This window comes from Aeromicrobium wangtongii, assembly GCF_024584515.1.
GTDB classification, from domain to species: Bacteria; Actinomycetota; Actinomycetes; order Propionibacteriales; family Nocardioidaceae; genus Aeromicrobium; species Aeromicrobium wangtongii.
In genome coordinates, this window is the sequence record NZ_CP102173.1 from 1515664 (window position 1) to 1572208 (window position 56545).

Below are 56545 nucleotides of genomic sequence, written 5' to 3' on the forward strand. Positions count from 1 at the left end.
GAGGCGCTCGAGGAGCTCCATCGCGCGGTGACGTGCCTCGGCCTCGAGACGACGCACCTTGGGCAACCGCAGCAGGGTGGCGATGAACGACTGCCCGAGCTTCGCGTCGAGTCCGGACATCACGTTGACCAGGGCGCTCTCGCCGTGAAAGAGCTGCGGGGTCTGGAAGGTCCGGGCCACCCCGAGCTGGTAGATCGCGTGTGGGGGGAGGCCGTTGGCGTGCTTGCCGAGGATGTGGGCCGTGGCCCCTGCCTGCAGGGGGTAGACCCCGGTGGTGAGGTTGACCAGGGTCGTCTTCCCGGCACCGTTGGGGCCGACGAGGGCGTGGATGGTGCCTTCGCGCAGGGTCAACTGCATGTCGTCGACGGCCTTGAGGCCGGCGAAGTTGTGGGTCACGTCGCGTAACTGCATCACTTCGTCGTGCTCGTCGAGGTCGATCGCACACGAGGCCTGGCGCTGGGCCGTGGCCCGGACCGTGGCATCGATGTCGAGGGATTCCGCGTCCGGCTGCGCCCCCGCGGGGGTGTTGCGCGTACGGAATCGGCGCCACAGCTTTTGCGCCCCGCCAACGAGGCCGCTTGGCAGGAAGACCAGGGTGAGGATGAGAAGGAGGCCGGTGAGCCCTTCCTCGGACAGGAACCAGGTGTCGCTCAGGTTCTCCTGCTGAAACTCCACGATGCTCTGCATGGCATGGGAGTGTTCGAGCGTCATCAGCACGAACACGCCGACGACCGGACCGTAGAGGCGTCCTGCGCCACCGAGGATCACCATGATGATCAGGTTCAGGCTCAGGGTGAAGGTGAACGACTCGGGCTGGAGGTGTGCCTGGAGCTGGGTCTGCATTGTGCCGGCCACACCGCCGAAGGTCGCGGCCACGGTGAAGACGGCCGTCTTGCGTCCACGGGGATTGATGCCGATGTGCGAGGCGACGATCTCGTTCGTGGCCAGGGCGCGCAAGCTGCGTCCCCAGGCCGATTCGGCCAGGTTGCGGTAGGCGAGGAAGGACAGGACCGCAATCAGGCCGACCAGCAGCATCACCAAGGGGCCGGTGCCGGCGAAGAGAGGTGGCTCGAGCGCGGTGCCGCCGATCTTGATCGGGTCGAGCAGGGAGGTGTCGTGGTTGGAGGTGTTTGGGTAGCCGGCCAAGCGCCCGAAGATCTCCAGTTCGACGAACAGCCTGTGCACCATCACCGCGAACGCGAGAGTGATCATGGCGACCTGCGGACCGGAGAGGCGGGCCGCGGCCAGGGAAAGCACCGCTCCGACGGCTGCAGAGGCAGCGACAGCGAGTATGAGGGCGAGGGGCCAGGGGAGACCTGTCTCGAGTAGTGCCCAAGCGCTGACGTAGGCACCGATGGCCACGAAGGCGCCCTGGCCCAACGAGATGAGGCCGGCATGGCCTGCGAGCAGGTTGAGGCCACACGCGGCGACTAGTGCGACACCGATCGAGCCCATGGATTGGCTTCGGGAGATGGTGAGAGGGTCGCCACCCAGCCCGGGCAGGATGGCGAACGCAGCCAGGGCCAGGGCAACGACCAGCACCAGTGCGTCGCGGCGCAGGAGGTCTCGACGCAGTGCGGTGAGGTTGTCAGACATCAGACCTTCTCCATGACGACGCGGCCCAGCAGGCCCTGGGGGCGGACGGCGAGGACGAGGACGGTGACGACCAACCCGATGACGCCGCCGACGGCGGTGCCGAGCCAGTCCGTGGCGACGACGGTGGACACGCCGTAGGCGAGGCCCCCCACCATGGCCCCCGGGATGCTGTCCAGGCCACCCAGGATGGCCGCAGCGAATCCGGCGACGAGGAGTCCTTGACCGGTTCCGATCGACAACCCGACCTCGGCGCTGTACATGATGCCAGCGGCCGCTGCGATGCTCATCGCGATCGCGTAGGCGCCGAGAGCGACGAGGCCGGGACTCAGGCCCATCAGCGATGCCGTCTCCCGGTCCTCGGCCACTGCACGGAAGATCGTGCCGAGGGTCGTGCGCTGGGTGAACCAGGTGAGGGCGAGGGTCACCCCGATCGCCAAGGCCAGGATCAGCAGGAACTGCGAGCTGACCTTGGTCCCTGCGATCGAGGTGAACCCCTCGACCCCGATCCCGTTCAGGGCCCTGGTCCCCGACCCCTCCGAGTTGCGGAGGAGGTCGAGCATGATGAGCGACAGACCCGCAGTGGTTAGGAACCAGCGGATGTCGTGCGGCCCGGAGTTGAACGGCCGGACGACGATGCGCTCGGTGACCATCCCCAACAGGCCGATCACCAGGACTGCGATGACCACGGCCAACCAGGCCGGGAGATCGAGTGCCACCGCGGCCAAGAAGGCAAAACCACCGGCCGTGATGAATTCACCCAATGCGAAATTGAGTGTCCTGGTGGTCTGGAAGGTCAGGACGAACGCAAGCGCGACCAGTCCGTAAAGTCCGCCGAGTGTGATGCCGACGAGGACGGAGTCCATGGGTGCTCCTCAGGAGATCAGGCCATTGGATGGGCGGGCGCGTGTCAGTCAGCCTTGACGACCGTGCCGGACTCGTCGAACTCATAGGCGATCCAGTCCTCCGGCGTGAACAGCTCGTGGTCCTTCGCGGAGAAGGGCTTGTCGAACTTCTGGCCGAGAATCTCGATGGAGTCGAGGCCCTCGAGCGCATCCCTCACGGCTGCGTAGTCGCTCGAGTCACCGGCCTCTTCGACGGCCGCCGCGTAGGACAGCGTCGATGCATAGAGAGCCCAGACAACTGTGAGGATGAGTGGCTTCTCGCCGTACCTCTCCTCGTATCGCTTCGCCAGTTCAGTCACTTCCGGCGACTCGAAGTCGATCGGCGCAGCGAACACAGTGGTGTCCCACTCGGCAGGCTTGGAGAGCTCGGTGAAAGCCGGGTCAAGGATTGTCGCGGTTGCCACGATCTCGGGGTCGTAACTGACCTGCGCCATGCTCCTCATCATGGTGGCGTGATCGGCCCCGGTGGTGAACCAGACGATGACTGTGTCAATTCCGGCTTTCTTGAGGGTGTTCACCTGGGCGGTCATCGAGGTTGACCCGGGGTCGACGCCCTCGGCGCGGACGAGGTTGAGGCCATTCGCCTTCGCATAGGCGTCCACGGCGTCGTAGCCGGCCTGTCCGAATCCGTCGGTCCCGTAGATCATGCCGACGGTCTTGTCGTCGCCGAAGGCGATGTTGGCCACGGCTTCGATGTTTTGGGAATTGTTGTAGTTGGTGCGGAAGCCCCAGTTCGGCTGCGTGGAGTAGTCGAGCACTCCGTCGGCCGCGGGGGCGCCGGTCATCCACGGGCGTTTGGCCCGCTGAATCACGGGCGCCACCTGGAGAGCGACACCGGAGAGGGAGGGGCCGAAGAGCACATCGACCTGTTCTTGGTTGAGGAGCTCCTGGATGAGGCGCGCGCCGGTTTCCGGCTCGCCCTTGTCGTCACGTTTGACGAGGTCGAAGGTCACTCCGTGGCGCTCCTCGGCTTCATCCTGTGCCAACTCGATTCCTCGTTCGAGCTCGGTCCAGTACTGCGAAGCCGGGTTCGTCTTGGGACCGACGACACCTGCTTTGACGGAGAGCGCACCCTTGCTGCTGCTCTCGGTGGAGCTGCCACATGCGGTTAGTCCACCCGCGAGCAACAAGCCGGTGGTGATTCCCGCGAGGACCCTTTTCTTCGTCACAACGATTCTCCTGCGTCTCGGGTAACCAAACGAACGGTTTGGAATAGAGACATCGAATGGGACAACAGGCGTTGTGTCAAGCATCACAGTGGGCTGTCTTGCAGATCGATGGTGGATTCAGAGTGAACTGCCTCCGTCCACCCTGAGCGTCCGGTCCTGGACCACCGAGGCCGCGCGTGCCGTGACCGGCGCGACCACGGCGATCGCGTAGGCGAATTCGATGGCCCGTGCAACGTGTGGACCTAGATCTGGTCCAACAAACCCCGCCGAGTGCTTCGTCGGCGCCTGGCCGGGCGAACCGACGAGTGGGCCGAGGTCTGCCGCCACCTCGGGCTCAATGTCCGCACCCGCTGTCGCGCCACCATCGTGCCCAGGCCGACGGCCCGCGCAGCGTCAGTTGCCTGACACTCGACGCTCGTGACCTTCCCAGAATGGCTCGCGGAGCACTTTGCGCTGCACCTTGCCCACAGGGCTCTTCGGCAGAGGGGTGGTGCGGAACTGAACTGCGCTGGGCTTCTTGTAAGACCCCAACTGGTCGGCGCACAAGTCGATGATGTCTTGTTCCGACACGGCTGCACCCTCTTCGATCACACACAGTGCGAGCGAGCTCTCGCCCCAGCGCACGTGCGGCACCGAGACCACCGCCACTTCGACCACCGCTGGATGTCCCTGGATCACGTTCTCCAGTTCGGCCGGCCAGATGTTGAAGCCGCCCGAGATGATCATGTCGTCCTTGCGATCGAGGACGTAGAGATAACCGTTCTGATCGAGCTTGCCGATGTCGCCGGTGAGCACGAACTGGTCCTGGGTCATTCGTTCTGCCGTGGCGTCGGGGTTGTTCCAGAAGCCCAACATCTGGCCGTCGCAGCGGATCGCGATCTCGCCCTCGGACCCGATGTCCAGCACGACGGACGAGTTGTCCGGGTCTCGGATCTGCAGGTAGGCGAACGGAAGTGCTCGACCCGCGGAGCGCAGCGGACTCGATCCCTCCACGTCGGAGAACCATTCCTGCGGGCCCATCATGCAGACCGGGAGCGCTTCGGTCTGGCCGTAGCCCTGGTAGAGCGTGGGTCCGAAGATCTCGCGTGCGAGGAGAGCCGTCTTGTCCGTGACCGGCGCCCCTCCGAGCTGGATCACCTTGAGGGCAGCCCAGTCGTGCTCCCGGGCAGCCGGGAGCCGTGTCAGCGCGTTCAACATGGCCGGGACGCAGAACATGTACGAGACGCGCTCAGTTGCCATCACGTCAATGACCGCATCCGGGTCGAACTGGTCGAGAAGGATGTTCACACCGCCCGACAACCACGTCGGCGTGTAGAGGTAGCCGGACCCGTGCGAGATCGGTCCCATGTGCAGGCACGGGTCCCCGGCCTGCATCGGCGGGAAGTTGTAGAACCAGTCGCGGCCTGCGGCGAGCCAGGAACGGTGGGTGTATGCGACGCCCTTCGGCCGCCCGGTAGTGCCTCCGGAATGCCTAATGATGTACGTGTCGTCAGGATCGATGGGGACATCCGGGTCGATGCGGGACTGAGACTTCAGCCACTGCTCGTACGTGTGGTCGCGGACCAACACGTGCTCGAGCTCGGGGAGTTCGTCGCGGATCGCTTCGATGTCGTCGCGGTAGTGCTCCTCGACCACCACGGCCCGACAGCCGGTGTGCTCGAGCATGTACTTGTGGCTCTCGACGGAGTTGCGGGCATAGAGGGGAACGCGGACGAGGCCCGCTGCGCCTGCGCCTGCGAACATGTCCTGCGCACCGATCGAGTTGTCCTCCAGCACACCGACCCGGTCGCCGGGCTGGAGTCCGAGAGCAAGGAGACCGTTGGCCATCCGCAGACCGCGCTCCCAAGCCTCGGCATAGGTCAACCGGACATCGCCGTGCACGATCGCGGGTCGTCGCGAGTTGAACACGGCCGATTGGCGCATCAGTCCTCGAACATCCATCTCAGGCACTCCTCAGTTTGGCGGACAATTGGGACAGGCCTCGCGAAACCATCGTGCGACTTGCCATGCGGGCATCACAACGACATCCCGCCGTCGACGGTCAATATCTGTCCTGTGACGAAGCCGGCGTCCGGCCCGACCAGGAAAGAGACGGCGCCTGCGATGTCCGAGGCGGCGGCAAGGCGTCGCAGCGGAATGCCCCGCAGTGCCGACTTCTGGATGGTCTCGACATCGACGTTGGCGGCGGCCGCGGCCCGGGCGAGGGTTCCATCGATCATGTCGGTGGGGGTCATTCCGGGGGCGACGCAGTTGACGCGGATCTGGTGGCGCGCCAGCTCGAGCGCCTGCTGTTCGGTCAAGCGCTCCACGGCACCCTTCGAGGCGCAGTAGGCTGCGTAGCGCCCGAGGACCCGATGGCCCGCAGTCGACGAGAGGTGGACGATGGACCGCCGCGGGGCGCTGCTCGCGGCCATCGTGGGGACGAGGACCGATGTGAGCCGATGCAGGCTGGTCAGATTGGTCATCACCGTTCGGTCCCACAGGTCGTCCGGGGTCTCGTGGGCCATGTAGGTGTTCGCCTCGCCCGCGCTGCCGTGGTTGTTGACCAGTACCGCCAGCGGTCCCAGTTCGCCGGCCACAGCATTGAGTTGTTCGGCAGTCGCCCGCTCCGTGAGGTCACCGCGGCTTGCCAAGGCGCGGCCACCCTGGGCCTCGATCTCGTCCACCACGGAGGCCGCTCCACGCCAGCCGTTGGCCTGCTCGGCTGGGAGCAGACTTGATCGTTCCCCGGATCGTTCGTGGACGACGACGGCGAACCCGTCACATGCCAGTCGTAGCGCTATGGCTCGCCCGATACCACGCTCTCGCCCGGCGCCCGTGACGACTGCGACACCCACTTCGATATTCATGTCCATGACCGTTCCAAACAGTTGTATGTTTACGGGCGGGAGAGGGATGTTTGAGCGCGACCAGGAGCCGACAGAATGGGCACTTTAGCAAAACTGTAACCAAACGGACAGTGTGTTAATGTCCCGATTTAAGCTTCATTGATACGCAGGCCGCATCTGTCGAGGTTGCTCCATCGTGTGTCCGGTGTCGACTCGAGCCGAAGCGACATCGACTACCGGAAGGCGCTGACAATGACCAATGACTCCGACCGCTGGGTCGTCGAAAGGGATGGCGCCATCTGCATGTTGCGGTTCAACGGTGGTCCGCGACGTACCGTCACGATTGGTGACGCCGCAGATCTGGCAGCGCTTCTTGCGGCGCGGGCGGACCGTGAAGCGCCGCCCGTCCTCATCCTCGTGCTCGATGTCTTGCACGCAGACCTCACCGAGGTCCGTGAGATGGCGAACGGCCGACCAATCAATGATTGGGCTCCGTGGGTCGAGGCGATCAGCGCCATCGAGAACTACCCGAGTGCCGTGATCGTTGCCGTGCCGGTGCAGGCGAGCTGTGGAGGCCTTGAGATGAGCGTGGCAGCTGACATACGCATCGCTGCTCCCGACGCCTTGCTCGGCGTGATGGAGACTCGAATGGGGATCCTCCCTGGAGCCGGTGGAACGCAGCGACTGCCCGAGCTGGTCGGCCGCGGCGACGCCGCACTGCTGGTGCTCAGTGGCGACCTCATCTCCGGGACCGAGGCGCACCGGATGGGCTTGGTGCAGCTCCTCGCCGATGACCCAGTGGATCGTGCCCTTCAGCTCGCCGCGCGGCTCGCCCAGATCGGACCGTCCGTGCTGCGGGCCGCCAAGCGCGCCCTGGCGGGCGGGCGGGCCAGGACCGCCGATGGATTCCGCAACGAAGGCCGGGCATTCCTGTCGCTCGTGGGCTCTGATTCCACGAAGGCGCGCCTCGACGGCTGGCTGAGCGACCAGGAGAACTCCGCGTCCCCGGCGCTGGATCGTGGTCCGCTGCCCTGAGGTGCGCCGGCCCCCGTACTGCCGCGAACAAAACCGGGGCGCTGCTTGGGCGTGGCGTCGTGCTCCCCGCGAGCTGCTCATGGCCCACGCCCCGTCGTTCGCCAAGGTCTACCGACTGGGTGTGAGCGATCAGGACGAGACCGACCAAATCGTTGATGTCGGCGCTGCTGGCCCGCGACTTGTTCGCGTTCGCGGCGCGCGGGTACGACCTCGTCGGCCTGCGGGCGTTCGCGCTGTTCCCGATGACGCACCACGTCGAGTGCGTCGCTGTGCTGACGAAAACCGGCTCTGACCTGCGCTGATGTGAACTGGGCTCTCAGGCGGTGAGTCCCGAGAAAGGGCCTCTTAAAGGCTCACTTTGGGCTCACTTGAGTTCTCGGGCTCGGTTTGTGACGCCTCACTCGCCCTGTCGGGACGGCCTGAGGGCGCGCAGAACGGCCCGTACGCGGCCCCCCGGGAGTCGACCCTTCGCTCGGTCTCGGGGCCGGGACTGGCGACCGTGGGGGTGCGCGTCACCTTGCAGTTCAACATCGCCGGCATGCCCGCACTGTCGATGCACTTCGGCACCAGCCCCGACGGGCTCCCCATCGGTGTACAGATCGCCGCCGTCTGGCACGCCAAGTCCACGCTGCTGCACGTAGCAACTCTGCTCGAGTCCGTCAGTCCGGTCCGCGATCTTCACCCCGAGCTCTGACGGCAGATCCGCCTCCGTGCGGTGCTGACGCGGTTGACAAAGAAAAGCCAGACGGTTAGTTCAATATCATAGGAACGACGACGGCCTACTTGGCCGAACGACCCGACGCCGACCTCACCACGGTGCGGCTCCAATGACGTGAGCTCCGCCGAGATGCACGCCCTGGACGCCGGGGATCCCGGGTGGTCGTAGAGGGAGGGACCACATGCACCCCACCACACTGTTGGGCCGCGCGACCGAAAGCCTGGCGCTGGCCTCCCTGGTGCAGCGGGCATCGGCGGGATCAGGCGGTGCGCTCGTGGTCGAGGGCGCACCAGGGGTGGGGAAGTCTGCGCTGGTCGCCGAAGCGGCGGCGTCGGCTGCGAGGCACGGGATCCGTGTCATCACGGCTCTGGGGGTGGAGTCCGAGGAGGACGTGGCTTTCGCGGGTCTGCACCAGCTGGTCCACCCGCTCCGTGAGCGTATTGACGACCTGCCCGGTCCGCAGCGTGATGCGCTACGGGCAGCCATCGGGCTCAGCGAGGAGGTCGCCCCGGCCTTGCACCTCGTCGGCCTCGCCGCGCTGACGCTGTTGTCGGACGCGGCAACCGAGGAGCCGCTGCTGATGGTCGTCGAGGACGCCCACTGGATGGACCGCGCGAGCCTCGTCGTGGTCGGGTTCGTGGCCCGCAGGGTCGAGTCGGATCCGATCGTGATGATCGTGGTGACCCGGGGCTCGGACCTCCGGCTCGAGTTCGCTGGGCTTCCGGTGCTGCAGGTGGACCCACTGACGGATGGGGTGTCGGCGGAGCTGCTCGACGCCGTGGCGCCTGACCTCGGGCGGCAGGTCCGGATGCGGGTGCTGGAGGAGGCAGCCGGGAACCCGCTCGCGCTGACCGAGCTGCCTCTCGCGCTGAGCTCAGTCGATGGCGCGTCCGCGTTGCCCCTGGGGCCGCTGCCCCTGACGGAGAGGTTGGAGCGCGCTTTCGCGGACAGGATCTCCCGCCTGCCCGCCGGCACCCGGACGGTGCTGCTCCTGGCAGCCCTCAATGGTGACGGGACGACGGACGAGAGTCTGGCAGCGGCGGCACGCATGCTGGAGACGGCGATCGATGTCGAGGCTCTCCCGCAGGCGGTCGATGCCGGCCTGTTGGAGGCCCGCACGATGGGATTCCGGCACCCGCTCATGCGCTCGGCGATGCACGACGCCGCGACTCCCACCCAGCGTCGCAGCGCGCATGCCGCGCTGGCCGCGGAGCTGCGGAACCACCCCGACCGGAGGGCATGGCACGTCGCTGCCGCCACCTCCGGCCGCGACGAGCGGGCGGCCCAGGACCTGGACCTGACTGCCGGCAGGGCGCTGCGACGGGGTGGTTTCGCCGCAGCCCTGGCAGCACTCATGCGCTCGGCGGAGCTGACGGAGGACCCCTCGGCGCTTGCAGACCGGCTGGTGAGGGCTGCGGAGCTCGCTCTGGAGCTGGGTCAGGTCGCCATCGTCGACGACATGCTCGACCGGGCCAGCTCACTCGACCTCACTGCCCGGGACCAGGGCCGGGTCGCCTGGGTGGGCATCATCCGAGGGGGCGTCTGGACTCGGGGAGAAGGGGCCGCAACCGCTGAGCTGGCGGAGATGGCCGTCGAGATCGCGGCCACCGAGGCCGTCCTCGGTCTGCGCATGCTGTGGGGCGCGATCCTGCACTGCATGTACGGGGAGCCCGGGCAGGAAGCGCGGGACCGGGTGGCCGCCGCGGCAGACCGGATGCCGGTGCCGGCCGACCACCCCCTCCTCGTGGCGCTCCGCGCTCTCTGCGCACCGGTCGACCGCGGTCGATCGGCCCTCGAGTCCCTCGCGCGGCAGCAGGAGCGCCTACCCGAGGACCCGGAGTGGGACGGGTACCTGGCAGCGGCGGCAGTGACGATGGGGGCTCCCGTCCTCGGGATGCGCCTGGCGGCGAGGTCGTTGGACGCACTGCGGGCGCAGGGACGGTGCTCAATGCTGAGCGGCGCCCACTTGCTCCGGGCAGCGAGCGCGGTCCATCTCGGTGACGTCCGGACGGGGTATCTCGCCGCCGAGGAGAGCGCGGACTTGAACCGTGAGATCGGTCAAGTCATCGTGGAGACGACCCTGTTCGGGGTCCGTGCGCAGATCGCTGCACTGTGCGGCGACCCGCGGACGGAGGAGCGGGCAGCCGAGGCCGAGCGCGCAGCGATCCCCTTGGGTCTGCGCACTGCGCTGGCCCACGCGCAGATGGCGCGGGGGCAGGAAGCCCTGTGCCAAGGGCGTTACGGCGACGCGTTCGGGCACCTGCACCGCGTCTTCGACCCTGCCGACCCCGCCTTCCACCCCTGGCTGCGTTTCTACGCAGTCTCGGGACTCGCCGAGGCTGGGGTGCGCAGCGACTGGGCCGAGGTGGCGCGGGGCATCGTGGAGGAGCTGACCGCGCTCGGCGAGGTCACGCCTTCGCCCGCCCTGCTCTGCGGTCTGCGCCTGGCACACGCGCTGCTGAGCCCGCCGGAGGAGGCCGAGGCGCTCTATCGGGCAGCCCTTGACAGCGTTCCGGCGGACTGGCCGTTCGAGCGGGCCCGCGCGCATCTCGCCTTCGGCACCTGGCTGCGCCGCGAACGGCGCACATCGGAGTCCCGCGCAGTCCTCGAGGCCGCGCGCGAGGTATTCGACGCGCTGGGGGCGTCGGCCTGGTCGGACCGGGCACGCCAGGAGCTGCGTGCTGGCGGGACATCGTCCCCCCGCCAGGGCGCGACCGTCGTCGACCTGTTGACCTCGACGGAGCTGCGGGTCGCGCATCTCGCCGCGCAAGGGCTGACGAACCGCCAGATCGGCGAGCGGATGTACGTCTCGCCGCGCACCGTCAGCACTCACCTGCAGCGCATGTTCCCCAAGCTCGGCATCGCATCTCGCGGTGAGCTCGCCGCAAGGCTCGCCAGCACGCAGGATCCGCACGCGATGTAGCCACCGGGGGAGGACCCGCAGCAGGGCAGCCTGGAGCAGGTCCTACGCGGTATGCGCGCTGCGAGCGATGACGTACCCGAAAAGACGTCACCTGACGGACGCGCTGGTTCCTGCTGGCTCCCTAGGTTCGTGTCACCCGATCGCGGACGACATGCTGCGATGACCCAGATATGGAGAGAGATCATGAACAACCCCACCATCGTCCTGGTCCATGGCGCGTTCGCCGACGCGGCGAGCTGGAGCCCGGTCACGCGTGCGCTGCTCGACAACGGGCACCGCGTGATCGTCCCCCCGAACCACTTGCGGACGCTGTCAGGCGATGCGGCGAGTGTGCGACGCGTCGTGGAGGCGGTCGATGGCCCCGTCGTGCTTGCCGGCCACTCCTACGGTGGTGCGGTCATCACCGTCGCGGGAGCCGCCGAGAACGTCGTCGGGCTCGTCTACGTCGCTGCCTATGTCCCGGACAAGGGTGAGAGTCCCGCCCACATGGATGCCAGGTACCCGGCCACCGATCTCCGCGATCACCTCGTGACCCTCCCCAATCCGTCCCCTGGCCACGATGAGGGCGTGGACCTGTCGGTTGAGCCGAGCGCGTTCCTCCCGGTGTTTGCAGCGGGCCTCGACCCGCGGACCGCCGAGGTGCTCGCGGTCTCACAGCGCTCGTTCGCCGACGCCGCCTACACCGAGGAGGCGTCAGCCGCGGCGTGGAAGTCCACGCCCAGCTGGGGCATCGTCGCGACTGCCGACAAGACCGTTCAGCCCGATGTCCAGCGGTTCGGCTACGAACGGGCCGGGTTCAAGCAGATCGTCGAGGTCGACGCTCCGCATCTCGCGATGCAGACCAACCCGAAGGACGTCGTGGACCTCCTCGAGGCAGTGGTGAGCGCCGTCGGCCGTCCTGCCTGATCGCCGGCTGCCCGTTGGACAGCCAAACTCGATCGGCCGAAGGAGAGACTCATGCACGTGTTCATCGTCGGCGTCACCGGAGCGGTCGGCTCGCTCCTTGCCCACGAGCTCGTCGCTAGGGGGGACACGGTCTCAGGGCTTGTCCGCCACCCGGCGCAGCGCGACGAGCTCGTCACCTCGGGGGTGACCGCGGGGGTCGGAGACCTGACACTTCTCTCGCCGGGCGACCTCGCACCCATGATCGCGTACGCGGACGCCATCGTCTTCACTGCCGGCGCTGGAGGCGGCGGCACGCAAGCAACGACCGCCATCGATCGCGACGGCGTCGTCAAGCTGATCGACGCCGCGCACCTCACATCCGTCCCTCCCCGCTTCGTCCTGGTCTCCGTCTTTCCGGAGGCATGGCGTGAGCGGAACCTCGGGCCGGGCTTCGACCACTACATCAGGGTCAAGAAGGAAGCGGACGTAGCCCTCACCAAGAGCAAGCTCTCGTGGGTCATCCTTCGACCATCCGCTCTGCAGGATGATCCCGGCCGCGGGACTGTGGCGCTGGGTCCGGCAGAGATCCACGACGAGATCACCCGAGCAGACGTGGCCGCCACCTTGGCCGCGATAGTGCATGAGCCAAGGATCAGCCAGAAGATCCTCGAGGTGACCGCCGGCACCACCCCGATTGACCGGGCCGTTGCGTCCGCCATCTGACTGCGGCAGACCGTCGCGATGACCCGATCCACAACCGATGTACCTCCTCCGCCACTGCTTCGACGAGACCCTCGCACAGCCGTGACCCCACCTCCCAGAAAGCAGAGCCGAGCATGACCTCACCCGAGAACCCCACCGCCAGCATCCCCGACGACGACCCCGCCCGCTCCCTCACGCTCGTCACGCCAGACGACCCAGACACCACGTACCTGTCACTCGCTGGTGACAACTACGCCATGCTGATCGGTGGAGACCAGACCGACGGCCGCTACTGCCTCATCGACATGCGAGTGCCGGATGGCGGAGGGCCACCGCCTCACCGCCACAACTTCGAAGAGATGTTCACCATCCTCGACGGCGAGATCACCTTCACCTTCCGCGGCCAGCAGCACACGGCCGCCGCCGGGTCCACCGTGAACATCCCGGCGAACGCGCCGCACTTCTTCCGCAACGAGTCAGGCGCGCCAGCACGCATGGTCTGCATGTGCACCCCCGCTGGACAGGACGCGTACTTCCTGCGAGTAGGGCACGTCGTGGACGGACCCGACTCCGCACCTCCCGAGCTCTCCCCGGAGGAAGAAGCGCAGGGCCGGCATCTCGCCGTCGAGCTGGCCGCCCAGTACCAGACCGAGATCCTCATCTGAGCCGCCGAGGCCCCGAACTTCACGACCTCGTCCCGGGACAGCGACGGACGTCCATGCCTGGGATTTTGGTCGCCGCGGCGGACCATCGTCGGGACCGCCGACCTGTGCACGCCGAGTAGATCGGCCGCCTCACCCTGCGCCACCCACCCCGTGCCGGTCACGACGGCAGGCTACTGACGCAGGGACCCACCGTCTCGGTGGGGCGCAATGAGGACTACCCCCCGCACCACGTCGAGTGCGTCGCAGTGCTGACGAAAACCGGCTCTGACCTGCGGTGACGTGTTATGGGCCGTCGGGGCCGCACGCCGCCTGTGGCCGACGCCCTGATGCTCGTCTGGAACCTTGCTGATGTCGGGCACGCAGTCGCCGGGAATCCAGTCGAGTCGGCTCGAGAGCGAGCAGACCGGTCAACGGATGCCGGTAGATCAGTAAAAGTGACGTAGGGTTTACTTTCTGCTCTCGATCATGATACCGAGAACTGACGCGGGCCTGCCGCCACGAGACTGCGCATGGCCGGGCGTTCAGGAGGCATAGCATCCGGTTGTCCGCCGTCCCAGACGAGGAGCACGCGATGAACCAGGCCGAGTCGTTGTTCCTTCCTGCGCGCGATCTCGGCGTATGCGTGGGCCGGGCTGTTGGCGAGCAGGATGGACGAGGTGGTGATCATGGGGCTGCAGACGGCCAACATCGCCAGCGCGGCGTACTCGATCCTGACGATGGCAGCCGCGCACGTCATCCGCGAGCACGCCAGTGATGAGTTTGCCGAGCGGGTTTATGCCGCCGACACTCGACGGTCGCTGGTTCGGGACGATGAACCTGTCGGAACCCGATGTCGGGTCGGCGCTCGGCGACGCGAACACGCCGGCCCGCCGTGCGGACGACGGGGCGTGCCGCGTGACGGGCTGCAAGATGTGCATCCTGCAGTCGGGAGATCAGTTGCTGATGGAAATCGACGACGCTCTATGGTGAGGCACTCAGGACGGACGGCATGAGCACGTCACAGGAATCGGGGATGGGCGACATGGGTTCGGATGCTGTGGTGGCCAAAGAGGCGTCCGGCGGTCTTTCGACCCCGCCCACGCCGAAGGGCCGCGACGCCCGGCGGCGGCTGCTGGAGGCCGGCGAACAACTCTTCGGTGAGCAGGGCTACGCCGGGACGCGAGTCTCCGACATCACGGAGGCTGCGAACCTGTCGCCCGGTGCCTTCTACCGGTACTTCAAGGATCGTCACGAGCTGCTGCTCGTCCTGCTGACCGAGATGCTGGACCGGGCGTTCGACTTCGCCCGGGCGCGCTGGGACGACAACCACCCGACCGAGTCGGTACAGCGCACGACCGAGCGTTACTTGGAGTTCTACGACCTGAATCGCGCCATGATGGGCGTGATGGTCGAGATGGCCCAGAATGACGAGGAGGTCCGCAGCGTCTGGCGCCAGTCCCGGACGGCGTTCTACACACGAATCGGGCGCGCCTTGACCCGAGGCGTCACTTCGGGCGCCATCCGGTCCGACATCGATGTCGAGGTGGCGGCCGAGCTGCTGGGGAGCATGACCGAGTTTTACGCCTTCCAGCGCTACGCCCTCGATGGTGACGCCTTGAAGGACGTCCCGCCGGTGGAGGTGGCCACGACGCTGGCCGAGCTGTGGACGCGCGGAGTCGCCAGTAAGTAAAAGTGACGCAGTCTTTACCGTTTGAGTGATGCGGCATACATTGACAATGTTGCGAGGCCGATGTCGGCGTCACTCATATCGGAGGAATGCGCATGCACGAGCCGTCTCCGCACCCGGAAGCTCTCGGCTGCGTGCGGGGGCAGGCATGACCGACATCCGGCCCGACGACGTGGCCGTGCTCTCGCGGCTCATGGACGAGCACGGGTGGACGTCCTTACGGGTGAGCATCGGGACGACGACGGTCGTGCTGGGGGAGGCTCCTGCGCCGGAGACCGCCGCGCCGCCAAGCCCCGCGCGGGCTTCATCGTCCGCCGTCCGACAGGACACCGCCGGCGCGGCCCAAGACGGTGCAGGCAGTGATCCCGCCCGCCCACACGAGGCCTCCACGTCTGCCGGCGTCACCGTCACGGCGCCGAACCTGGGAACGTTCTATCGGGCGCCGGCGCCAGGCGAAGCGTCCTATGTCGAGCTGGGACAACGGGTGGAGGCCGAGGACGAGGTGTGCTTGATCGAGGTCATGAAGCTCTACACACCCGTCCGGGCGGGGGCCGCCGGCGTCGTCGTCGAGGTGCTGGTCGAGGACGGCGCGTTGGTCGAGTACGGCCAGCCGCTGGTCGTCATCGACCCGGACGGATGAACATCCGCCGGCTGCTGGTCGCCAACCGCGGAGAGATCGCGGTTCGGATCATCAGCACGTGCCGCAAGCTTGGCGTGGAGACCGTCCTGGCATCGTCGTCGGCGGATCGGGACTCGCCGGCCGCAAAACTGGCCGACCGCACCGTCGTCATCGGTCCTCCCCAGGCCACCCGTAGCTATCTGGACCATCGGCTGGTGGTCCACGCCGCAGCGGCCACCGGCTGTGACGCTCTGCACCCGGGGTACGGCTTCTTGTCCGAGCGTCCCGACGTCGTCCGGGCGTGCGACGAGGCAGGCATCGTGTTCGTCGGCCCGCGCGCGGAGACGATCGAGAGTCTGGGGGACAAGCTGCGCAGCCGTGAGCTCGCCGATGCGGCGGGTGCCCCCAGGATCAAGGGAAGCGAAGCGCTGACCTCCGTGTTCGATGCGCAGCGATTTGCGATGGACGTCGGCTTCCCGGTGCTGCTCAAGGCGGCCTCAGGCGGGGGTGGACGCGGGATGGCGGTCTGCATGAGCGTCGAGGAGGTGGCCAGCGCATACCCGCGTCTGGTGACCGAGGCCAAGGAGGCGTTCGGCGATGGCACGCTCTTCCTCGAGGCCTTCGTCGAGACGGCGCGTCACGTGGAGGTCCAGGTCATCGGTGACGGAGCCGGCCGGGCCTGGAGCCTGGGGCTGCGCGACTGCTCGGTTCAGCGTCGCTACCAGAAGATGATCGAGGAGGCTCCGGCCACGTTGCTCGACGATGCCGCCTGCGAACAGCTCGCCGCCAGCGCCGTCGCCCTGCTGGCCAGCGTCCGGTACCGCGGTGTGGGCACGGTCGAGTTCCTCTGGGACCCGGCTCGCCAGACGGCATCGTTCATGGAGGTCAACACGCGGATCCAGGTCGAGCACCCCGTCACCGAAGCGGTGACCGGCCTCGACCTCGTCGAGCTGCAGCTGGAGGTCGCGTCCGGGGACGATGTGGCCGCACGACTGCACGAACGGTCCTCGAGTGGGGTGGGGCATGCGATCGAGTTCCGGATCAACGCCGAAGACGCGACACGCGACTTCCGTCCCTCGCCGGGTCGCATCACGGCCTGGGTCCCGCCGGCCGGGGCCTGGATACGGCTCGACTCCGCCGTCGAGAAGGGCAGCTTGGTCACGCCCTACTACGACAGCATGATCGCCAAGCTGATCGTGAGCGGGGTCGACCGCGCGGATGCTGTTCGCCGCAGCATCGAGGCCCTCAGCTCCTTTCGGGTCGAGGGAGTCGCGACCAACCTGCCGCTGCTGCGGGCCATCGCGGGCGACCCCGAATTCGGTGCCAATGCGTTCCACACCCGCTGGCTCGAGTCCGACTTCCTTCCCGGCTTCGCGGCCTGACCCCGACCACGAGAACCAGGAGCACTCATGGCACACATCGAGCTGTTGGACCAGACGCTTCGGGACGGGCCGCAGAGCCTGTGGGGGATGAAGATGCAGGCGGGCATGGCCCTGCCTGCCGCTCCGCACCTCGACCGTTCCGGATTCCATGCGATCGACCTGGTCGGCAGCTCGATGTTCGAGGTGCTGATCCGCTACTGCCAGGAGAATCCTTGGGAAGGGCTGGACCTCCTGCTGGACGCCATGCCGCGGACCCCTGTGCGCGGAGGCATGCGCTCCAACGCGGCGGTTTCGTTCTCCACCAGCCCAGACGCCCTGATGGATGCCTGGATGCGACAGCTCAACGTGCACGGATGCCGGAGCTACTGGATCTACGACCTGCTCTACAACGTCGACAAGATGCACCGGCTCGCCGGGGTCGCCAAGCAGTTCGGTTCGGAGATCGCCGCGACGGTGATGTTCTCGCTGAGCCCACTGCATACCGACGAGTACTTCGCCAAGATCACCGCCGAGCTCGCGGCGAGCGACGACGTCGACACGATTCTGTTCTACGACCCGGCCGGTGTGCTGGACGTTACGAGGCTGCGCACGGTCCTTCCCGGCGTCGTCGCAGCAGCGGCCGGCAAGCCGGTCGAGTTCCACGCGAACAACCTGCTCGGGCTCAGTGGCGCCGCCTATGTCGAGTCGCTGAAGCACGGCGTGTCGATCCTGCACACCGCCAGCCGGCCGATGGCCAATGCCGCGTCGGTGCCGTCCACCGAGATCATGGTGCACAACCTGGAGATCCTCGGCCACACCCACGGCATCGACACATCGCGGCTCGGCCCGGTTCGTGAGCGGTTCGAAGCGGTGGGGGCGGCGGCCGGTCTGCCGGTCAACCAGCACCACGAGTACGACGTGATGTCGCTGGCCCACCAGATCCCTGGCGGGATGATGGGGTCGCTGAAACGCCAGCTCGCCGATCACGGCATGGAGGAGCGGTTGTCCGAGGTGCTGGCCGAGACGGCGCAGGTGCGCCGCGAGCTGGGCTATCCGGTGATGGCGACCCCCTTCAGCCAGCTCGTGGGCACGCAGGCGGTGCTGAACGTCGTGACCGGCACGCGGTACGGCACCGTCCCCGACCAGGTCGTGGAGTACGCAGCCGGCCGATTCGGCACCCCGGTCGGACCGATCGAGCCGGAGACGCTGGATCGCATCACCGGCTCGCCGCGGGCCGCCGCCATCATGGCCGCACAGCCGGAGCAGCCGACCATCGAGGAGCTGCGTGCCTCGCACGGGACCGCCGATGACGATGAGCTGATCCTTCGCGCGCTCGTCCCCGAGTCGGACCTGATCCAGATGAGGAAGGCGGGCCCCGTGAAGCAGGACTATCCCGTCCTGTCCAGCGCTGAGCTGGAGCAGGTGGCGGCGATCGTCCGGGCCGTCGACCGGCCGTACGCGCGGATCACCACGGAAGCGTTCGACCTCGAGCTGGGCCGATGAGAGGAAACTGCCATGCCACAGCACGCCAGCATCGCCGGGATCGCCATGACGGCCTTCGGCATCCACCGCGATGAGACGGTCAAGTCGCTGACCAGGCAGGCGGTGCAGGGGGCGCTCGAGGACGCCGGTGCCGGTCTGGACGACATCGAGATCGCCTTCTTCGGCAACATGGGTCAAGGCGTCCTCGAAGGGCAGCACTCGGTTCCGGGACAGATCGCCCTGCGGGAGATGGGGCTGCAGCGCGCCGGGGTCGTGAACGTCGAGAACGCCTGCGCGACCGGCTCCAGTGCCTTCGCCATGGCCGTGACCCATGTGAACGCAGGGATGGCGGACATCGCCTTGGCGGTGGGCGTGGAGAAGATGAACGTGGGGACCCGGGCGGACTCGCTGCGTGTCTTCGACGGTGCGTACGACGTCTCCCGACCGGCCGAGCTGGAGAAGACGCTGATCGATCTCGGCGGAGTCGGCGCGGACGCGGGCGAAGGTGACCGATCCATCTTCATGGACATCTACGGTGCGATGACCCGCGCCCACATGAGCACGTTCGGCACGACCCAGGCGCAGCTGGCCGTGGTGTCGTCCAAGAACCACGGGCACGCCGTGCACAACTCCAAGGCGCACTTCCGCACCGCGATGACGGTCGATCAGGTGCTGGCGGGCCGGGCGCTGGGGTTCCCGCTCACCGTCCCGATGTGCTCGCCGATCACCGACGGCGCCGCGGCCGCCATCGTCTGCAGTCCTGAGGGACTGGCCCGGCTCACGGGCGCCGATCCTGTGCGGGTGCTGTCCAGCGTCATCGGTTCGGGGGTCGACCGCGCCCTGGACGACTACGAACGGCACATCACGCGGGTGCTGGCCGCACGTGCCTACGAGCTCGCCGGTGTCGGACCCGGCGACGTGGATGTTGCGGAGGTGCACGATGCCACCGCCTTCGGCGAAGTCCTGCAGACCGAGATGCTGGGCCTGTGCGAGCTCGGCGCCGGTGGCCGGCTCGCCGCATCGGGCGACACGACGATCGGCGGACGGATCCCGGTCAATCCATCCGGAGGACTGGAGTCCAAGGGACACCCGCTCGGTGCCACCGGACTCGGCCAGCTCTGCGAGCTGACCGACCAGCTGCGCGGTCGCGCCGGGGCACGGCAGGTCGACGGGGCGAGGATCGCCGTCGCCGAGAACGGCGGCGGTCTCTACCGCGGCGAAGAAGCCACCGCCGTCATCACGATTCTCGGCCGGTGACGTCATGTCGGTCATCTCGTTCTTCGATCGTGGCTGGCGACAGTCACCGGATGCGCCCGCCTACATCATGGGAGGCCGGAGCTGGTCGTACGACGACGTGCACCGGGGGTCGTCCCGGATCGCCCGGGCGATCCTCGGCATGGGGGAGCGCGTCCGGCACGTGGGTGTGCTCTCGGCCAATGATCCAGCCGCGTGGGTCGGCATCCTCGGAGCCTGGCGGGCAGGTGGCGTGTGGGTGCCGTTGAACGTGGCGTATCCGGCGAAGGACACTGCCCATGCGATCAATGGCTTCGATGTCGACCTCGTGTTCTTCCAGGCGTCGTCGGCAGGGCTGGTGGAGGAGATCTCCGCCCTCGTGGAACGACCCGTGCAATGGATCTGCCTGGACGATGACGGCACCGGGAACATCTCGCTGGGCGACTGGTCGGGCCACCTGTCCGACGACCCCTTGCAGGTGGGCTGGGAGCCCGACGACGTCGTGGCGATCATGCCGACGGGCGGCACGACGGGGAAGCCCAAGGGCGTCATGAACACGCACCGCACGCTGGCGGCCTCGATCACCCACATGATGTTGGTGTTCGCCTATCGGGCGGACGAACCGATCATCAATCTGGCCGCTGCCCCCATGACCCATGCCGCCGGACTCCTGACGTTGCCGTGCCTCGCGCGCGGCGGCACGGTCGTGGTCCTTCCGCGGGCGGACGCCGGCCCGGTGCTGACGGCCCTGGAGCAGACCCGGGCCACGGAGGTGTTCCTTCCGCCGACGGCGCTCTATCGCCTGCTCGACCTGCCGCGCCTCGACCAGGCAGATATCGGATCCTTGCGCTACCTGCTCTACGGCGCTGCCCCGATCGCGCTGCCCCGCCTGCGGGAGGCCGTGGAGCGCCTGGGGCCCGTCCTCATGGGGGGCTACGGGCAGATGGAGGCGCCGATGGCGATCTCCTATCTCACGCCACCGGAGCACATGGATGGTGGCAGCGTCGCGGACGATGCGGTGCTCGGGTCCTGTGGCAGGCCGTTGCCCCTCGTCCAGGTGGAGATCCGGGATGACAGCGACCGGCCCGTGCCGACCAACCAGGTCGGTGAGATCTGCGTGCGCGGTGATCTCGTGATGAAGGGCTACTACCGCCGCCCGGACCTGACGGCGGAGACCATCATCGAGGGCTGGCTCCACACCGGGGACATCGGAAGGCTCGACGATCACGGGCGTCTGACCATCAGCGATCGCAAGAAGGACATGATCATCAGCGGCGGCTCCAACGTCTACCCGTCCGAGGTCGAGACCGTGCTGGCCGGGCATCCGGCGGTGCTGGAGTCCGCAGTGGTCGGTGTCCCGGACGATGAATGGGGCGAGCGCGTCGTCGCCTTCGTCGAGCTGCGACCGGGCGTCGATCCGGTCGACGGGCCGGCGCTCGTCGCTTGGGGGCGAGAACGTCTCGGGGGGATCCGTGCGCCGAAGCAGGTGGTGATCGTCGCCGCCCTTCCACGGTCGGCGGCGGGCAAGATCCTCAAGGCCGAGCTTCGTGGGACGCGGAACACCCAACGGGCACTCGCGTGAGCGCCGGGCTCGTGCTGTTCGACTGGGACGGGACGCTCGTCGACACCAGGGCGGCTCTGCTCGAGAGCTGGCACCGCTCCACCGCGGAGGTGATCGGTCGTCGGTTCCCGTCCACGGCCGACGAGCACGCCTGGACCCTGCGGGCCCGCGGCGCCGAGATCTTCGCACGCATCACCGAGAGCCCGTCGCAGGCCGCCCAGTTGTCCGAGGCGTTCGACCGGGCGTACGTCCTGCAGTCAGCGACGGCGTTCGCCGGGGTCGCCGCGGCGCTCGACGACATCGCCTCCGAAGGCGTGCCTCTGGGGCTGGTGACGTCCAAGGCGCGGGGACGTGTCGAGCTGGACATGGAGACGTCGGGCATCGGGCGACGCTTCGATGTCGTCGTCACCGGCGACGACGTCGCGCGGGCCAAGCCCGATCCGGAGGGGGTCCGTACGGCCGTGGCGGCGGCGAGGGCGTCGACCGCGGACGTCGTGCTCGTCGGGGACACCAGTGCCGACCTGCGGGCCGGCCGCGCCGCCGGCGTCCGGGTCGTCCATGCAGGCTGGGGGTACGGAGACGCCAAGGCTCTGGCCCCCCTGGCGGACCGGTGCTGCACCACGCCGCACGAGCTTCTATCCGCCCTGGGAGAGCTCTGGTCGCAGACGGCCGGGATCCGCGAGGTGTGACGACCGCTGCGGCGATCGCTAGAGGATCTCGTGGACGTCGTAGCGCGGGCCCTCAGGGGGGCGTGTCCCGACGCCGATCGCAATGATCGAGTTGAGCCACGCATATCGGCTGTCCCCGGTCTCGAACGTCAGTGACGTGCGGAAGTAGAGACCGTCGTCCCTCTGGCGACGAAAGCCGCGGTAGCTGATGAGGACGTGCGCATCATCGTCCGTGTGCAGCAGGACGCGCACGTCCAGCTCGAGCGTGCCGTCGGGGCGGATCAGGGCCCAGTCGTGACCGCCAACATCGACGAGTCGGCCGTTGACGCGCTCGCCTCGCACCGTCCCCCCGGTGACGGCCACGATCTTGCGCTCGCCTCGCGGGGTGTCGGCCATCATCACGGGATCGGCGAGCGATGCCTGCAGGACGAACAGCGGCCGGCTCCGTATGACATCGGTGGACTGGGTCATCAGACCAGGTCACCTCCGCCGTAGACGGGCAGCACGTGCCCGGTGACCATGGCGGCGGCGGGAGTGGTGAGGAAGCGGGCGGCGCCGACATAGTCCTCCGGCTGCACGGCGCGTCCCGACGGCGACGCGGCTCCGGCCCGTTGGAGGATGCCGACGGAGTCCGGCCCGAATGCGGCGCGGAAGGATGCCGTGTCCTGGGCGGCCGGCGCGAGCGCGTTGACGCGGACACCGCGCGGTGCCAGCTCGACGGCCAGATGACGGACCAGCGACTCAGCGAAGGCCTTCGCGGGACCGACCGAGGCGTATCCGGGAAAGACGCGGCTGCTTCCACGGCTGGTCACGTAGAGAACCGTGCTGCCGCGGTGCAGGCGGGGGAGTGCTGCTCGCGTGAGCCAGACCAGCGACATCGCGTTGACGGACATCGCGTGGCCCCACGACTGGGCCCAGTCGGCGTCGTCCTGCAACAGGGAGGGCGGGCCCACCGTGACGCAGCTGTGCACGACCTGGTCGATGGGCTGGTCGCCGGCCGCATCGACGAGTGCCTCGGCGCCCTGCGGGGTGCCCAGATCCGTCTGGACCAGTCGCACCGCGGCGCCGAGCGACGTGAGCTGCTGCTCGGCGTCATGAGCGGCATCAGCATCGGCGGAGAAGCCGATCACGACCCGCCGGTCGGCGGGAAGCAAGGCCAGGGCGAGCTCCAGTCCGATGCCGCGCGAGCCTCCGGCCACGATCATGGTCATGCGCCGCGCTCAGGGTCCATGCGAGGTCCGATCAGGAAGTGGTGTGGGTCCCACTCGATGAGACTAGATCTGGACCGCCGAATTTGTAAAGGCGGTGTCACATTTGGCGTCTCCCACCTCAGACCTCCGATGAATCGAGCATGCTGCAAGCAAATCGCCCCCGAATCCACACCTGTGGCGACCAGACATCTGATGTACCCCTTGACAGGAGGGCCGCAGGTGTCGGACGTTGTTCAGCACCATCGCCTCTGACCGCCGCTTGGTCGGCCGAGGCCAGCCAGGACGGGGAGATGCACATGAGCAGATTTGACGGTCGAGTCGCGATCATCACCGGAGGTGGCTCCGGGCTGGGTCGGGAGTTCAGCTGCGAACTGGCCAAGGACGGCGCCCGTGTCGTCGTCGCCGACATCTTCCTGGAGGGGGCCGAGGAGACCGTTGCCCTGGTCGAGGCCCAGGGCGGAACGTCCGTGGCCGTCCAGGCCGACGTGTCGCAGTCCGGATCGGTCCAGGCGATGGTCCACAGCGCACTCGACGCATATGGCGCAATCGACATCCTCATCAACAACGCGGGACTGGTGGGGGAGACGTTGCCGGCAGCCGAGGTGTCGGAGGAGTCCTGGGATCGAGTCATGAGCGTCGACATGAAGGGCGTCTTCCTCGGCTCCAAAGCTGTCATCCCGATCATGCTGGAGAAGGGCAGCGGGGTCATCATCAACATCGCGTCGGTCTCAGGCTTCCTGGCCAGCGCGACGGGCATCGAGTACACCGCCGCCAAGCACGGCGTCGTGGGGCTCACCAAGCAGCTGGCGTACGACTACGGGCACCAGGGGATCCGCGCGGTCGGCGTCGCTCCGGGTGTCATCGAGACACCGCTCACCGCGGATTGGACCAAGGAGGGGGGACCGTTCCACGAGCTGACGATCGATGCGCCGGCCGCGCGATACGGGCGTCCCATCGACATCGCGAGGTTCATCTCGTTCCTCGCCAGCGACGAGGCCTCATTCATGCACGGTCACACCTTCCCGGTCGACGGCGGCTCGATCATCCGCTGATCGCCGACGGTGCCCTCAGGCGCCGGGCGTGCCGAGGGTGCGCAAGGCCGTTAGCTGGACCAGCAGCGGACAGTCGGCGACAACGGTGATGCCGGTGTCATGCGCGGCACGAACGCCCTGCTCCGTGGCCAAGATCGCTCCGCGGGCTGACGAGAATCCCTCGAGCGCTGCGGTGATCTGGTCGACATCGATCGGCGTCTCCCGGGCGCTCAGATCCGTCAACAGGAGGTCGAGATCGGCCACCTCGACGCCCTCGACGGGGTGGTCGACGACGTTCAACGGGCTCGATCCAGCGGCCCAGGCGGCGATGCGGCCGAGGATGGGATCGTCCTCCACCCGCGCCTCCACCAGATCGAGGATGGTGTCGTAGACGCGGCCGCTGCGGCCGTCGACCGTCAAGTGTCGCCCGACGAGTGATGCGGCGGTGCCTTTGCCCACACCCACCACGCTCGGCCGTCCGAGGGCACGGGTCACGACGGCTGCGTGAGACGTGGCGCCGCCCAGATCGGTCACGACGGCCTTGGCGGCGATCATGCCGTGCACGTCGTCCGGACTCGTGGTCGGCCGCACCAGGACGACGTTCTCCCCGGCAGCTGAACGCGAGACCGCCTCGTCGGGGTCCAGGACACCGACGCCGGTCGCGACGCCGGGGCAGGCCGGCTCGCCGGCCGCCAGCACGCTGGCAGCCGCGGCAACCGCGGGATCGAGCCGAGGCATCAGGACAGACCTGACCTGCTCGGGGGTCACGCGCGCCAGTCCCTCGTCGTGATCGATCAGTCCTTCGTCGAACAGATCGACGGCGATGCGGACCGCAGCCTCCGGAGATCTCTTCGCCGCTCGGGTCTGCAGGAGGTACAGGGTCCCGGACTCGACGGTGAACTCGATGTCCTGGACCTCGGCGTGCTCCTTCTCGAGCGTGTCGGCCCAGTCGAGCAGCTCGGAGACCGCCTCCGGCAGGTGTTCGCGCATCTGCGCCAGCCCAACCACGGCATGCGTTCCCCCTACGACGTCCTCGCCTTGACCGCCCGGCAGCCACTCGCCGTACGGCTCGGGTGCCCCGCTCAGCGGGTTGCGGGTGAAGAGGACGCCCGTCCCGGACCGGTCATCGAGGTTACCGAACACCATCGCCTGGACGGTGACTGCTGTGCCCCCGTCATCGGGGATGCCCCAGTGGCGCCGGTACGACTTGGCGCGGGTGGACTGCCAGGAGTCGAAGACCGCGCAGATCGCGTCGAACAGCTGCTCGTAGGGATCTGCGGGGATGCTCCGTCCGGTGTCTTCTTGCACCCGCTCGCAGATCTCCGTCGGCGTCGGTCCTGTCACGTACGGATCGAGATCTGCCTTCAGGACGATCTCGCCGAATGCATGACAGAAGCGGGCGCGGGTGTCGCGAGCGTACGCGGGGTCACCGGAGCTGGTGGCCAAGGACTCCTCGATCGCATCGGTCATCCCGAGGTTCAAGATCGTGTCCATCATCCCAGGCATGCTGACGGCGGCCCCTGAGCGCACCGAGACCAGCATGGGGTGGGACGGGTCGCCGAAGCGACGACCGGTGCGCCTCTCGAGATCCTTGATCCCGGAGCGGATCGCTGACTGCACCTCCTCGTCGAGCGAGCGCTCGGCCTCGAGATAGTGACGGCACTCCGGAACCGGGATCACGACGGCCGGCGGCACCCGCAGGCCAAGGCTGAGCATCTGTGCCAGGCTCCAGGCCTTGCCACCGACCAGATCTCGGTCGGGCACCGATGTGCCGTCCAGTGACAGGACCGGTGATCGTGTAGTGCTCATCATCGAGGGCTCATTCCTGTCGCTTCTTCTCCAGGATGCGGAGCAGGTCTTCGTGAAGCTCGTACCAAACGGTGTGATAGCTGTCGATGCGCACGCCGCTCACGTAGTCGTGGGCGCCTCCGAGGACCTGGTCGTATGCCGCTTCGAGGCGGTCGAGGTGTGTCTGGAGGCGCGGGACGATCTCGGCGGCGCGACCAACGACGCGTTCGGCGCGCTCGTGCAAGGCGCCGAGGGCATCGATGATCTTCGCGTCGTAGTCAGGGTTGCTGTGGTCGTTGCTGACCCGTGCGTCCCCGGCCGGCATCGTCTGCCAGTCGGTCATCAGGGCCAGGAGATCGCCGTTCACCTTCTCGAACCGTTCGTACGCGTGCAGGAGATCCCCGTCGGCGCGGAGCCCACCGAACACCGTCTGGTACTTCTCGGTGAGCCATGCTTGTCCTGCGGGGGCGACCATGAACGTTCCGTTCGCGCCAGCCACGTGCCCTGCGGTGACCGCGCGGTCGAGTGCGGCGCTCACGTCGGCCTCGTCCGCCCCCAGCAGCACCGCGACCGAGGCCGGGTTGCCGGCCTTGCGGATGGCCAGCCCGTGGACGGCCAGGAAGTCGAGATCGGTCATTGAACCCTCCCGTACAGACATCGGATCTTTGTATCAGCGAGTGTGGCGCAGATCACTAAGGATCGCATCCTATCGATCTCCGGCCTTCGAAAACAGCCCTTGATGGCCGCGACTCACCTCATCCGTCTCACAAACATCGGATGTCCCCCTTGACAAACCATGCTGGGTGCATGCCACGCTGTGGCAGGCGTCACACCTTCCTGAGCAACCGTCGAAGTTGCTGCGGACGCGCAGGCATTGGCACCTAGTGACGGGGAGATCCACCATGAGAGCTGGCGTCTTTCAGGCCGCACGCACATTCGACATCACGCAGCTCGACGTTCCGGCGGCGGGACGCGACGGGATCGTCGTCCAGGTGGCGGCGTGCGGTATCTGCGGCTCCGATCTGCACTCCTACGTCGAGGGCGTGTTCGTCGAGCCCGGCCAGGTGATGGGCCACGAGTTCAGCGGTCCGATCGTCGAGGTCGGTGCCGATGTCGAGGGCCTGAGCGTCGGTGACCGGGTGACCGCCGTCCCGTTGTCGGTCTGCGGGCGGTGCCCGCGATGCATCGAGGGCATGGGGCACCTGTGCGAGACGGGCTTGTCCCAGAGCATCGCCTATGGACTGCCCGGTGCCTTCGCCGAGTACGTGCGGGTCCCCAAGGCGGTGCTCGGCAAGAACGTGTTCCTCATCCCCGACTCGGTCAGCGATGCGGCCGCGGCGATGGTGGAACCGATGGCGGTCGCTCTGCACGCGGCCAGGTCGGCCGACCCGGACCCGGCCGACACCGCGGTCGTCATCGGCCTCGGCAGCATCGGCCTGAACGCCGTGCAGATGCTCAAGGCCCTCGGTGCCGGCCGCGTCATCGGCATCGACGTCTCGGACAGTCGGCTCGCCCTGGCCGCCCGGCTCGGTGCGGACGTGATCGTCGACGGACGTACCCAGAACGGGCTGGCAGCCGTGCAGGAACTGACCGGCGTGGGAGTCGGGGGAGTCGGGGCCCGGGCCGACATCGTGATCGAGGCATCCGGTATCGGCGCGCTGCTGGCCGAGGCGGTGTCCATGACCCGTGCCGGTGGCCGGTTGCGCATCGCGGCGCTCTACGAGGGCCCGGTGACGCTCGACGCCAACCAAGTGGTTCAGAAGGAGATGAGCGTCCGGGGAACGTTCGCGTACAACGGCGAGTTCCCGACGGTGCTGGAGATGCTGGCCGACGGTCGCGTGACGGCGGAGCCGCTCATCACCCACACGTTCCGGCTCGACGATCTCGACGCAGCCTTCCGAGCCCAGCTCGACAAGAACTCGTCCATCAAGGTTCAGGTCACGCCCTGATCCAGCACCTGGCATTCCCCGACATCAAGGCAGGACTCTAGAAGGAGAGCATCATGGGAAGACTGGACAACAAGATCGCCATCGTCACGGGTGCGAGCACGGGCATCGGTCGCGCGACCTTCGAGCTGTTCGCCCGTGAGGGCGCGACGGTCGTCGGATGTGCGCGGACCCAGAGCAAGCTCGACGAGGCGATGGCTGCCGTCGAGGCGTCTGGCGGCAAGGGGATGGTCGTGGCGGCCGACCTGTCGAGCGACGACGGCGCGGCCAAGCTGGTCGATGCGGCGCTTGCGGCCTATGGGCGCGTGGACGTGCTCGTGAACAACGCCGGCGTCGGTTGGGCCTACGGAGAGGCGAACCCGGGGTCGATGGCCAAGCTGCACGACACGACCCCCGAGAACTGGCGCACCGTGATGAGCATCGATCTGGACTCCTACTATCTGGTCGCCAGGCGGGTCCTCGCCTCGATGCTGGAGAACGAGAGCGGCTCGATCGTCAATGTCGCCAGCATGGGTGGCGTCACGGGCCTGTACGACGGGCACACGTACACTGCGGCCAAGGGCGCCATCATGAACCTCACCCGATCGATGGCCATCAGCTATGCGCGTCAGGGCATCCGGACCAACAACGTGTGTCCCGGGTTCATCGACACGCCGATGATCGCCTCGGTCACCCCCGCCTTCGCCGATCCCGAGGCCGCTATCCAGTTGTCGCCCATCGCCCGCGCCGGACGTCCGGAGGAGGTGGCTGCGGCGAACCTGTTCTTCGCATCGGACGAGTCGTCGTACTGCAACGGCGCCAGCCTCCTGGTCGACGGTGGGACGACTGCCCGCTCGTTCCCGGGCTGAGCGGCAGAGGGCCAGGTGACCAGCTACGCGGGGCCCGAGGGCACGCTCAACTTCCGGGCGGTCGGCGCGTTACCGACGACGGATGGACGCACCGTCATCCCGGGCAAGCTGTTTCGCAGCGACACGCTCCAGTTCCTGTCGGCCGAGGCGGTTCGCCACTTCGTCGAGGATCTGGGCATCCGGACCATCATCGACCTGCGCATGGGGTACGAGCTCAAGCGCGAGGGCAGGGGGCCGCTCGAAGGCACCGCGCTGAGCTACCACCATCTTCCGTTCACGGTGGAGGGCACGAGCTCTGCGGACTCCGCAGCGCCGGTCCTCGATCCGGAGGACCCCATCGTGCCGCACTACCTGGGATACCTCACGACGGTCCCGGAGTCGGTGGCCGGCGTGTTCAACGCGCTCGCGTCGGGAAACGACGCGTTGCCTGCCGTCATCCACTGCTCGGCCGGCAAGGACCGGACCGGGGTCGCCGTGGCGTTGGTCCTCGCGGCGGTCGGCGTCGACGACACGACAATCGCCGCCGAGTACGCCGCCGGGTCGGACCGTGTCTCGGTCGTCATGGAGCGCCTTCGGACGATGCCGAGCTACGGGGACACGGTCGACAGGCTCCCTCCGCTGGCCAACATCACCCCGCCGGAGTACATGCTGCGGTTCCTCGCCGGGGTCCGCGAGCAGCACGGCGGCGTTCGTGAGTTCCTGCTGGCGAACGGCGTGACCGTCGATGGCCTCGCGCATCTGCGGGAGGCGTTGACCCAGCCTTCCTGACGGCGATCTCGCCCGATCGCTAGTCGGCGGTCACCATCAGTGTCCCGGCGTTCGTGCCGTCGAACAGCGCCGGGAAGCTCTCGGGAATGGCGGCGAACCCGGCCCTGACGTCCTCGCGGTGCACGATGGATCCGTTGCGCAGCCAGCTCTGGAGATGGTGCCACCCTTCGGCGAGGTCATCCTCGAAGTGCTCGAGTAGGAAGCCTTGCATCGTGATGCCCCCGTAGATGAGCCGCATCATGTTCTCGGGCCCGGGGATGGGCACGCTGTCGGTGTAACCGGAGATCTGTCCGCACAGGACGATGCGGCCGAACCGCGCCATCGTGTCGACGGCCGCTTGGAGCGTGTCACCACCGACATTGTCGAAGAACACGTCGATGCCTGCGGGGCACGCCTTCTCGAGCTGGTCCCGGAGGTTCCCGGTCTTGTAGTCGATCGCTGCGTCCAGGCCGCATTCCGACACGAGCCATGCGCACTTCGCGGGTCCGCCTGCGATCCCCACGCTCCGTGCGCCCATGATCTTCGCGATCTGCGCTGCCGTTGAGCCGGCCGATCCTCAGCAGGCCGAAGTAGGCCGTGAGGGCATTCATCCCGAGGGGGCCCATCGCCTCGACGTCGGTCACCCCGGGCGGCATGGGCCGCACGTTGCGCTCCCTGGTGTCGACGACCTCATAGTCCTGCCAGGTGCTGATCGCCGACACGCGGGCGCCGACCGGAAACCGCGGATCGGCCGAGGCGATGACCGTGCCGCCGGACGGCGACAGGACCGGGTCGCCGAGAGCGATCGACGGGTAGAAGTTGTTGCCCGGGGCATCCAACCAGTTCCGGATCGTGGGGGCCAGCAGGAAGATGCTGTTCTTGAGCACGACCTGTCCCGGCAGCAGGGCGGGTAGTTCGAACGACGTCTCCGCGCTGACGAAATCCGTGGCTCGTGGGCTGCCGACCGGGCGGTTCGCCAACAGCCATTGACGATTGCGCAGTGAGTCCATCGGGAGGCCTTTCGTTGCGCTGAGGTCGGCACACTAACCCAATACATCGGACCTGCTCAAGGGACGATACCTCCACGAGCAGGGCGGTAGCCCTGTCATCCCAGATGTGCGCGAAGAAAAAGTATCGCCCGCTTCACAAACTCCTTGACAGACATCGGACCTATATCGATGATGAAGGCACGTGATCTGGATCACACCGTATGTCTCGTGCGATGGAGTCCGGGCGCATCTTGTGAAGCAGGCATGGGTCCTCGGGTGCCGAAGGCGATCTCACGGTCCGACCGTGTGACGGCTCAAGCGCCAGTCGACGAACGTGGCGGCACGGCCGATTCGTGCTCCAGGGCACACCAATGGAGGAACTATGTTCAGGAACAGTGCACGTGGCGGGCGGACGAAGCGTTTCTGTCTTCGGCTGGGCGTCATCGCCATCGCGGTGTCGGTGATCGCCGCGTGCAGCGGATCGGACTCCGGCGGGGACTCCAACGACTCGGACGGGCCCAAGCTGAGCGGCGAGCCGGTCAAGGTCATGACAATCACGTCGCTGAACTCGCAGGGCCCCGTCTACCCGATGATCAAGACGACGGCCGAGGCCTACGAGAAGTGGATCAACTCCAACGGCGGCATCAATGGACGCCCGCTCGAGACCGTCATCTGCGATGACCAGGGCCAGGCGACGCAGGCGAGCGCATGTGCACGCAAGGCCGTCGAGGAGAACGTCGTGGCCGCGGTCGGCTCGTACTCCTTCTTCGGCGACGCGATCGTGCCCATCCTGGAGGACGCGGGCATCTCCTGGTTCGGCACCTGCTGTGCGGCGACGCCCCTTGAGTTGACCAGCGACGTGTCGTTCCCGGTGGGCAGCTCCCTCATGTACGCGGTCGGCTTCATCCAACGTGCCCACGAGGACGGGTGCAAGGACATCAACGCCGTCGTCATCGACGGCGCCCAGTCCTACATCGAACCCATGGAGAACGCGATGAAGGCCTATGGCATGGCGTTCAAGCAGGATCCGATCATCCTTCCCCAGACGAGCCAGGACGACGGCCCCTATGTCGCCCGAGCCACGAAGGACAGCGACTGCATCGTCATGGTCGTCTCGGAGTCGTTGTGGAAGCCATGGTTCGCGGCCTACAAGGCGGCCGGAGCCAAGCAGCGGCTCTACGGACCGCAGGGCAACCTGGACGCGGTGTCGATCAAGGGATTCGAGGACGTGGCCGAGGGATCGATCATCGCCGGCTCGTACCCGGACATCGCGGCCGAGCCGTGGGCCGATTTCCGTGAGGCCCTCGACGAGGCAGACGCGCCCGACGACCAGGACTTCAACTCCCTGGGTGGCCTCGGCACATGGGCCGGGTACTCCGGCTTCACGCAGATCGCGAGCAACCTGACCGACCTGAACGCCAAGAGCTTCATGGAGGCGGCCGCGGCAACGACCAATCTCGACCTGAAGGGGATGGTCCCACCGATCGACTTCACGAAGCCGTGGACCGACGGGCTCAAGGGCTATGAGCGCCTCTTCAACCGCAGCGTCTACTTCAGCGAGGTGAAGGACGGAAAGATCGTGCCGCTCACCACCGAACCGGCCAACGTGTCGGACCTGGCACTGGGTATCGCCCCTCAGTGACACCTGCTCGGCCGGCCGGAGGAGTGGTTCATCGTGGAAGAGTTCATTAGGTTCGCGCTGCTGGGGCTCGGGGTCGGTTCGCTGTACGCACTGGCGTCGCAGGGCCTCATCGTCATCTACCGTGGCTCGGGCGTCCTGAACTTCGGGCTCGGCGCCATCGGGATGGTCGCGGCGTACGCGGAGTTCGAGCTGATGACAGAGCGCGGCTGGCCATTCCTTCCTGCCGTCCTCGTCGGTGTGGCCCTCTCGGCCGTCATCGGTCTGCTGTGCCACCTCTTGATCATGAGGCCACTGCGGACGGCCTCGCCCCTGGCCAGGATCGTGGCGACGCTGGGCATCCTGATCACGCTCCAGGCGATCATCGTCCTGCGCTACGGCTCCAATCCGCTGTTCGTCCCGGTGGAGCTGCGGCAACAGGTCTGGACCATCCATGGGGACATCACGATCTCCTCGGACCGAGTCATCGTGGCGTCGACCGCGGTGATTCTCAGCGTCGTCCTGTGGGCCGTCTACCGGTTCACGAAGCTGGGGCTGGCGACCTCGGCCGTCGCGGAGAACCAGCGGGCAGCCAGCTCCCTGGGCCTGTCGCCCGATGTCGTGGCCGGAGCGAACTGGGCGATCGGGTCCGCCCTCGCAGGCCTGGCCGCCATCCTCATCGCGCCGATCGTGACATTGCAGGCCGCCGTCCTCACGAACGTCGTGCTGGCAGCCCTCGCCGCGGCCCTGCTCGCGTCCTTTCGGTCCTTCTCGGTCGCCCTGGTCGGCGGTCTGCTGATCGGTGTCGCGGAGACGCTCACCCAGCGCTACGTCAATGTGAGCGGCATCGGAAAGTCCGTGCCGTTCATCGTGATCGTCCTGGTCGTGGTGCTGCGCGGACAGGCGCTCCCGCTGCGGGACTTCTTCCTACAGCGGCTTCCCGCGATCGGCACCGGCCGGATCAACTGGCCATGGGTGGGGATCGGGACGGCGGTGACGGTGGTCCTGCTCAGCGTCATGTCGGCGCCGTGGCAGAACGCGCTCATCATCAGCCTGTGCGCGACCCTGATCCTGCTGTCGATCGTCGTTGTCACGGGCTACGCCGGGCAGCTGTCGCTGGCGCAGTTCGCCTTCGCCGGGATCGGCGCATTCATCGCCGGTCGCGTCGCGGCGGTCTACGACACACCGTTCTGGCTCGCCGCAGTCATCGGGGTCGTCGCCACGGTCCCGATCGGTGTGCTCTTCGCGCTGCCGGCGGTGCGAACCCGCGGCCTCAACCTGGCTGTGGTGACCTTCGGCATGGGCGCGGCGGTCGAGCTGATCGTGTTCAACAATCCCAAGTACACCGGCGGCATCGAGGGGACCGAGGTGGGGGCCGCGACGCTGTTCGGCTGGGAGATCGACTCCATCGCACACCCGGCTCGGTACGGATTCGTGGTGCTCGCGTGCGTCCTGACGGCCACGTTGGTCGTTGCGAACGTCCGCCGAAGTCGCAGCGGTCGTCGCCTCATCGCAGCGCGCACGAATGAACGAGCCGCGGCGGCGCTCGGGATCAGCGTCCCGGGCGCCAAGCTCTACGCATTCGCGCTGTCCTCGGCGCTCGCGGCTCTGGGCGGGATCCTGCTCGCGTTCATGTTGCCGACGATCCAGTACCAGAACTTCACCAGCCTGGCCTCGCTCAACTACGTCGGTATCGCCACGGTCGGCGGCCTCGGTTACCTCATGGGTCCGATCCTCGCCTCGCCCCTCGTTCCCGGGGCCCTCGGTCAGCAGCTGCTCGACTCGATCTCGTCCGGGACGGGCAAGTACCTCCCCTTGATCACCGGCCTGAGCATCATCGTGCTGGTCCTGGCGAATCAGGACGGCATCGCGAAGGAGAGCGCGAGCCAGATCGCGTGGATCAAACGGAAGCTGGGACTGGGCCGCGCGAAGCGGACCAGGGCCGGCTCGTCCGTGGAGCCACCGGCGGCGCTCACCGTCGACCCAGTGGCGCCCCGCACCCTCCACGTCGATGAGCTGACGGTGACCTACGGAGGCACGACGGCGGTCTGCGAGGTGTCGCTCAGTGTCCGGCCGGGCAGCATCGTCGGCCTCATCGGCCCGAACGGTGCCGGGAAGACCTCGTTCATCGACGCCGTCACCGGGTTCACCAAGGCCTCGTCGGGCCGCCTACGACTCGACGACGTCGACATCTCAGGCTGGTCAGCCGTGCGCCGGGCGCGAGCGGGCATGGGCAGGTCGTTCCAGTCGCTGGAGCTCTTCGAGGACTCGACCGTCATGGAGAACCTGAGGACGGCATCCGACCCGCGTGACCGCTTCTCCTACTTCAGGGACCTGTTCGCCCCGGTCAACCCCCCATTGCCGGCCGCCGCGCTGGTGGCGACGCGCGAGTTCGGCTTCTCGGACAAGACCGACCGGTACGTCGCCTCATTGTCCTACGCAGATCGCCGGCTGCTGGCCATCGCTCGCGCCGTGGCGAGCGAGCCCAGCGTCCTGATGCTGGACGAGCCGGCGGCAGGGCTCGGCCAGGTCGAGAGTGCAGAGCTGGCCAGTCTGGTCCGCAGGCTCGCGGACGAGTGGGGGATGGGCATCCTGCTCGTCGAGCACGACATGGACTTCGTGATGTCGGTCTGCGACGAGATCGTCGTGCTCGACTTCGGACAGAAGATCAGCGAGGGAAGACCGGAGACGGTCCGTCATGACGCCGCCGTCATCGCTGCCTACCTCGGCTCGAGCGAACCGGACGATGAACCGGTCGATGAACAGTTCGCCCGGCGACCTGTCGTCGCCGACGCGACGAGGGATGCACGATGAGCGGCGTCCTGGAGGTCAATGGCCTGAGCGCTGGCTACTTCGGTCAGCGTGTGATCCACGAGGTCGACCTCGCGGTCCAGGCCGGCGAGGTCGTCTGCCTGCTCGGCAGCAACGGCGTCGGCAAGACCACGACGCTTCTCGCGCTGAGCGGAGAGCTCAAGCCGATGAGCGGGACGGTGTCGTTCGCCGGCCTGGGCCCCAGGTCGCCCCTGCACCGCCGCGCGCGCCGAGGGCTCTCCTATGTCACGGAGGAACGCTCCGTGTTCAAGGCCATGACCGCTCGCGAGAACCTGCGGTGCGCCGGTGTCTCGGTCGACGAGGTGACCGCGCTCTTTCCGGAGCTGGAGAAGTGCATCGACACCAAGGGCGGGCTGCTGTCCGGCGGGGAGCAGCAGATGCTGACCCTGGGGCGTGCGCTGGCGCGTCGTCCGAAGCTGCTGCTCGCGGACGAGCTCTCGCTCGGTCTGGCACCGCTGGTCGTGGACCGGTTGCTGACAGCAGTCAGGACGGCTGCGAAGGAGTCCGGGACCGGCGCACTGATCGTCGAGCAGCACGTGCGCAAGGCGCTGAAGCACGCCGATCGCGTCTACCTGATGCGACGAGGCCGGATCGAGCTCGCCCTGACCGCTGCAGAGGCGCGATCCCGGATCGACGAGATAGAGCGCTCGTACCTGTCGAGCGCCGTGCTGGCAGAGGACCGCGCACCCGAGTGAGAGGAAGAACCATGGGATATGTGAAGACTGCAGAGGAGATTGAGAGGATCCAGGTCGCGCAGAGCGAACCGCGGTTCGTCGACGCGGAGATGCTGTCCGTCGACTTCTTGAGCGACCCGGCGGCGATCGAGCGTCTGCTTCCCCCGCCGTTGGCACCGGGGGACACGCCCCGCGTCACCGCGATGGTGGGACGCTGGCGCAGCAACTGCGTTGCCGACTTCGATGGCGGCGCCATCTATGTCTCGGCCACGTTCGGCGACCTCGCAGGCGACTACGTTCTCGCGATGTGGATGGACGATGACCAACCGATGATCTACGGTCGCGAGATGTTCGGGGAGCCCAAGAAGCTGGCGCGCAGCCAGCTGTACCGGTCCGGGGACCATTTCTCGGCCACGATCACCCGACACGGGGTGGATCTGCTGGCGCTCGAGGCCGACCTCGACATCGATCACGGGCCGGGCCGGGCCGCCGGGATCAACTTCAACTTCAAGTCGCGTCCGGCGACCGATGGCATCGGGTTGGAGGAGGACGCGATCTTGACGGTCGCCGAGTTCAACAACGTGCTCCGCGTCTCCAGGAGCGGCAGTGGGACGGTGGCGCTCACCGGGACCGTCCACGACCCGCTCGACGAGCTACCCGTGGTCGAGGTGATCGGCGCCCGCTTCATCGAGGGTGACCTGCACGCCTCCGCACGGTCGGTCGCGACCGTACCGATGGCTGACTTCCTGCCCTATGCCCTCGGCCGCGTGGACGACTGGAGCCTGCTGAACACGGAAGGGTCGCCGCGGATCCTCACCTCGTGAACGCGAGGTCATGACCAGATGTCGTCGTCCAGGTAGTCGTGCACGACCACACCGTGCTGGAGGTCGAAGTCGTAGCGACCGAACCACCCGCCGGTCACCCGCTGGGGAGCCAGCAGGTGCCACGGATCGACAGCGGAGACGGAGTCCATCGTGAGCGAGGCCCTGCCCTCCCACAGCTGCGCGGTCCCGTCGGCCGAGGTGTGAACCGTGGCGTCGACGTCCAGACGGACGAGCTCAGCGACGCTGGGTGGGTGGCCCGCCTCGGTGTGCGGGATGAAACGGGTCGAGAGCACCGGCAGGTTCTCGTGGTCGGCAGGGTCCGACAGCCGTTCCGGGTGCAGCGACGCGGTCATGATGCGTCGGGTCTCGGGACGCTCCACCGTGAAGTGCAGCTGCTCGCCGTAGGGCTTGGCCGGCTCGCCCCAGCTGTGCTCCATGCGGGCGAGCTTCTTTGCGTAGCCCCACAGCTCCCTGCCCGCTTCCAGGGGAATCTCGTTGTCGCAGAAGATGAATGGCTGGTAGAGGTACGTCTGGCCCTCGAAGTCGGCACGGATCATCACATAGGCCTCGTGGTACGGGCCGAATGTGGAGAACGGCACCCAGCGGGCCCACGCGATGCACGTCGGCACCTCATCGCTCGCCGTCACGCCGGGTGGCAGGAGCTGCTCGACGGCGTCGGCGCTGGCCTCGTAGGAGATGAACATGTCCTCGACACCGCGGTAGAGGTAGGGAGGCGGCGGATAGGCGTAGCCGCCGCCGATCGGCATCGAGAACGTCGAGCGAAATGTCGAGTGGTCCATGGGTGCGCCTTCTTCTTCGGGATGCGTGGATGGGTCAGGAGGTGCGCTCGAGGAGGGTCGCGTTGGCCATGCCGCCGGACTCGCACATCGTCCACAGCCCGTAGCGACCGGACGTCTCGTCCAGGTGGCCCAGAAGGTTGGCCAGCAGCCGACCGCCAGACGCCCCGACGGGGTGGCCGAACGCGATCGCCCCGCCCCATGGGTTGACGCGTGCGTCCTCCACACCGAGCTCGGCCTGCCAGGCCAGGACGACGCTCGCGAAGGCCTCGTTGACCTCGAAGACGTCGATCTCGGCTGCATCGAGTCCGGCGCGGGCGAGCAGCCGCCGGGTTGCCGGGATGACGCCGGTCAGCATCATGATCGGGTCGTCGCCGACGATGCTGTGTCCGACGATGCGGGCGCGCGATCGCAGACGGGTGCGGTCGAACACGTCCTCGGCGACGACCAGCGCGGCGGCCGCACCGTCGGTGATCTGTGAGGAGTTGCCAGCCGTCACGACCCACTGGATCGCGGGGAAACGCTCGGCCATGATGTCGGTGCGAAATGGGGCACGCAGGCCGGAGAGGCGTTCGAAGGTGCTCTCGTCCCTGATTCCCTCGTCGACCGCCACGACGTGATCACCGAGGTCGTACGGGACGATGTGGGCGTCCAGCAGACCGGTGTCCCGCGCGTGTGCGGCGCGGTGGTGGGACTGCAGGGCGAAGCGGTCAAGATCGCCACGGTCGAGTTCCCACCGCGAGGCGATCAGCTCGGCGGATATCCCCTGACCGACCAGGCCCTCGGGATATCGTGCCCGGAACCGGGTGCCGAGCTCGTCGCGGTCCAGACGATTCATGCGCATCGGGATCCGGCTCATCATCTCGACGCCGCCGACCACGACGACGTCATGCGTCCCCGCCGCGACCGCGTGTGAGGCATCGGTCAGGGCCTGCTGGAACGAACCGCACTTGCGGTCCAACGTCATGCCGGGAACCGACTCGGGCCAGCCTGCCGCGAGTGTCGCGTGCCGCGCGATGTTGCCGGACTGCTCTGCGACCTGCTGGACGCATCCCACGACAACGTCGTCGATGGTCGACGGATCCAGACCGGTGCGCTCCTGGAGTGCCTGGAAGGTGTGCGCCAACAGGTCGACGGGATGGGCCGCGGACAGCGCGCCACCCTCACGGCCGCGACCGAAGGGTGTGCGGAGGATGTCGACGACGTGCACGGGTCGCCCGAGGATCGCGCTCATGCCGACGGAGCGGCGCGGCGCTCGACCTCGACGTCACGGACGGTCCTGCGCAGGATCTTGCCGGCCGGGCTCTTGGGCAGGTCGTCCCAGATCTCGAGCGACCGTGGGCGGGCATAGCGCGGCAGGCGTTGTCTGGCATGCTCCAGCAGCTCGTCGACCTCGGCGGCTGATCGCAGGGCGACCACCGCATGGATCAGCTCGCCCCAGGTGTCGTCGGGAACTCCCACGACCGCGGCCTCCCGGACTGCCGGGTGCGAGGTCAGGGCATCCTCGACCTCGCGCGGATAGACGTTCGAACCGCCGGAGATGATCAGGTCGTTCTTGCGATCGACGAGGAACAGAAAGCCCTCGTCGTCCACATAGCCCAGGTCGCCGGTGTGCAGCCAGCCGTCCCTGATGGTCTCCGCGGTCAGCTCCGGCCGTTTCCAGTACTCCTTCATGAGGTGCTGACCCCGGGTCACCACCTCCCCGATCTCGCCGGCGGCGAGCGGATTGTCGTCCTCATCCATGACGGCGACGTCGACGAGGGTGTAGGGCCGCCCGGCCGACCCGACTCGATCGTGCTCGTGCGGCTGCAGGACCGAGATCGTCATCGGAGCCTCGCTCTGGCCATAGGTCTGCGCGAGGACCTGGCCGAATGTCTCCTCCGCCTCGGCGGCGACGCTGGGGGAGATGGGCGATGCACCCCAGCAGAGCCGGCGGAGGGCAGTCGCGTCGACATCGGTGACATTGGGCTCGTCGAGTGCGAGCGCGAGCATCGTGGGGACGAGGAACGTGTAGGCCGCCTGGGTCCGCTCGAGCTCCTCGAGCCACGTCGAGGCGTCGAACTTGGTCATGATGCGATTGCGGGCGCCACGCACCAGGGTCGGCAGGAAGAACGCGCCGCTGGCATGGATGATCGGGGCCGCGTGCAACATCGTGTCGCCCGGTCGCAGATCGGGCATCAGGTCGATCAGGAAGTTCGCGAGCTCCGCGTGCTCGCCGCGCATCGTGAGACACACGGCCTTCGGTACACCGGTGGTTCCCCCGGTGTACCCCAGCCGGTAGGGCGCCTCGGGATGGCGGAGCTCCGAGCAGGGTGCGCTCGCACCTGTCCATGCCGTCCGGTCGATCCATTCCGCGTCGCCGACGTGGACCAGCGCGGGCGCATCGGTTGGCACGGGTCCGTCATGGACCAGGCCACGGCAGTCGGCGTCCTCGAGCTTGAAGGTCATGGTCTCGGCCGTGTCCTTCTCGTTGAGCGGCACCCGCACGAGTCCGGCCTTCGCCAGCGCGTAGTAGACCACCAGGCCCTCGATCCCGTTGGGCATCATGACGCCGACCCGGTCGCCCGGGTCCAGCCCGTTGGCGAGCAGGGAGCTGCCGATGCGGTCGGTCGCGGCGTCGAACTCCGCGAACGTCAGCGTCCGCCCGTCGCAGTCCAGGGCGTGTGCGTCGCCGAATCGGCGAGCGCTGGCGCGGACCAGGGATCCGATGTCCATCAGGCGTCCTTTCCTGCTCGACGCAGACTGAGGTCCAGCTCGCCGTCGCGGTATCTGATGCAGGGGGCGGAATCGTCACGCATCAGGGTGCGGATCATCTCCGCGGTGGGGCTGCTCCCGGCCGACAGATCGGTCGGGGGCAGGCCGGCGGCCAACATCGCGTCGACGTCGGGGCCGGGCATCAGGAAGCGCAGGAGCAGCTCCTCGTCCGAGATGGTGGCCCCGAGCTGGCTGCGGATCTCCTTCAGGCTCGGCTGGGGCTGTTCCCAGCTCAGGAACTCCTGGCCCCGCGTGCTCCCGAACGCCCGGTCCATGACCTCCGGCGCAACCGTGCCCGGGATCGGACCCATGTGTCCGGCCAGGTACATCAGGTTCTCGTCGGGGAAGACGGTGTACCGCTCGCCGTTGACGACGTTCAGCAGTGCCTGGATCCCGACGAGCTGGGAGAACGGCGTCGCCATGACCGGATATCCCATCTCCTCGCGCACGATCGTGATCTCCTCGAGCAGCTCGTCGTAGCGGGACTCCATGCCGTACGTCTTGAGCTGGTTGATCAGCGTGCCCGTCATGCCACCGGGGAGCTGGTGCAGTGTGTGGAGCACGTTGTACTCGCGGGGAGCCCCGATCGGATGCGCCTCGGCGCGGGCGATGGCCGCGAAGTGGTCCCCGATGGCCCCCAGGCCGGCGGTGTCGATCGCCACGTCGTGGCCGAGCCACCGGGCGTTGGCCACGCTGGTCTCGATCGACGGCATGGACGGACCATTCGCCAGGGGTCCCACTGCTGTGTGCAGGATGGTGACGCCGTGCTGCACGGCGGTCACGTAGTTGATGGTCCCGGCACCGACGGTGTTGTGGAAGTGCGCCTCGAGCGGCACGCCTCCCGCGGCCTCGACCATCGCGGGAATCCAGGTCTGGGCGCGCTGCGGGGAGAGGACGCCCGCCTCGTCACCCAAGATGATGCTGTCGACACCCCAGCTCGCCATCTCCCGCACCACGCCGGCGAAGAACTCGTCGGTGTGCACGGGGGACTCGCCGAACTGGACCTGTGGGGAGACCTTCATGCCGTTGGAACGGGCGACATCGGTCGTCCACTTCATCTGCCCGAGGTTGAACAGGCAGTCGAAGATCCAGAAGCTGCCGATGCCGTGCTTGGCCAGCGTCGCGTTCCACAGCTCGAGCATGGAGTTCGGCGTCAGGCCCATCCCGACGATGGCATTGGACCGCGCGCCGGCACGCAATGTCGAGTGGGGCATGGCCGCGTGCACCCGGTCGAGGCCGATCCATGGATTCTCCTGGCAGTGCCGGACCATGACCTCCATGGCCGAGGACCCGGTGTAGTCGACGATCCGGTAGCCGACCCGGTCGATGTCGGCTGCCACGGGGAGCGCGTGTCCCGAGCGCATGCGCATGCCCCACAGGCTCTGGTGCCCGTCGCGCAGTGTCTGGTCGACGAACTCGATGGTGGCCATGGGGTGCTCCTCTAGACAGGGCTGGCGAGGTAGGACTCCTCGATCCAGCGGGTGCTGTGCCGCTGGCCGACGAAGTCGGGATGGCTGATGAGCGCCATCAGGAAGTCGCGGTTGGTCACGACCCCCTCGATGACCAGGTGGTCGAGCGCACGGGTCATGCGGGCGATGGCTTGTGCCCGGTCGACGCCGTGCGTGATGACCTTGGCGATCATGGAGTCGTAGTACGGCGGGATCGTGTACCCCCCGTAGACGTGCGAGTCGACACGGACGCCGCCGCCCTGGGGAGGGATCCAGCGCGTCACCGTTCCCGGGGCGGGAAGGAAGTCCAGGTCCGGGTTCTCGGCGTTGATGCGGCACTCGATGGCGTGACCGCAAATCACCACATCGTCCTGGGTGAATGACAACGCGAGTCCTCCCGCCACACGGAGCTGTTCTCGCACGATGTCGATCCCGGTGACCAGCTCCGTCACGGGGTGCTCCACCTGGACGCGGGTGTTGATCTCCAGGAAGGACGCATCTCCGGTGTCGGCGTCGACGATGAACTCCACCGTCGCTGCCCCCACGTAGTCGAGGGCGCGGGTCAACGCAAGGGCGGCGTTGTGCAGGCTGTCGCGCACGTCGTCGCCCAGCTCGTGGGCAGGCGACTCCTCGACGATCTTCTGGAATCGGCGTTGCATCGAGCAGTCGCGCTCTCCCAGGTGGACGATGTTCCCGAAGCAGTCGCCAAGGATCTGGACCTCCACATGTCGAGCGCGTCGGATGTACCGCTCGACATAGAGGCGACCATCGCCGAACGCCTGGAGGGCCTCATGGCTGGCCGCGGCGAAGGAACCCTCCAGGTGGTCGCTGGTCTCAACCAGCACCATGCCTCGCCCGCCACCGCCGGCCGCGGCCTTCAGCAGGACCGGATAGCCGACCTCCTCGGCGATCGCCCGTGCCTGCCGGGCATCGTCGAGCGCATCGCTTCCTGAGCCGACGGGCACGCCGTTGTCCCGGGCCAGGGCCCGAGCGAGGATCTTGTCGCCACCGCGGCGGATGGTGTCCGCGTCGGGGCCGACGAATGTGATGTCGTTGTCGGCGCAGGCCTGCGCCAGCTCGGGCCTTTCGGCCAGGAAGCCGTAGCCGGGGTGCAGGCCGTCACATCCGGTGCCCACGGCTGCCGCCATGACGCGGTCGACGTCGAGATAGCTCTGGGTCGATGGCGCCGGCCCGATGCAGACGACACGATCGGCCAGATACGCGCCCGCTGTCTCGCGGTCGGCCTCGGAGACGACCAGCACCGATTCGATGCCCTCGTCGAGGCACGCGCGGATGATGCGAACAGCGATCTCACCGCGGTTGGCGACGAGCACGCGACGTAGGCCGGGCACTGGTCAGTCCTCGGCGATGATGACGAGGGTGTCCCCGTGCTCGACCATGGCGCCGTTCTCCACTGGTTTGGCGACGACGACACCGGCGACACCGGCCTTGACGTGACTCATCAGCTTCATGACCTCGACGATGCACACCGTGTCGTCTGGTCGGACCGACTGCCCGACCTCGACGAACGGGGGAGCGCCCGGTTGGGGTGAGGCCCAGAACAAGCCCACGGTGGGCGCCAGAACCCTGACGCCGTCGGGGGCGGACGTCGGACTGTCTGGCGCCGCGGGGGGCACGGGAGCGGGCGTCCCAGGCCCGGCCACCGCCGAGGGGGCAGCAGCGACGGCGGGCGGATCGGCTGGATGCGCGGACTCCGGCACGAACGACGTGCCCCCGCTGCGGCTGAGCTCGAGGTGGGTGCCGTCATGCTGGAGAGAGAGGTCCGACCAGTCGGACGCGTCGAACGCAGCCATGATCGCTCTGATGTCGTCAGGTGTCAGCGACATGGTGGGGTCCTCGTCACGGCTAGGATGTTGGATGGGCGTCCAAACATCAGATGTTTGAGGCCACAGTATCCCGTGACGTGCATCACCACAATGGTGGTTTTCCCGCGACAGATCCCCGCCTGACGAGATGAGAGTCCATGAGTGTCACTGACGCAGCCATCGAGAAGATCCGAGAGCTCATCATCACCGGGGAGCTCTCTCCGGGGGACCGCCTGGCTCCCGAGCAGGATCTCGCGGCGATGCTCGGCATATCCAGGAGCTCGCTGCGTGAGGCCGTGAAGGCGCTGAGCCAGGCCAAGGTCCTCGACGTGCGTCGTGGCGACGGCACCTACATCACCAGCTTGTCGCCCAACTTGCTGCTCTCCGGGCTGTCATTCGCCGTCGACCTGGTCCGCGACCAGACGCTGCACGAGGTGTTCGAGGTGCGGCGACTGCTCGAGCCGGCTGCGACGGCCCTCGCCGCCACACGGGTGACGGATGCGCAGATCGAAGGGCTGAGGCGAAGCCTCGAGCTCATGCGCGCCACCGACGATCCCGAGGAGATGGTGCATCGTGATGTCGAGTTCCATGCCCAAGTGGTGGCCGCGTCCGGCAATGAGACGCTCTGCTCGATCGTCGCGGCGATCTCGGCTCGCGCGTTACGCGCTCGCATCTGGCGCGCTTCGATCGCCGGCGTGAAGTCCCTGACGCTGGTCCAGCACGCGGCCATCGTCGACGCGCTCGAGGAGCGGGACGCGGCGCTGGCCAGCTCGGCGGCCACACTGCACCTCTCGGCTTCGCAGAAGTGGTTCCGCGAGCTGGAGCATCCGGAGACCGTGGCTGCTGCCGAGTCCGACGGGGGACTCGCTCCGTCATACATCGGATGACTTGCCGGCGCGTACTGGAAACTGTGGTCGCCAAGTAAGCGATCCCCAACCCTTCCCATGGTGACCCAGGTCACGTTAGATTGACCGCACGGTTTCGGATCCGAGCGTTTTTCACGCCTGATCGGGGCGCGAAGTCCCGCGCATCGGGTCCAGCCCGGGGCTGTTGGACTCGGCGATGATCGCGAGTGTGGCCGCCAATTGATCTGATGTCTGCGGCCACTGATCTGGTCGATCGTTTCTGGGAGGCTCAATGTCACAGCCACAAGTACTCGACGACAAATGGGGCAAGAAGGCCATGACCCCGACGGTGGAGCACTTCCACCGCGCCGTCCGGGAAGTCGTCGCCGAGCGGTTCGCCGCCTCGGGCAGGGCCTGGGAGGACTTCGTCCACGACCTGGCCTGCGAGATCACCGCCGAGGACCTCCAGGCTGTCGAGAAGAGCCTGCTGGACACCGGTTACACCTTCGAGACCTCCGCGCACGTGTCCCTTGCGGAGAGCCCGGAGAAGTACAAGCCGTTGGCGGTCGTGTCGGACTCGGGCAACCAGGTGACCGATGATGAGGGGCGAAAGGTCGTCGGTACCGGCGACAACGTGTTCTCCGCCCCCGATCTGACCGGCACGGCGCGGTTCGTCGGCACGGTCGACGTGGTCATGGAGATGCTGCTCGGCGGGGTGCCGCCAGACACCATCGCGATCATCGATGACTCGGGCGGAACGCTGACCGCGCCGATCCTGGAAGGGTTCGCGGGCGTCATCTGCATGGGCGGCACGGTCCGCTCCCACCTGGGCATCCTGACGCGGGAGTACAACATCCCGTGCCTGATGGCCGCTGAACTGGACGGCCTCGCCGACGGGGACAAGATCCACGTCCAGTACTCGAAGCCGGCCACTGATGCCTACGCCGAGCGCGACGAGAGCGCCCGTGTCCGAATCTCGAAGATCTCCTGAGGGGGAGCAGCACATGCCCACGAACCTGACGTACACACAGCTGCTTGAGGACAACGCCTGGCTGCGCAAGTCCGGCGACAGCTTCTACTTCCAGTGCACGACGCGCACGGTGCAGGAGTCGAAGCTGTTCCCCGTCAACCCGTACATCGCGTTGTCCTACTACAACGCGTGGTACCGGTGGCCCGAGCTGGTCCGCAAGATCTCGGCCTCCATGAGCCCTGAGGAGGTCGGGGACCGGGCCCGGGAGGTCTCGTCCTACGTCAACGCCATCTCGTTGAGCACGATCCCGAACTTCTTCCTCGGTGGCCGACAGTTCCTGATCGACATGGGGATGATCAATCCGACCGACTCGCTGGACGACATCCACGAGGTTCTCGACTTCAGCCGCCGGGCGAACCTGGCGTATCACCGCCAGACGGGGCACGTCCTGAACAGCGACAACAGCAATCGCGCGCAGATCCTGCCCGAGCGTGCGCTCCAGGTGTTCGAGGCGGATGCGATCGGGTGCGTGCCGGGAGATCGGCTGCACTCCGCTGTCGCCGGTTTCCTGGCCACCGCGTCGCAGTACGCATTCTTGAAGAACTGCGAGTGCCGGCTCGGCATCCACAACAGCGGGCCCTATCAGGTCGGTGCCAACGAGATGCTGGTACGGGACTTCGTCGACCTCGCCGAGGGGGACTACCCGTGGCTGGACGGGGTGGCCTCGGAGATCGAGCACAACAACCTGACGATGCCGGTGATCATGAAGGACACCCACTTCAACATCGTCGACGACTGGGGCAGCTTCGAGGCGACACCGTCCTATGACCACGACAACGTCGTCGCGGTCGGCCTCTACACCTCGGACTATCTCAGTGATGGCTACATCCCGGTCCACATGGAGAATGCGGGAGATCTGGCGGACTACCTGGACCTGCTGCGCGAGAAGATGGCGGACGCGACCTCGCAGCTGTGGAAGCGCATGGCCGGCTGGTCGCGGGACCAGATGATCGATGCAGGCTCGCTGGTCTACTACGGCGTGTTCAAGGACTTCGCGCACTTCGCCGGCACCTACGAGCAGGACGACTGGTGCATGCTGGACGAGCGGGCCAACCGCATGAAGCCGCTGATGAACGACGAGTACGGGCGTGACGCGATCGCGGAGGTCGTCGGCTTCATCTCGCTGACCTCCCAGCAGGAGAGCCCGTACGTGATGAGCCGCTACGCCGCGCAACCGGCGGACATGTGGTCGGCGATCCCGTACGCGGTGCTCCACGACGCACCCTCCACAGCGACGGCTGGTCCGATTCGTCCGGGTGTCACCTCCCTCGAACCCAAGACGGCGCTCTACACCACGACACGCGGCAAGCTGACCCAGGACGAGTGCAATGCGGCCGCGAAGGGCTTCGTCCCGAAGGTCTTCGAGGACGGCGGTCGATACCTCGACGACCAGTGGGTCAAGAACAATGCGGCGAGTGACCGTGCACGGAGGCTCTACGAGGCGACGCAGGAGCACTCGCGCCACCTGCAGGGCAGGGGATCGCTGCTGCAGCGCGAGGACATCGAGAAGATCCGCAACGGCTGAGCCGCAGGGGGCCCCGTCCGTCACGCAGCCTCGTCGTGACGGACGGGGTCGCGGCTAGGCAATCATCTTGACGGCGAGCTCCGCGTACACCGATGCCAGCTCGTCCACCGACAAGGGCCCGTCCGGTTGGTACCACGTCGTGACGGCCGTGGTCATCTGCAGGATCGCGAAGACCGTCACCCGCAGGTCCGGCACCGTGTGCTGACCGGTCGCCAAGCACGATTCGACGATCGCGGTGAGCTCTCGCTCATAGCGGCTCCGCAGGGCCACGGCCTCCTGGAAGTGATCGGGGCTGAGTCGATTGAGCTGCGCATTGACAATGGCCGCATCCGTCTGGCGGCGGATGTGGAACACGACGTGCGCGCGGACGAATGCGCGCAGGCGTTCGGTGGGATCGTCCGTGCCGAGCTGCCGTTCGGCGTCCTTCCACGACGATGAGATCGCCTCCAGGGCAGACAAGGTGAGATCCCACAGGATCTCCTCCTTCGAGCCGAAGTGGTGGTACATCGTCGCCCCCCGGATGCCCACCACCGCGGCGATGTCACGAACGGACGTGGCGTCGTACCCCTTGGTCGCGAACATCTCGAGGGCCACGCGCCGGATCTCCTGGGAGGTGGGCTCAGCGCGCTCGACCGTCATGGGCTACACCCTAGGGCGGTAGCGTTTGAGCTCTCGTCGGGCCAAGGACATCTTGTGGACCTCGTCCGGCCCGTCGGCGATACGCAGCATGCGAGCCTGCTCGTACATCTCGGCCAGCGGCGTGTCCTGGCTGACGCCGGCGCCTCCGAACGACTGGATGGCGTGGTCGATGACCCACGTCGCCATCTGCGGCGCAGCGACCTTGATCGCCGAGATCTCGATCGCCGCACCCTTGTTGCCGACCGTGTCCATCAGCCAGGCGGTCTTGAGGACGAGCAGACGAACCTGCTCGATGCGGATGCGCGCCTCGGCCACCCAGTCCTGGAACACTCCCTGCTCCGCGATGGGCTTGCCGAAGGGAAACCTGACCATGGAGCGCTCGCACATCAGGTCGAATGCGCGCTCGGCCATCCCGATCAGCCGCATCGCGTGGTGGATGCGCCCCGGTCCGAGCCTGGCCTGCGCCAGTGCGAACCCGCCGTGCAGCTCGCCCAGCAAGTTCTCGCGCGGCACGCGGACGTTGACGTACTCGACCTCGGCGTGGCCGCCGTGGCCACTGTCGGAGTAGCCGAAGACACTCGTGGAACGGACGATGTTGACGCCGGGCGTGTCCATGGGCACGACGACCATGGACTGCTGCTGGTGCGGGGGACCATCGGGCTGCGACTGCCCCATCACGATCGCCACCTTGCAGCGAGGGCTCATGGCGCCGCTCGACCACCACTTACGGCCGTTGATGACCAGATCGTCGCCGTCGACGTCGATCCGGGTGGAGATGTTGCGAGCATCCGAGGAGGCGACGGCGGGCTCGGTCATCCCGTAGACCGAACGGATCTCACCGGCCAGCAGGGGCGGAAGCCAGCGATCGCGGACCGGTTCAGTCGCGAAGTGATGGAGCAGCTCCATGTTGCCGGTGTCAGGTGCAGAGCAGTTCAACGCCTCAGGCATCATCCACGGGCTGTGCCCGGTGATCTCGGCGATGGGGGCGTACTCGAGGTTCGTGAGTCCTTGCTCGCCGGCGGGCAGGAAGAGGTTCCAGAGTCCGGCCGCCTGTGCCCGAACCTTCAGCTCGTCGATGACGGGGGGCGTCTCCCACTGCGGGATCTCGAGCTTCTCTCGCTGATAGCGCGGTTCGGCGGGGATCACCTCGTCGTTCAGGAAGGCCAGCGCCTTGTCCCTCAGCTCTTCGACCTTCGGTGAGTATGCGAACTCCATGTGATCCTCCTGAATGGTGCCCTGCCGAACGCCCGTTAGGCTACCATCGCAGGACGCGGAGGAGGCGGGATGGCGAACGTCAATTTTGACTACAACGGCAGCAGCATCATCATCACCGGCGGCGCCAGGGGCATCGGTCTCGAGCTGGGACGGGCCTTCGTGGGCTGGGGAGGTGATGTGTTCCTGGTCGACCGGGACCGCGAGGAGGTCGAGGCCGCCGCGACCGCCATCGGTGCCGTGCCACTGGTCGCCGACGTGAGCGACTCTGCGGAGGTCGACCGAGTCGTGGCCACGGTGGTCGAGGTGTCGGGACGGGTGGACCTGCTGGTCAACAATGCCGGCATCCTGCGCGACGGCGTCGTCTGGAAGATGACCGATGATGACTGGGAGGCGGTCATGTCGACCCATGCGGGCGGGGCATTCAGGTTCACCCGGGCGGTGGTCCCGCACTTCCGGGCCCAGAGCCGGGGACGCATCGTCAACGTGACCTCGTACAGCGGGATCCGGGGGAACACGGGACAGGCGAACTACGCCACGGCGAAGGCCGGCATCATCGGGCTCACCAAGACGACGGCCAAGGAGCTCGCCCGGTTCGGGATCACGGTCAACGCGATCTCGCCCAACGCGTCGACGCGCATGGTCGAGTCGATCCCGGCCGACAAGCTGGCCGAGCTGGCTGCGTCCGTCCCGATGGGGCGTTTTGCCGAGCCTGCCGAGATGGCGCCCGCGGTGGCGTTCCTTGCCAGCGACGAAGCCGCGTACATCACCGGCGTCGTCCTCCCGGTCGACGGTGGAATCTCGATCTGAGCTCCGGTGCGCCCGGCCAGCGACGTCAGATCAGGCTCAGGCTCGGGCCCAGAAGTCGACCAGTCCCGCCGCGGCCTGGGCGGGGTCCTCGAACATCCACCAGTGCCCCAGGCCGTCGAGTGCGAGGATCTCGGCGTCCATGCGCGCAGCGACGGGCGGGGTCATCTCAGGCGGAACGAACGGGTCAGCGGTCGGGTGAATCAGGAGGGCGGGACGTCGGTCGGCTTGCGCCAGCTGGTCGCCGAGCTGGCGCATCGCTGGCTGTGCGGCCGACCGGTAGACCTTGAGGATCGCGTCCCCCATCGTGTCGTCGAGATGCTCGGCCATGGTCGGGGCCAGCCGGGGCGGAACGCCGAAAGCCGCCCCGAGCTCGTCACCGTCGAGCGCGACGATGCCCTTGACCGACTCCTCGCCGTCGCCCTCGGTCTGCCACACCGCGGCAGCAGGGTGCCACTCGTAGTCGGGGTGCACGAGGCCCGCGCAATCGGCAGCCCACGACCGGAGCAGATCGGGCCGCTCGGCAGCCACGGCGTAGACATGGCCAGCTCCCCAGTCGTGCCCGACCAGGTCCACCGGGTCGCCAAGGTCCTCGAGCTGGCCGATCAGCCAGTCCCGGTGTGCCAGACGGCTGCCGTCGAAGCCGTCGGGAACGGCCCCGCCGAATCCGGGCGGCGACAACAGGACGATGTCCTCGACGCCCCGTTGCTCGAGCTCAGGGACGAGGTCGGACCACACGAATGACGTCTCGGGGTTTCCGTGGACGAACACGGCGGTCATGCTGGCTCGCTCGTGACATCGGCGAGGAATGCGAGCATGGCCTTGCTCGTCTCCTCCGGTGCCTCCTGCTGGGTCCAGTGCCCGATGCCGGGGATGAGGACGTTGGCGCGAAGGTCTGGCACCTCGATGGGCATGTTCTCGTAGAGATCGGCGTTCGCCGCGAGCACGATGTCATCGGCCCCGGCGATGAAGCACGCGGGGACGGTGATCTTGGCGCCCCGGAACGCAGCCATCTCGTGCCATGTGTGATCGGCGGCGCGGTAGTAGTTCAGCGCCGAGCCGAAGCCCGTTCGTTCGTACTCGCCGGCATAGAAGTCGAGGTCCTCGTCGCTCAGCCACGGAATCGGCCGACGGGGCCACGTGAGCGCGTCGGCGAGCTGGTCGCCGCGCACGAGGTCGCCCAGGGTGACTTCCTCGGGTGGCGCGTCGCCGGAGATGCTGAAGAAGAACCCCTGCAGCCAGTGCCGGACGTCGAGCTCGAGATCGGCCTCCGCTCGGCCCACCTCGTTGAAGTACAGCTGGTAGTGGAATCCGGGGCCGGTCTCGCGGTCCATCGAGATGCTGGGAGGGACGGTGTGGTCGTAGGTGAAGGTCGTGCGTGCTCCGTAGTAGGGGACACTCAGGCCGATCACGCCGGTGAAGAGGTCGGGTCGCATGAGCGCCGCGTTCCACGCGACCGGCGCGCCCCAGTCGTGACCGGCGATGACCGCGGTCTCGTGCGGAAGTGCCTCGAGGAGCCCGACCATGTCACCGACGAGCTTCGGCTGGGTGTACTGCTCCGGTGCCATGGGTCGCGACGAGCGCCCCATGCCGCGCATGTCCGGTGCGACGACGTGATAACCGGCGTCGCCGAGGGACTGCAGCTGGTGCCGCCACGAGTACCACGACTCCGGGAAGCCGTGACACAGGATCACGCACGGGCCGTCCTCCGGCCCGGACTCAGCGATGTGCAGTCGGATGCCGTTCGTCTGTACCAAGCGGTGGGAGATGGTGGCCATGCGTTTCTCCTTGAGCGGTGTGCGCCTCTGGGAAGGGCATCCCCTGCGAAGACTCCATTGCAAGGCCGACGCACCGACCAGACATCGGATGTCTTGCGGGTCAGTGTGCAAGTAATCGGACGGGACGTCAACAAGCGCAGGGCGAACTAATTGCGTCGCCGGGCTGGAGGCAGACAGCTCCGACTTGCGGTGATGCCGTTCGGGACGCGCTAGGTGTGATGAGTGAGATCTGGACACCGACCGTGGCCAGCGTCGCCGCCGGCCTCGGGGTGGCCAACCGCCCGGCGAGACTTTCGTCGTTTCCTCGTCCTGACCGCGATCAAGCCGCTCACGCTGGTGTATTTCGTGGCGCTGGCCGGGGCGCTGACCGCATCGCACAGACCGACCTGGTGGTGTTTGCCGGCCGCCCCCGACGTCGTCGAGTCGCCCGAGGTGTTCATGGGTAGGCCACGGCGGCACGTCTCGGCTACGTTATGGCGGTGGCCAGTGGAGTCATCGCTCTGAATCACGTCGGGGTCAGCGTTGCCGATCTTGACCGCGCTCGGTCCTTCTGGGTCGACATCCTCGGGGCCACCGACCACGTGGCCTTCGCGTGGCCCGTGGGAACCGGCCCCGCCGACGAGGTGTTCGCGACGGAAGGCACGTCCGCCGCGATGGCGCTGCTGCGCACCGACACGGCGTTCCTCGAGCTCTTCGCCTTCGGCTCGCCGACACCCGCGATCAGGCCGGCAGCGAGCCCGGGCGTGGCAGCGCTGGCCTGGGCGGTGCCGGATGTCGCGGCGGTCCGCGCGCGGCTGGGACTCGGTGCCGACGAGCAGGTCCGCTGCCCCGACGGCACGCCGGTCGAGCTGCGCGCCGCGGACGGCGGCCCGACGGGCTTGGTCGGCGTGACCGTGCGGGTGCCTGACCCAGCGCGTCACCTCTTGGCGACGGTGCCCGGTCCGGTCCCGGTGACCGTGGTCGGCGGCGCGGACGCACACGCCGCGCGCCCGGTCGATCTGGGCGTCAACCACCTGTGCCTGGATGTCGCCGGGATCGCTGCCGTGCGTGCCGGGCTCGACGGGGTGCTCTGGCACCACGACGTCACCGAATCCAGTGGCGGCAAAGCAGCGGTCTGCTACGGGACGACATACGACGGGGTGCTCGTCGAGATCTCGGAGAGCCGCAGCCCGGACGCCTTCTTGGCCCGCCGTCGCCTCAAGCACCCTGGAGTCCTGGGCCCGGCGGGGTCGCAGCAACAGACCTGAGAGTCCGGTCGACCGTCCCGCGAGTGGTGCAGATCGGGGCGACACGCCGTCTCACTTTCGTCAAATTGCGCCGCTCGCGGGGTGGGCGCTTGTAACTGCCTGTCGCACCCGCCACAGTGTGGCCATGCGTTTCGCGGATCCCCGGTCCTGCCCCGATTGCCGAGGTGTCCTCGACGGCCAGCCCGCGTGCCCGCGCTGCGGCCTCGACCTCACCTCCATGGAGGCCCGTCAGCTCTGGCAGGTGCTCCTGCAGGCTGACGACCTGCTGGCCCGAGCCGGCCAGCACCGCCTGGCACCGGTCGGCCAGCCCCCGGCACCCCAGCCCCAAGCGCCCGCACAGCCGCAAGCGCCCGCACAGCCGCAAGCGCCCGCACAGCCGCAAGCACCCGAGCCGCGGGCGCCCCAGCCCCAGGCGTCCCCGGCGGCTGACCCGTTCGTCGCGGTGCCGCCGACCTGGCAGCCCTATCCGGCGCGAGGATCCGCGCCGCCCGCCGAGGGCCCGCCGGCAGCGGCACCTCCGCGCGACGCCGGACGTGGCTGGTCGGTCGGCACGATCCTGCTGGTCCTGGGTGCCTTCGGGCTGGTCGCGGCCGGGATCATCTTCGTGACCCGATCGTGGGAGGACCTCGGCCTGGCAGCTCGGACGCTGGTGCTGCTCGGCGTCACGGCGGTCATCGGCGCGCTCGGCGTCTGGGTGACCCGCCGGCCACTGCGTGCCTCCGCCGAGGCCGTCTGGTCGGTCTTCCTCGCGCTGCTGACGCTCGACTTCTTCGCCGCCCGGCACGAGGACCTCGCGGGGATCGGCTCGCTGAGCGTCGCGGGCGGCTGGGTGGTGTGGGGCATCGTGGCACTGGCGCTCAGCACGGCGATCGCCGTGTGGGCGCGACCCCACGTGAACACGGTCCTGATCGCGACGGCCGTGGCCTCGAGCGTCGCGATCACCATCGCCGGCATCGGTGCCGGCGGGCTCGGTGACGACTGGGACTTCGCCTGGCGAGCGGTCATCGCGCTGATCGTCACCGGCGTGCTGGCACTGGCCACGCGTCCGGCGAAGCTGCCGCCCACGACGCTGGCTGCCCGAGCCGTCGTCGCCGTCTTCTTCGTGGCGGCCTATGTGGCGGCGTTCGTCGCGGTCATCGACCACCCGTCGCCCGACGAGCTGGCCGGTTCGGGGCACGGTGCTCCGATGCTGCTGATGGGGGCCGCGGCGGTCGTCATCGCATGGCTGGTGCCGGTCGTCCGCATCCCGGCGGTGGCGCTCGCCGTGCTGGCCGCGTGCGCACTGGTCGTCGTGCCGGTCGCGGACGCGGGCACGACGGAGAGCACTTGGCTGGTGCTGGCCGTGCTCGCCGTGGCGCTGTCGGCCGTCGGAACCAGGGGAGTGGACGACTGGATGCGGGGCGTGCGCCTGGGCGCCGTCCCGGCGGTGGCGGGTATCGCGGTCGTCCACATCGCCCTCGTGGCAGAGCTGTTCGCGACGATGGGCAACAGCCTCGGGGCTCCCTGGGAGGTGGCCGGCGACGCGCGCCTCGACCCCGGAGCGGTCGCCGATCGTGCGGCATGGATCGTCCCGGTCGTGCTGGTCGCCCTGGTGGCGACGGCCTGGTTCGTCGCCCGCTGGCCGGAGCTGTCCGCGGCTCGCCAAGCCCTCGCTGCGGCCGTCGTGGCGCTGGCGATCGGCGGCGCGGACGCCGTCGCAGCGCTCAAGTGGCCGGTCTGGGCCGCGGCGCTGTCACTGCTGGTGCTCGCTGCAGGGCTGGTCGTGGCCCGCCTGCGTACGCGCGTGGCGGCGCCGACGGTCCTCGTGGCCTGGCTGGCACTGGTGGCGGCGTCCCTCGCGTCCGCCTCGCAGGGTGTCTCGGCCGCGACCTGGTTGCTGGGCGGGCTCCTGCTCGTCATGGTGGCGCTGCTCAGCACCGGCGACCAGCTGCGCCACGCGCACGCCGTGATCGGCACCGGCCTCGTCCTCGGCGGCACGGCCGCGCTGGTCGACCTGCTCGACGTGGCGGACGGCTCTGTCCCTCTGCTCGTCGCGGCCGTCGCGCTGGCGCTCATGGCGGCGGCGCAGCTGGCGCCCGCCTTCCGTCCGGTGGGCCCGACCGTCGAGATCGCCGCCGCCGTGGGGCTCGGGATCGCTCTGCTGACGCCAGGCACCTCTGGCCAGGTTTCGGTGCGATGGACGATCGCCGGCGTCGGCCTGATCGCCCTGAGCTTCGTCGCTGCGGGCCGTCGCTGGCTGGTGTGGCCGGGGCTGGCCGCGCTGGTCGTGGCGTACCTCGGCTTGATCGTCGACAGCGGATTCTCGTTCGTGGAGGCCTACACGTTGCCGCTCGGCGCGGCAGGCCTGGCTGCCGGGACGTTCGCGGCGGTGAAGAAGCCCGAGATCAGCACCTGGGCAGTGCTGGGGCCGGGCCTGGCGCTCGCGCTCCTGCCGAGCGTGCCGCAGGCGCTGGCCGAGCCCACCGGATTGCGCGCGCTGTTGCTCGGGGCTGCTGCGCTGGTGGTCCTGGCCATCGGCGTCCGCCTGGGCTGGCAGGCTCCGTTCGTCGCCGGTGTCACGATCCTGACGCTGCTCGTGCTGTTCAACATCGGCCCGTACGCCAATGCCGCGCCGCGGGTCGTGCTGATCGCGGTCGTCAGCGCAGTCCTGCTGGCCGTCGGCATCACCTGGGAGGACCGGGTGCGTGACGGCCGCAGGATCGTGGCCTACGTTCGATCCATGCGCTGAGGAGGGCAGCATGACCGATCCGACCACCACCGACCGCTCCGTGCGCGAGCTGCGACGCGAGGCGCTGTGGCAGGACACGCTGCTGTTCAGCGCGGCCTTCTCGCTGGGCGCCGTGCTCTACGTGGCGTTCGAGACCATCAGGCTGGCGATCGACGACGATGCCAGTGGTGACTTCTGGTCGGTCAGCATGTCCGATCACCTCGTCCTGACGGGCCTGGTCGTCGGCGAGCTGTTCGTGCTGGTCAACAACGGCCTGCGCCAGGGGGTGCGCGGGCACAGCATCGGCAAGCACCGTGTCGGTCTGGCAGTGGTGGACGTCGGCACCGGCAGGCCGGCCGGCGCCGCCCGCGGTCTGCTGCGCGGCCTGGTGACCGTCGTGCTGCTCGACCTCGCGCTCGCCGCGATACCCATCGGGCTGCCCACCGTGCTGCGGCGACTCACACCCGAGGCGTGGCACGTCGGGGGAGCGGCCTACGTCGCGTTGCTGGTGCTGCTCGTCCCGCTGCTGCTGTCCAGCGACCGCGGGCTCGCCGACCGCATCGCCGGCACCGAGGTCGTCCGCGGCGTGGGCGCCCAGGCCATCACGACCGAGGAGCGCAGCAAGCTGGTGGGCCTCATCGAGGCGGCGGGCGTCATCGGCCTGCTGACGGTCGCGATCGTGTACATCGCCTTCTTCGCCCAGCTCTTGCACTTCCCTGATCTGTTCTGACCTGATCTGTTCTGGTCCGCGCGGCGTCCGGCGTGTCCTCTCGACATCGTGTATCTTGATATCAAGACATTTTTCCCGGCGACCGTGCCGGCCCTCGGTTAGGTGAGCCTGACCGTGCGCCGTGAGAGTCCGCTGGGCAGGATGGACACTGACCGCGCGAAGGAGAATGACGATGGCCGTCGACAGCTTCAATTCCAAGGATTCACTCACAGTCGGGGACTCTTCCTACGACTTCTACCGGCTGGATGCCGTGACGGGTGACGGGCTGGATGTCTCGTCCCTCCCGTTCAGCCTCAAGGTCCTGCTCGAGTCGCTGCTGCGCACCGAGGACGGCGCCGACATCACGAAGGCCGACATCGAGGCCCTCGCCGGCTGGGACGCGAATGCGGAGCCCAGCAAGGAGATCCAGTTCACGCCCGCCCGCGTGATCATGCAGGACTTCACCGGCGTGCCCTGTGTCGTCGACCTCGCCACGATGCGCGAGGCCATGGCCGACCTGGGTGGCGACGCCACCAAGATCAACCCCCTCGCCCCGGCCGAGATGGTCATCGACCACTCGGTCATCGCTGACGTCTTCGGCACCCCCGAGGCCTTCGAGCGCAACGTCGAGATCGAGTACGAGCGCAACCGTGAGCGCTACCAGTTCCTGCGCTGGGGACAGGGCGCCTTCGACGACTTC

General features: G+C 67.8%; 52 protein-coding genes and 1 pseudogene (2 of these 53 running past the window's edge). 31 read left to right on the forward strand and 22 right to left on the reverse strand.

Going from position 1 to position 56545, the window contains the following annotated elements; genetic code table 11:
- From NQV15_RS07565 to NQV15_RS07585, 5 genes are all read right to left on the reverse strand, one after another.
- Positions 1–1596 carry the 5' portion of a branched-chain amino acid ABC transporter ATP-binding protein/permease gene (locus NQV15_RS07565; protein WP_232399211.1) on the reverse strand. Its footprint begins 378 nt before the window's first position, so only the first 1596 of its 1974 coding nucleotides appear in the window; its start codon is at positions 1594–1596; its stop codon lies off the left edge, out of view.
- Positions 1596–2459, reverse strand: a complete 864-nt coding sequence (locus tag NQV15_RS07570; protein WP_232399212.1) for a branched-chain amino acid ABC transporter permease — start codon at positions 2457–2459, stop codon at positions 1596–1598. Before NQV15_RS07570 ends, NQV15_RS07565 begins: the two co-directional genes overlap by 1 nt.
- A 44-nt stretch (positions 2460–2503) precedes the next feature.
- On the reverse strand, positions 2504–3667 hold the full coding sequence (locus NQV15_RS07575) for an ABC transporter substrate-binding protein (protein ID WP_232399213.1): 1164 nt from the start codon (positions 3665–3667) through the stop codon (positions 2504–2506).
- A 393-nt stretch (positions 3668–4060) separates the two neighbouring features.
- Positions 4061–5608 carry a class I adenylate-forming enzyme family protein gene (locus NQV15_RS07580; protein ID WP_232399214.1) on the reverse strand — a complete coding sequence of 516 codons (1548 nt, stop codon included), beginning with the start codon at positions 5606–5608 and terminating at the stop codon, positions 4061–4063.
- Positions 5609–5682: 74 nt separating this feature from the next.
- A complete protein-coding gene (locus tag NQV15_RS07585) occupies positions 5683–6516 on the reverse strand; it encodes an SDR family NAD(P)-dependent oxidoreductase (RefSeq protein ID WP_232399215.1) in 834 nt (277 codons plus the stop codon).
- A 231-nt stretch (positions 6517–6747) separates the two neighbouring features.
- On the opposite strand from NQV15_RS07585, the gene NQV15_RS07590 reads away from it, so the two are divergent.
- From NQV15_RS07590 to NQV15_RS07620, 7 genes are all read left to right on the forward strand, one after another.
- Entirely contained in the window at positions 6748–7530 is a 783-nt protein-coding gene (locus NQV15_RS07590) for an enoyl-CoA hydratase/isomerase family protein (RefSeq protein WP_232399216.1), read from the forward strand.
- 155 nt (positions 7531–7685) lie between these two features.
- Positions 7686–7832 (forward strand): hypothetical protein, encoded by a 147-nt coding sequence (locus NQV15_RS07595; RefSeq protein WP_306459366.1) that lies wholly within the window; start codon positions 7686–7688, stop codon positions 7830–7832.
- Between the two features lie 236 nt (positions 7833–8068).
- Positions 8069–8224 carry a hypothetical protein gene (locus tag NQV15_RS07600; RefSeq protein ID WP_306459367.1) on the forward strand — a complete coding sequence of 52 codons (156 nt, stop codon included), beginning with the start codon at positions 8069–8071 and terminating at the stop codon, positions 8222–8224.
- A 205-nt stretch (positions 8225–8429) separates the two neighbouring features.
- Complete coding sequence (locus NQV15_RS07605) at positions 8430–11171, forward strand: ATP-binding protein (protein WP_232399218.1); 2742 nt, start codon at positions 8430–8432, stop codon at positions 11169–11171.
- A 183-nt stretch (positions 11172–11354) separates the two neighbouring features.
- A complete protein-coding gene (locus NQV15_RS07610) occupies positions 11355–12077 on the forward strand; it encodes an alpha/beta fold hydrolase (RefSeq protein ID WP_232399219.1) in 723 nt (240 codons plus the stop codon).
- Between the two features lie 51 nt (positions 12078–12128).
- A complete protein-coding gene (locus NQV15_RS07615) occupies positions 12129–12779 on the forward strand; it encodes an NAD(P)H-binding protein (RefSeq protein WP_232399220.1) in 651 nt (216 codons plus the stop codon).
- Positions 12780–12892: 113 nt separating this feature from the next.
- On the forward strand, positions 12893–13423 hold the full coding sequence (locus tag NQV15_RS07620) for a cupin domain-containing protein (RefSeq protein WP_232399221.1): 531 nt from the start codon (positions 12893–12895) through the stop codon (positions 13421–13423).
- Between the two features lie 463 nt (positions 13424–13886).
- Here NQV15_RS07620 and NQV15_RS07625 read toward each other — a convergent pair whose 3' ends face one another.
- The gene (locus tag NQV15_RS07625; RefSeq protein ID WP_257125107.1) at positions 13887–14159 is read right to left on the reverse strand and encodes a hypothetical protein; all 273 of its coding nucleotides are present in this window, start codon (positions 14157–14159) and stop codon (positions 13887–13889) included.
- A 17-nt stretch (positions 14160–14176) separates the two neighbouring features.
- Between NQV15_RS07625 and NQV15_RS07630 the strand changes: the two genes are divergently transcribed.
- From NQV15_RS07630 to NQV15_RS07665, 8 genes are all read left to right on the forward strand, one after another.
- Complete coding sequence (locus NQV15_RS07630; protein WP_232399223.1) at positions 14177–14392, forward strand: hypothetical protein; 216 nt, start codon at positions 14177–14179, stop codon at positions 14390–14392.
- A 19-nt stretch (positions 14393–14411) separates the two neighbouring features.
- A complete protein-coding gene (locus tag NQV15_RS07635; protein WP_232399224.1) occupies positions 14412–15092 on the forward strand; it encodes a TetR/AcrR family transcriptional regulator in 681 nt (226 codons plus the stop codon).
- Between the two features lie 145 nt (positions 15093–15237).
- Positions 15238–15729 carry an acetyl-CoA carboxylase biotin carboxyl carrier protein gene (locus NQV15_RS07640; protein ID WP_232399225.1) on the forward strand — a complete coding sequence of 164 codons (492 nt, stop codon included), beginning with the start codon at positions 15238–15240 and terminating at the stop codon, positions 15727–15729.
- Positions 15726–17090, forward strand: coding sequence for an acetyl-CoA carboxylase biotin carboxylase subunit (locus tag NQV15_RS07645; protein WP_232399226.1), 1365 nt, complete (start codon positions 15726–15728; stop codon positions 17088–17090). The genes NQV15_RS07640 and NQV15_RS07645 overlap by 4 nt, the downstream gene beginning before the upstream one ends.
- Positions 17091–17117: 27 nt before the next feature.
- The gene (locus tag NQV15_RS07650) at positions 17118–18572 is read left to right on the forward strand and encodes a hypothetical protein (protein ID WP_232399227.1); all 1455 of its coding nucleotides are present in this window, start codon (positions 17118–17120) and stop codon (positions 18570–18572) included.
- 12 nt (positions 18573–18584) lie between these two features.
- Positions 18585–19808 carry a thiolase family protein gene (locus tag NQV15_RS07655; RefSeq protein ID WP_232399228.1) on the forward strand — a complete coding sequence of 408 codons (1224 nt, stop codon included), beginning with the start codon at positions 18585–18587 and terminating at the stop codon, positions 19806–19808.
- 4 nt (positions 19809–19812) lie between these two features.
- A complete protein-coding gene (locus NQV15_RS07660) occupies positions 19813–21366 on the forward strand; it encodes a class I adenylate-forming enzyme family protein (RefSeq protein WP_232399229.1) in 1554 nt (517 codons plus the stop codon).
- Entirely contained in the window at positions 21363–22034 is a 672-nt protein-coding gene (locus NQV15_RS07665) for an HAD family hydrolase (protein WP_232399230.1), read from the forward strand. The genes NQV15_RS07660 and NQV15_RS07665 overlap by 4 nt, the downstream gene beginning before the upstream one ends.
- 18 nt (positions 22035–22052) lie before the next feature.
- Here the strand turns inward: NQV15_RS07665 and NQV15_RS07670 are convergent, their stop codons facing one another.
- Positions 22053–22484, reverse strand: coding sequence for a DUF3237 domain-containing protein (locus NQV15_RS07670; RefSeq protein ID WP_232399231.1), 432 nt, complete (start codon positions 22482–22484; stop codon positions 22053–22055).
- Positions 22484–23224 carry an SDR family oxidoreductase gene (locus NQV15_RS07675; RefSeq protein ID WP_232399232.1) on the reverse strand — a complete coding sequence of 247 codons (741 nt, stop codon included), beginning with the start codon at positions 23222–23224 and terminating at the stop codon, positions 22484–22486. The genes NQV15_RS07670 and NQV15_RS07675 overlap by 1 nt, the downstream gene beginning before the upstream one ends.
- Positions 23225–23520: 296 nt before the next feature.
- Here NQV15_RS07675 and NQV15_RS07680 point away from each other — a divergent pair, with 296 nt between their 5' ends.
- The gene (locus tag NQV15_RS07680; RefSeq protein WP_232399233.1) at positions 23521–24276 is read left to right on the forward strand and encodes an SDR family NAD(P)-dependent oxidoreductase; all 756 of its coding nucleotides are present in this window, start codon (positions 23521–23523) and stop codon (positions 24274–24276) included.
- Between the two features lie 15 nt (positions 24277–24291).
- Here the strand turns inward: NQV15_RS07680 and NQV15_RS07685 are convergent, their stop codons facing one another.
- Together NQV15_RS07685 and NQV15_RS07690 are read right to left on the reverse strand one after the other, a co-directional pair.
- Entirely contained in the window at positions 24292–26067 is a 1776-nt protein-coding gene (locus NQV15_RS07685; RefSeq protein WP_232399234.1) for a pyruvate, phosphate dikinase, read from the reverse strand.
- A gap of 7 nt (positions 26068–26074) precedes the next feature.
- The gene (locus tag NQV15_RS07690) at positions 26075–26680 is read right to left on the reverse strand and encodes a hypothetical protein (RefSeq protein WP_232399235.1); all 606 of its coding nucleotides are present in this window, start codon (positions 26678–26680) and stop codon (positions 26075–26077) included.
- Between the two features lie 265 nt (positions 26681–26945).
- Here NQV15_RS07690 and NQV15_RS07695 point away from each other — a divergent pair, with 265 nt between their 5' ends.
- From NQV15_RS07695 to NQV15_RS07705, 3 genes are read left to right on the forward strand one after another with little or no spacing between them, the layout of a single operon-like run.
- On the forward strand, positions 26946–27992 hold the full coding sequence (locus NQV15_RS07695) for a zinc-dependent alcohol dehydrogenase (RefSeq protein ID WP_232399236.1): 1047 nt from the start codon (positions 26946–26948) through the stop codon (positions 27990–27992).
- Between the two features lie 53 nt (positions 27993–28045).
- Positions 28046–28837: an SDR family NAD(P)-dependent oxidoreductase gene (locus NQV15_RS07700; protein WP_232399237.1), complete on the forward strand. Its 792-nt coding sequence runs from the start codon at positions 28046–28048 to the stop codon at positions 28835–28837.
- A 15-nt stretch (positions 28838–28852) separates the two neighbouring features.
- Positions 28853–29605, forward strand: a complete 753-nt coding sequence (locus tag NQV15_RS07705; RefSeq protein ID WP_232399238.1) for a tyrosine-protein phosphatase — start codon at positions 28853–28855, stop codon at positions 29603–29605.
- 19 nt (positions 29606–29624) lie between these two features.
- On the opposite strand, the gene NQV15_RS07710 is transcribed toward NQV15_RS07705, so the two are convergent.
- Together NQV15_RS07710 and NQV15_RS07715 are read right to left on the reverse strand one after the other, a co-directional pair.
- Positions 29625–30122, reverse strand: coding sequence for an MDR family NADP-dependent oxidoreductase (locus NQV15_RS07710; protein WP_232399239.1), 498 nt, complete (start codon positions 30120–30122; stop codon positions 29625–29627).
- Positions 30123–30270: 148 nt separating this feature from the next.
- A pseudogene (locus NQV15_RS07715) lies at positions 30271–30594 on the reverse strand (hypothetical protein); the annotation flags it as partial.
- A gap of 361 nt (positions 30595–30955) precedes the next feature.
- On the opposite strand from NQV15_RS07715, the gene NQV15_RS07720 reads away from it, so the two are divergent.
- From NQV15_RS07720 to NQV15_RS07735, 4 genes are read left to right on the forward strand one after another with little or no spacing between them, the layout of a single operon-like run.
- Positions 30956–32215, forward strand: a complete 1260-nt coding sequence (locus tag NQV15_RS07720) for an ABC transporter substrate-binding protein (protein WP_232399240.1) — start codon at positions 30956–30958, stop codon at positions 32213–32215.
- A 33-nt stretch (positions 32216–32248) separates the two neighbouring features.
- Positions 32249–35005 carry a branched-chain amino acid ABC transporter permease/ATP-binding protein gene (locus tag NQV15_RS07725; protein WP_232399241.1) on the forward strand — a complete coding sequence of 919 codons (2757 nt, stop codon included), beginning with the start codon at positions 32249–32251 and terminating at the stop codon, positions 35003–35005.
- Positions 35002–35718, forward strand: coding sequence for an ABC transporter ATP-binding protein (locus tag NQV15_RS07730; RefSeq protein WP_232399242.1), 717 nt, complete (start codon positions 35002–35004; stop codon positions 35716–35718). The genes NQV15_RS07725 and NQV15_RS07730 overlap by 4 nt, the downstream gene beginning before the upstream one ends.
- 20 nt (positions 35719–35738) lie before the next feature.
- Entirely contained in the window at positions 35739–36521 is a 783-nt protein-coding gene (locus NQV15_RS07735) for an acetoacetate decarboxylase family protein (protein WP_232399243.1), read from the forward strand.
- Positions 36522–36529: 8 nt separating this feature from the next.
- On the opposite strand, the gene NQV15_RS07740 is transcribed toward NQV15_RS07735, so the two are convergent.
- From NQV15_RS07740 to NQV15_RS07765, 6 genes are read right to left on the reverse strand one after another with little or no spacing between them, the layout of a single operon-like run.
- Positions 36530–37321, reverse strand: coding sequence for an acetoacetate decarboxylase family protein (locus tag NQV15_RS07740; RefSeq protein WP_232399244.1), 792 nt, complete (start codon positions 37319–37321; stop codon positions 36530–36532).
- 34 nt (positions 37322–37355) lie between these two features.
- On the reverse strand, positions 37356–38552 hold the full coding sequence (locus NQV15_RS07745) for a thiolase family protein (protein ID WP_232399245.1): 1197 nt from the start codon (positions 38550–38552) through the stop codon (positions 37356–37358).
- On the reverse strand, positions 38549–40033 hold the full coding sequence (locus NQV15_RS07750; RefSeq protein WP_232399246.1) for a class I adenylate-forming enzyme family protein: 1485 nt from the start codon (positions 40031–40033) through the stop codon (positions 38549–38551). The genes NQV15_RS07745 and NQV15_RS07750 overlap by 4 nt, the downstream gene beginning before the upstream one ends.
- Positions 40033–41502, reverse strand: coding sequence for a hypothetical protein (locus tag NQV15_RS07755; protein WP_232399247.1), 1470 nt, complete (start codon positions 41500–41502; stop codon positions 40033–40035). Before NQV15_RS07755 ends, NQV15_RS07750 begins: the two co-directional genes overlap by 1 nt.
- Before the next feature lie 11 nt (positions 41503–41513).
- Positions 41514–42872 (reverse strand): acetyl-CoA carboxylase biotin carboxylase subunit, encoded by a 1359-nt coding sequence (locus NQV15_RS07760; protein WP_232399248.1) that lies wholly within the window; start codon positions 42870–42872, stop codon positions 41514–41516.
- Positions 42873–42875: 3 nt separating this feature from the next.
- Positions 42876–43367, reverse strand: coding sequence for an acetyl-CoA carboxylase biotin carboxyl carrier protein (locus tag NQV15_RS07765; protein ID WP_232399249.1), 492 nt, complete (start codon positions 43365–43367; stop codon positions 42876–42878).
- Between the two features lie 137 nt (positions 43368–43504).
- Here NQV15_RS07765 and NQV15_RS07770 point away from each other — a divergent pair, with 137 nt between their 5' ends.
- The 3 genes from NQV15_RS07770 to NQV15_RS07780 all read left to right on the forward strand — a co-directional run bounded on the left by NQV15_RS07770 (position 43505) and on the right by NQV15_RS07780 (position 46746).
- Positions 43505–44233, forward strand: coding sequence for a FadR/GntR family transcriptional regulator (locus NQV15_RS07770; RefSeq protein WP_232399250.1), 729 nt, complete (start codon positions 43505–43507; stop codon positions 44231–44233).
- 250 nt (positions 44234–44483) lie between these two features.
- A complete protein-coding gene (locus NQV15_RS07775) occupies positions 44484–45182 on the forward strand; it encodes a PEP-utilizing enzyme (protein ID WP_232399251.1) in 699 nt (232 codons plus the stop codon).
- A gap of 13 nt (positions 45183–45195) precedes the next feature.
- Positions 45196–46746 carry a hypothetical protein gene (locus tag NQV15_RS07780; protein ID WP_232399252.1) on the forward strand — a complete coding sequence of 517 codons (1551 nt, stop codon included), beginning with the start codon at positions 45196–45198 and terminating at the stop codon, positions 46744–46746.
- A 54-nt stretch (positions 46747–46800) separates the two neighbouring features.
- Here NQV15_RS07780 and NQV15_RS07785 read toward each other — a convergent pair whose 3' ends face one another.
- Complete coding sequence (locus tag NQV15_RS07785) at positions 46801–47385, reverse strand: TetR/AcrR family transcriptional regulator (RefSeq protein ID WP_232399253.1); 585 nt, start codon at positions 47383–47385, stop codon at positions 46801–46803.
- Positions 47386–47388: 3 nt separating this feature from the next.
- The gene (locus tag NQV15_RS07790; RefSeq protein ID WP_232399254.1) at positions 47389–48600 is read right to left on the reverse strand and encodes an acyl-CoA dehydrogenase family protein; all 1212 of its coding nucleotides are present in this window, start codon (positions 48598–48600) and stop codon (positions 47389–47391) included.
- A gap of 69 nt (positions 48601–48669) precedes the next feature.
- Here NQV15_RS07790 and NQV15_RS07795 point away from each other — a divergent pair, with 69 nt between their 5' ends.
- Positions 48670–49407 (forward strand): SDR family NAD(P)-dependent oxidoreductase, encoded by a 738-nt coding sequence (locus NQV15_RS07795; RefSeq protein WP_232399255.1) that lies wholly within the window; start codon positions 48670–48672, stop codon positions 49405–49407.
- A 36-nt stretch (positions 49408–49443) separates the two neighbouring features.
- On the opposite strand, the gene NQV15_RS07800 is transcribed toward NQV15_RS07795, so the two are convergent.
- Positions 49444–50184: an alpha/beta fold hydrolase gene (locus NQV15_RS07800; RefSeq protein WP_232399256.1), complete on the reverse strand. Its 741-nt coding sequence runs from the start codon at positions 50182–50184 to the stop codon at positions 49444–49446.
- Complete coding sequence (locus NQV15_RS07805; RefSeq protein WP_232399257.1) at positions 50181–51182, reverse strand: alpha/beta fold hydrolase; 1002 nt, start codon at positions 51180–51182, stop codon at positions 50181–50183. Before NQV15_RS07805 ends, NQV15_RS07800 begins: the two co-directional genes overlap by 4 nt.
- Before the next feature lie 479 nt (positions 51183–51661).
- Here NQV15_RS07805 and NQV15_RS07810 point away from each other — a divergent pair, with 479 nt between their 5' ends.
- The 4 genes from NQV15_RS07810 to NQV15_RS07825 all read left to right on the forward strand — a co-directional run.
- Complete coding sequence (locus NQV15_RS07810) at positions 51662–52429, forward strand: VOC family protein (protein WP_232399258.1); 768 nt, start codon at positions 51662–51664, stop codon at positions 52427–52429.
- 124 nt (positions 52430–52553) lie between these two features.
- Entirely contained in the window at positions 52554–55157 is a 2604-nt protein-coding gene (locus NQV15_RS07815) for an SCO7613 C-terminal domain-containing membrane protein (RefSeq protein WP_232399259.1), read from the forward strand.
- Positions 55158–55167: 10 nt separating this feature from the next.
- Entirely contained in the window at positions 55168–55866 is a 699-nt protein-coding gene (locus NQV15_RS07820; protein WP_232399260.1) for an RDD family protein, read from the forward strand.
- A gap of 172 nt (positions 55867–56038) precedes the next feature.
- Positions 56039–56545, forward strand: the 5' end (the start) of a protein-coding gene (locus NQV15_RS07825; protein ID WP_304523571.1) for an aconitate hydratase. Its footprint extends 2271 nt past the window's final position; only the first 507 of its 2778 coding nucleotides appear in the window; its start codon is at positions 56039–56041; the stop codon falls past the right edge of the window.

Bases quoted from the DNA above. Each gene is read 5' to 3' on its own strand.
- NQV15_RS07570 (WP_232399212.1), bottom strand. From the start codon at position 2,459: ATGGACTCCGTCCTCGTCGGCATCACACTCGGCGGACTTTACGGACTG.
- NQV15_RS07580 (WP_232399214.1), bottom strand. From the start codon at position 5,608: ATGGATGTTCGAGGACTGATGCGCCAATCGGCCGTGTTCAACTCGCGA.
- NQV15_RS07585 (WP_232399215.1), bottom strand. From the start codon at position 6,516: ATGAATATCGAAGTGGGTGTCGCAGTCGTCACGGGCGCCGGGCGAGAG.
- NQV15_RS07590 (WP_232399216.1), top strand. From the start codon at position 6,748: ATGACCAATGACTCCGACCGCTGGGTCGTCGAAAGGGATGGCGCCATC.
- NQV15_RS07595 (WP_306459366.1), top strand. From the start codon at position 7,686: ATGTCGGCGCTGCTGGCCCGCGACTTGTTCGCGTTCGCGGCGCGCGGG.
- NQV15_RS07600 (WP_306459367.1), top strand. From the start codon at position 8,069: ATGCCCGCACTGTCGATGCACTTCGGCACCAGCCCCGACGGGCTCCCC.
- NQV15_RS07605 (WP_232399218.1), top strand. From the start codon at position 8,430: ATGCACCCCACCACACTGTTGGGCCGCGCGACCGAAAGCCTGGCGCTG.
- NQV15_RS07610 (WP_232399219.1), top strand. From the start codon at position 11,355: ATGAACAACCCCACCATCGTCCTGGTCCATGGCGCGTTCGCCGACGCG.
- NQV15_RS07615 (WP_232399220.1), top strand. From the start codon at position 12,129: ATGCACGTGTTCATCGTCGGCGTCACCGGAGCGGTCGGCTCGCTCCTT.
- NQV15_RS07620 (WP_232399221.1), top strand. From the start codon at position 12,893: ATGACCTCACCCGAGAACCCCACCGCCAGCATCCCCGACGACGACCCC.
- NQV15_RS07625 (WP_257125107.1), bottom strand. From the start codon at position 14,159: ATGACGTGCGCGGCTGCCATCGTCAGGATCGAGTACGCCGCGCTGGCG.
- NQV15_RS07630 (WP_232399223.1), top strand. From the start codon at position 14,177: ATGAGTTTGCCGAGCGGGTTTATGCCGCCGACACTCGACGGTCGCTGG.
- NQV15_RS07635 (WP_232399224.1), top strand. From the start codon at position 14,412: ATGAGCACGTCACAGGAATCGGGGATGGGCGACATGGGTTCGGATGCT.
- NQV15_RS07640 (WP_232399225.1), top strand. From the start codon at position 15,238: ATGACCGACATCCGGCCCGACGACGTGGCCGTGCTCTCGCGGCTCATG.
- NQV15_RS07645 (WP_232399226.1), top strand. From the start codon at position 15,726: ATGAACATCCGCCGGCTGCTGGTCGCCAACCGCGGAGAGATCGCGGTT.
- NQV15_RS07650 (WP_232399227.1), top strand. From the start codon at position 17,118: ATGGCACACATCGAGCTGTTGGACCAGACGCTTCGGGACGGGCCGCAG.
- NQV15_RS07655 (WP_232399228.1), top strand. From the start codon at position 18,585: ATGCCACAGCACGCCAGCATCGCCGGGATCGCCATGACGGCCTTCGGC.
- NQV15_RS07660 (WP_232399229.1), top strand. From the start codon at position 19,813: ATGTCGGTCATCTCGTTCTTCGATCGTGGCTGGCGACAGTCACCGGAT.
- NQV15_RS07670 (WP_232399231.1), bottom strand. From the start codon at position 22,484: ATGACCCAGTCCACCGATGTCATACGGAGCCGGCCGCTGTTCGTCCTG.
- NQV15_RS07675 (WP_232399232.1), bottom strand. From the start codon at position 23,224: ATGACCATGATCGTGGCCGGAGGCTCGCGCGGCATCGGACTGGAGCTC.
- NQV15_RS07680 (WP_232399233.1), top strand. From the start codon at position 23,521: ATGAGCAGATTTGACGGTCGAGTCGCGATCATCACCGGAGGTGGCTCC.
- NQV15_RS07685 (WP_232399234.1), bottom strand. From the start codon at position 26,067: ATGATGAGCACTACACGATCACCGGTCCTGTCACTGGACGGCACATCG.
- NQV15_RS07690 (WP_232399235.1), bottom strand. From the start codon at position 26,680: ATGACCGATCTCGACTTCCTGGCCGTCCACGGGCTGGCCATCCGCAAG.
- NQV15_RS07695 (WP_232399236.1), top strand. From the start codon at position 26,946: ATGAGAGCTGGCGTCTTTCAGGCCGCACGCACATTCGACATCACGCAG.
- NQV15_RS07700 (WP_232399237.1), top strand. From the start codon at position 28,046: ATGGGAAGACTGGACAACAAGATCGCCATCGTCACGGGTGCGAGCACG.
- NQV15_RS07710 (WP_232399239.1), bottom strand. From the start codon at position 30,122: ATGGGCGCACGGAGCGTGGGGATCGCAGGCGGACCCGCGAAGTGCGCA.
- NQV15_RS07720 (WP_232399240.1), top strand. From the start codon at position 30,956: ATGTTCAGGAACAGTGCACGTGGCGGGCGGACGAAGCGTTTCTGTCTT.
- NQV15_RS07730 (WP_232399242.1), top strand. From the start codon at position 35,002: ATGAGCGGCGTCCTGGAGGTCAATGGCCTGAGCGCTGGCTACTTCGGT.
- NQV15_RS07740 (WP_232399244.1), bottom strand. From the start codon at position 37,321: ATGGACCACTCGACATTTCGCTCGACGTTCTCGATGCCGATCGGCGGC.
- NQV15_RS07745 (WP_232399245.1), bottom strand. From the start codon at position 38,552: ATGAGCGCGATCCTCGGGCGACCCGTGCACGTCGTCGACATCCTCCGC.
- NQV15_RS07750 (WP_232399246.1), bottom strand. From the start codon at position 40,033: ATGGACATCGGATCCCTGGTCCGCGCCAGCGCTCGCCGATTCGGCGAC.
- NQV15_RS07755 (WP_232399247.1), bottom strand. From the start codon at position 41,502: ATGGCCACCATCGAGTTCGTCGACCAGACACTGCGCGACGGGCACCAG.
- NQV15_RS07765 (WP_232399249.1), bottom strand. From the start codon at position 43,367: ATGTCGCTGACACCTGACGACATCAGAGCGATCATGGCTGCGTTCGAC.
- NQV15_RS07770 (WP_232399250.1), top strand. From the start codon at position 43,505: ATGAGTGTCACTGACGCAGCCATCGAGAAGATCCGAGAGCTCATCATC.
- NQV15_RS07775 (WP_232399251.1), top strand. From the start codon at position 44,484: ATGTCACAGCCACAAGTACTCGACGACAAATGGGGCAAGAAGGCCATG.
- NQV15_RS07780 (WP_232399252.1), top strand. From the start codon at position 45,196: ATGCCCACGAACCTGACGTACACACAGCTGCTTGAGGACAACGCCTGG.
- NQV15_RS07785 (WP_232399253.1), bottom strand. From the start codon at position 47,385: ATGACGGTCGAGCGCGCTGAGCCCACCTCCCAGGAGATCCGGCGCGTG.
- NQV15_RS07790 (WP_232399254.1), bottom strand. From the start codon at position 48,600: ATGGAGTTCGCATACTCACCGAAGGTCGAAGAGCTGAGGGACAAGGCG.
- NQV15_RS07795 (WP_232399255.1), top strand. From the start codon at position 48,670: ATGGCGAACGTCAATTTTGACTACAACGGCAGCAGCATCATCATCACC.
- NQV15_RS07800 (WP_232399256.1), bottom strand. From the start codon at position 50,184: ATGACCGCCGTGTTCGTCCACGGAAACCCCGAGACGTCATTCGTGTGG.
- NQV15_RS07805 (WP_232399257.1), bottom strand. From the start codon at position 51,182: ATGGCCACCATCTCCCACCGCTTGGTACAGACGAACGGCATCCGACTG.
- NQV15_RS07815 (WP_232399259.1), top strand. From the start codon at position 52,554: ATGCGTTTCGCGGATCCCCGGTCCTGCCCCGATTGCCGAGGTGTCCTC.
- NQV15_RS07820 (WP_232399260.1), top strand. From the start codon at position 55,168: ATGACCGATCCGACCACCACCGACCGCTCCGTGCGCGAGCTGCGACGC.